The following is a 57671-nucleotide window of genomic DNA, read 5'->3' as shown; positions in this document are numbered from 1 at the left end:
GCCGACAATGAAAAACACTCTAAAAGAAATCGGCATAAAAGAGGCCGAAATGTTTGCCCACTGCAAAGCCGTATTCAAGCAAGGTGGAAAGTTTGTCGATTGGGTTCATGGCAACGGTGATTTTTACTACCACCCGTTTACCGTCCCGCTAGGTTACGGTCGTATCGACTTAGCACCCTATGTAGAAGATATTGAACAGTATGCCGTCGAATCAAATTTTCAACACCATGTATGTGAAGCTGGCCTAGCACCACGCACAATTTCTGAGGCCGAATATTCAGGTCAGTGTAACTATGCCTACCACATTGACGCTGGCGCGTTTGGTGAGCTTTTAAAAAACCACTGCAAACAGCAACTTAATGTTCAACATATTGTTGATACAGTTGAACATGTCACACTTGCCGCGGATGGTTCGATTGCCAGTATTGAATTAGCAAAGACAACGCCTATTGAAGCTGATTTGTATATCGATTGCACTGGCTTTGCCTCCATGCTGTTAGGCGGTAAATTAAACGTGCCATTTATGAAGATGGACAAGTACCTTTTCAATGATTCTGCATTGGCACTGCAAGTCCCCTATGAAAAAGCAGATAGCCCTATTGCATCACATACCATTGCCACTGCACAAAATGCAGGGTGGATTTGGGATATTGGCCTGACTCACCGACGCGGCACAGGTCATGTTTATTCGAGCGAATTTTTAAGTGATGATGAAGCAGAACAAAACTTAAGAAAATACCTTGGCAAAGCAGCTGATGGGCTGACACCGCGCAAAATTAGCTTTCAATCTGGTCATCGTGAGAAATTCTGGGAAAAGAATTGTGTAGCAGTCGGAATGGCAGCAGGGTTTGTAGAGCCGCTTGAAGCAACAGCGATTATGCTTGTCGAGATTTCAGCGAAATTTGTTGCCGAGAATCTTCCGCCAACAAAAGCGATTATGCCGACCGTCGCCAAGCGTTTTAACCAACAAATGCGCTACCGCTGGACGCGTATTATCGACTTCTTAAAGTTACACTACATGCTCACCAAGCGCCCTGAGCCATATTGGCAAGCGCATACCCAAGAAGACAGTATCCCTGACTCTTTAAAAGAAGATTTAGCAATTTGGGGATATCGAGGACCGACAAACAGTGACTTTGAAAGTGCGGTAGAGTTATTCCCTGCCGCCAGTTACCAATATGTGCTGTATGGCATGGGATTTAAGCCCGACTTTTCTCAGCAAGCGCACCTTTATCAGCAACAACAACAAGCGCAAACTATTATTCAACGTAATCAAAAGATTACTCAGCAAATGCTGCAAACCCTTCCTTCTCATCGTGAATATATTGAGAAATGGCTTGCTAGCGCAAAAACAAATTAGGACTTATGAACACTTTAGTAGAACTGAGCAGTACCCAACACAAAGATCTTAAAGTTGTCCCAGATGCCGCTTCAAAACTTGCATCTAAACAACACATCATGAATCTTAGAGCGCACGAAATCGCCAATGCATCAACGTGTTTCCCGGTGTTTGCGACTCGCAATACGCACGATGGCGCAATGGCCTTTTCGGCAATGACAAGCTTTGAAGTTGGCACCAATTTATTTGTCGAAGTAGACAAATGGCAGCCTGTCTTTGTTCCCTTAAGTTTGCAAACTCATCCCGTCTATTTAATGCAGTCTCCTCGAGACGAAAAGAGTTACACCTTCGGCATCCTCGAAGACTCTGAGGATTTTTCGACTACAGAAGGTATTGCTTTGTTCGACGAGCAAGGTAAGCCATCAGAGAAGTTAAATCAGATTAATACAAGCCTACAAGCGAGTGTGCAACAAGACGTTCAAACACATCAATTTGCCAAAGATCTCGATGAATTGAAGCTGTTTAAAGCTTTAGATTTAAATGTTCAATATGACAACGGCCAGCTTCAAAAAATCCAAGGATTACAGACTATCGACGAAGAGCGTCTTCAAAGCCTTTCAACTGAAGAGTTAGAAAGTATCCACAAGAAAGGTTATTTAACACCGATTCACGCAATGCTTGTCTCACTGTTTCAGGTCAATGTGTTAATCAATAAGAATAATGAAAGAAATGCAAACAACCGAGTCGTGCAAGTGAAAATGGAAGTGAGCAAAGAAGCTCAATTAGTATAATTGCGAAGCAATCAGGCTTGTCAATCAAGCACTGAAAGGAACCAAATATGTCAGAAAATCTAATACAGATAATTGTCTTTTTTGCGGTCACTGCGCTAATTGGCTTTTTAACTTATATGCATTGCCGCGGCAAAGGGCATTCTACCGAAACTCAAACAAAAGAATACTTTCTAGCAGGCGGTGGGCTAGCTTGGTATTTTGTCGCGGGGTCGATCACCTTAACCAATTTAAGTACCGATCAACTCGTGGGAATGAACGGAAATCAAATGGCCCTGCTCGCCCTATGGGAGTTATCAGCAGTGGTCGGCTTATTCATTTTGGCCAAAGTATTTTTACCCGTCTATTATCGCTACAAATGTACTACCACCACCGAACTACTTGAGCAACGCTATAACGACAAAAACATCCGTGCAGTGATCAGTGTGATGTTTTTCTTAGGTAGTGCCTTAATTTTCTGCCCCGCTGTGATTTACACGGGTTCGCTATTCATGATTAATATGTTTGGCCTAAATATCGACATCATGGCCATTGCAATAGCCTTCGCGGTCGTGGGTGCCATGTATGCAATTTTTGGTGGCTTGCGAGCGGTTGCCGTATCTGATACTTATTCTGGCGTTTTACTTTTAGTTATGGCCTTAGTGGTTGTATTTGTCGCATTAAAAGCCATCGATTACGATTTCTCAGGTATTCCACCAGAGCGTCTGACGCTTATCGGCGATGACGAATCTCCGATTCCTTGGCATACCCTTTTGACCGGTATGATCTTCATCCAAATGTTCTATTGGGGAACTAACCAAGTTATTACACAACGTGCGATGGCTGCTCCCAATATTAAAGAAGCACAAAAAGGCGTGTTTGCGGCTGCTGGTATTCGCCTAGCGATCGTGCCTGCAATCATCGTCGTGCCTGGTATTATTGCCTACAAACTTTATGGTGATATTGGCGATGCCGCTTACGGCACTATTGTAGGGGATTTATTACCCGCATGGATGTCTGGTATATTCGCTGCGGCAATGGCGGCTGCAGTACTCACTACCTACAACAGTAACCTAAACTCAGCAACAGCGCTTTACGTATGTGATATTCATCAAGCCTATATCAATAAAACACCTAACGTGCCAAAACTTAGCGGCGTCATCACGGCCATGTTAACCGTCGTATCACTTGCATTAGTTCCGGTCTATGCAAGCGCAGAGAGCATAATCAATTTGCTACAACAATTATACGGATTGCTTAGCATGCCGATCCTATCGGTGTTTGTCGTTGGGCTTCTATTTAAAAATGTTCAAGCGAATGCTGCGATTGCAGCCGTTTTATTTGGTGTGGTGTTCTATGGATTGGTTTCTTTCCCAATTTCACCGTTACACGCCCCGTTTGGCTTGCACTACATACACCTAATGTTTATTACCTTGATATCGTGCGTGTCATTGGCACTTCTTATTAATAAGTTAGTGTATGGTCTAAGCCCTGTTATTTCATGGGCAAATACTGCTGAGATATAAACTTGGTTAAGTGATAAAATTTGCAAACGGGTGATTTAACAATCACCCGTTTTTATTTGTGTACTTTTTGCTGCACTATTTTCGTCGTTCAACGTTTAAAGTTTCATATAAACCGCTTAGAAGTCCAATAATGAAATTTTTAAACGCCGCTATCTTTGTTTTTACCCTTGCGCTTTTTGCCGCTATTCTCGGCCAAAAACAACTCGCAACCTACGGCGCCTGGACGTCTGCGGTATTAGCAAGCGTCTTTGTAATCGAAGCGTTGTTTAAACGGTTTATCAAAAAGTCTTGAAAAAAACAGCTATATGCCCTCTTCAATACATTCTTGTGATTAAGATCAACACCCCACTTATCTCATTTTATTAAACTTAAATCTGTCATCTGAAATGGGGACAGACCAATGACCAACGCTCAAATTATTACAACCCTCAAATTCGCTATGCTAACCGGTATTTGCTTTATTGGTATCGGTGTTTATTGCCACATGTTCAGCGATACAATTGCAGACATGGGTGTCACCGGCATGATAATCAGTGGGGCGTTTGTTGCAATCGGTATGGCAATGTCTTTACCTACCAAAATGTTTTTGACCTTTGTGTGGGTGCAGCATGAGATTGACGAGGATAAGAAGAAAAAGCAAGCATCAAACTAACAGATCCATTGTAAAATCATATTTATATGATATATTCCGCGCATTAACATTTTGTTTTCATTTCAAACAAAATAAGCAATGATTTAACAACGCGAAAAACGTCAATAAAAGGGTTTTGATATGGCATCATCCGTTCCAAACTATGTATATTTACATAGCACTCTCGCCACACTAATTATCAATTGCACAGGCAAAACACCGGCAGTCTTGTACTGGGGCAAAAGGCTAGACGATGCCACCAACGCAGAGATGCTATCCCTTTTATCAACCCGCCAAGAAGTTAAATGCGCCGTTAAAGTAGAAGCGCCCATATCTTTGACCCCAAGCATGGGCGAAGGTTTTACAGGTGGTCCGGGTATCGAACTCAGTGGGACAAGTGATGCATGGTCAATCGGCGGACAGCTTGTCAGTGTGACTCAAGTCGATCTACAGAGTGCAGTGTTTGTAAGCGTTGATGACATCAGAAAAATTCAAATTGAGCACACACTTCATTTAGATAAGCTGGCAAATGTGCTCAGTGCACAAAGCAAAGTCACGAATATTGGCGAGCAAGCTATCAACGTAGACTACTTTGCGGCGCCTACTATCAGTATGCCTGACCATATGACTAAATTATTGTCTTTTGAAGGGCGTTGGTCTTATGAATTTCACCGCCAAAGCGTGGATTTGTTTCTGGGCAGTGTGCTCAGAGAAAATCGCAAAGGCAAAACCTCACACGACAATTTCCCTGGCGTAGTACTTCACGAAGAAAGCGCGCATGAGCAACATGGCGAATGTTACGGCTTTCATTTAGGTTGGAGTGGTAATCACCGCACCCGCGTTGAATTATTGCCTGAGCAGCGCACCTACGTGCAAATGGGCGAACTGTTAATGCCCAGCGAATGCACTTTGCAATCAAACGAAAGCTATACTTCTCCCACGCTTTATTGTGCATATTCGGCAAGTGGCTTTAGTGATCTCTCTGCCTGCTTCCACGAATACGTTCGCTCACAAATACTGACACCTAAAATGAAATCAAAAGCTCGCCCAGTGCACTACAACACTTGGGAAGGTATCTATTTTGATCATGACACCGAAACCCTCAAAGGACTTGCAGATATTGTTGCCGATTTAGGCGCAGAACGCTTTGTGTTAGACGACGGATGGTTTAAAGGTCGACGCGGCGATTTTGCTGGGCTCGGTGACTGGACAGTTGACGAGAAAATCTACCCAGATGGTTTAGGTCCATTGATCAAGCACGTCAATGACCTAGGGTTAGAATTTGGGATCTGGTTTGAACCTGAAATGGTTAATCCTGATAGCGATCTATACAGAGCACATCCAGAGTGGGTTTTACAAACACAAGGTAACGAGCAACTCAGCTTTAGAAATCAACTCGTCTTAGACCTAACGCGCAAAGAAGTGTGTGAATACTTGTATAAGTGCGTATGCGACATCTTAAGCGAGCACCCCACTATTAAATACATCAAATGGGACATGAACCGCGATATCAACCATGCCGGCAATTTTGCAGGAAAGCCTGCGGTAAGTGCGCAAACACACGCTTTATATAAACTCATTGATGACATCAAAGCGGCTCATCCTGATGTTGAAATCGAAAGCTGTAGTTCTGGCGGCGCGCGCGTTGACTTCGGCGTGCTATCGCATACAGATAGATTGTGGACCTCAGACTCTAACGATGCCCTTGATAGACTTTCGATTCAAAAAGGGTGCTCTTTCTTCTTCCCATCTGAAGTAATGGGCGCACACATCGGCCCAAGAGACTGCCACATCACCGGTCGCCATATCGATATTGATATGCGTGCTGCAGTTTCTTTCTTTGGTCACATGGGTATGGAGATGGACCCAAGAGAGCTTACTGATCATGAAAAAGCGCGTTTGAAAATAATCATCGCACTGCATAAAAAACATCGTGGATTGATTCATTCTGGCAAACTTGAACGACTCGAAAGTGACGGTAACTCAAGCGATTTCGGCATCGTTAGCCACGATAAAACGCAAGCCTTATATGCGTATAACAGTGTGACTGAAACCAAGCGTACTGCTCCTAAAAAGTATCACTTTAAAGGGATTGATGAGACTAAATCGTATCGATTAAATATGATCTGGCCAACTGATCTGAAAGAGTATTCAGAGTCGGTATTAAGCAAGGTAGAAAACCAAGTGTTTACAGGTCAAGCCTTGAGTCAATTTGGTATGCAGCTGCCGATTCAGTTTCCGCAAAGTGCGTTGATATTTGAGTTGAATGCGGTTTAATTTGTAATCAAACTAATGAGCGAACATTACTAAAGAACATTCAGCGCGTCAGATGAGCCCTATGCATTCATAAAAGCTTCCAACACAGGACGTGTTGGCAGCGGCGGCCATGGATGGCGCACAGCGGTTTTATGAATGCATAGGGCTCATCTGGCAAAAGCTGAATATTACTTACGGAGTACGGTGGTTGGTGTTGAAGATTGCGTTGTTCCAAGGAGGTTCCCTCATGCGAGGGAAAGACGATTCTTAGATTTAACAGATCTTGCAGATATTTTCTTTAACACCGATTGATTCATTCAATTGAAAGATAAATACATTTCCAGCTTTTACTTGCTTAGCTTGAGCTTCATTGTCTAATCCAATACTTGCTGAGGTCACGAACATTAGGTCCATTTTGGGTCCACCGATTGCGACAGAACTGACCTGAGTGACAGGGAGTTCAATACGCGTTAACTCTGTCCCATCTTTATCGATACAAACAACCGATGAATCCGCCCAACGAGCATGCCAGTAACGCCCATATCTATCGCAAACACTTCCGTCTGGAAAACCTTTATTCGTGGTATCAATATATAGACATGCATTGCTCAATTGAGCCGTATCTTCGTCAAATTCATAACGCGTCACACGACGATGCGGAGAGTCGGCGTGAAACATAATTTTGCTATCGGGACTCCAACAAAGCCCATTTGAAATACTGATATCGTTTAAAATGGGCTTACATTGTCTGTCTATTTCAACGCAATACAAACTGCCCTGTTCTAACGCTTCGGTATCACAGGGTGCTTTATCTGGCTCAACCATTGTACCCGCCCAGAAGCGACCTTTTGTATCGACCCTGCCATCATTAAAGCGGGTGTAAGGTAAGTGGGATTCGGGCTGAGCTAGCCATTCAAGTGCTTTTGTCTTGAGGTTACAAAAGGCAATTCCGATATCAAAAGCCGCAACAATAATATCTACTTTTTGAGTTAGGCCGTAGCTACCAATTCTGTGAGGTAATTTATATTGCTTGTATTGCTTGTCGTTTAAGTTGTAGCGATAAAACGTACCCGCTTCTATATCAATCCAACTCATCACGTTTAACTGATGATCCCAAATAGGGTTTTCAGCCAGTAAACACTGGCAATTTATCTCGTCAATTTGCTTTAGTTCGATTTTCATGATGTCGTTATCAGTGATGACTCGGTCGCCCTAAACACAGAACTAAAGCCAGCTAAGGTGGTTTGAGTCAATTTGCAAATTTCTGTCTTATAGCCCTCTAACTCCAGTACTCTTGCAAAAGATTTACTCAAATGAGGCGCACCAATTAATGCGATTTTATCAAGAGAATCAACGTTCCACTCATTTGCATTAATCGCGGCGCGCACATCACTACCAATCAAAAGCCCAGATAGATATGAAGTAGATTGCTGACCTGTAATTTGCGAAAACAACTGTTTTGAGCGCACGCTGAATAAACCATGTACGAAGCTTCCAGCCTCACTCTGCAAAGTAAACTTCGCGCCTTGATCAAAGGCTGCTTGATCAAAGGACGCTGTTTTATTTTGTATTAAAATACTGTGGTTAACTAAGATGTCGTATAGCTCGCCCGTCATTGCCGTTTTGAACATAATAATCTGGCCATTGTTGACGAACACCCATTTTGTATGTGTACCAGGTAAACATATCAAGTGCTGCCCTTTTCTATTTTCAGGCCTTTGATTTAACCACCCTAGAACTTGTAACTCTTCTCCGCGCATCAGGTCATAATGCTGATTGGGAAGCAAACAGCTCAAACCCGGCAGAATTGAAATCTCATGGCCTAGTTCTTCAAAAATCAAACACTTCGAAGCGACTTGCTCAGGAGAAATTGGACAAGGGAGATATTCCGTCTCACGCCAACCAATACTAGAACCGATTTGCCCTGCTAGATAAATAGGTAACCTGCCGTATTCTGTCGTCCATGGCTCGATACAATCAAAAAGCGTTTTCTCAAAGCTATCACTGACTTTGGTGACGCCCGGTCCATTGTTGCGCGCAACTAACTCTATATTAGCGTTCAATGAGTGTTTACATAGGAATGCTCTTAGTCGGGTGCTTCCCCAGTCAACAGCGATAAAATATTGATCTTGGCTCACGTTCGACCTCCATCAATATTGATCCCTTGCCCGGTTATCAGCGCACTGTCGTCCGAAGCTAAAAACAATGCAAGTTTTGCTACGTCCGCTGGCAATATACGTTTTTTAAGCGCCATGTATTCCATCCAACGTTGCTCTTCCTCTTCAGTTAGCCAACTCGCTAACTGACGATCAGTTGCAATCCAACCCGGTAAAATAGCATTTACTCTAATGTTGTAATCACCAAAATCACGAGCTAAGGCTTTGGTCATACCAACGAGACCTGCTTTTGCGGTCACATAACCAGCACCTTGCTCTAATCCGATAAGGGCAGTAATCGAACTAAAATTAATAATGCTTCCACGCTTATTTTCGCGCATATATTTAAAAGCAGCTTGTGAGGCAAAAAACGCCGGATCTAAGTTTACTTGCATGCATTTGTGCCAGTCATATGCCGAGACATTACTGACGTCTTGACGGGTATCATTGGCAACATTATTGACCAGTACATCAAACCCATCAAAAAATGCAGCCGCTTCATCTACTGCGCTTTGCAATGCTTCAGAGTCTGTAACATCGGTATTTTTATACCAAACGAATTGGTTTTCAGGGAACTTCTCGGCTATGCATGTCAGAAGGTTTTGTGAAGCAGACTCATCAATATCAACAAAAGCTACTTTTGCTCCTTGCCCCACAAAAGCTTTGACCATCGACGCACCAATTCCACTGGCGCCCCCTGTAATGAAAATCACACGGCCCTTCAAGCTGGTGTAAACGGTTTGTGCTTGCTTTTCTATCAAAACGGCTCTCTCGTATGGTTATTTTTACTTAATCGCTTAACTTACGCTAAAAAAGTATCACTAAGTTCTTTTTCAGATTAGAATATATATGATATAACTTATTTAACAAATAAATAACATAAATAGCATTATGAAAAGCCCGCAAAGGCACAACTTAACACATCAGTTAACACATGATTTAGGTATTGCAATCGTCACCGGCAAGTATACGATTGGCGAGGGCTTGCCGTCTGAAGCCGATCTTTGTGTGGAATATGACGTATCCAGAAGCTCCACCAGAGAAGCGGTCAAAATGCTATCTGCAAAGGGGTTAATTTCTTCAAGACCCAAGCAAGGTATTCGAGTCCTGCCCGAAAGCCGATGGAACATGTTTGATACAGATGTGTTGAATTGGATCTTGAGCTCTAAACCCTCTCTTTCTCTATTGAGAGAATTTACTCAGGTAAGAATTGCCATTGAGCCTCAGGCCGCCGCACTTGCAGCTGTAAATGCTACGGCACCTCAACTCAAAGCGATTGAAAAATCTTTAGACCGGATGGTAGATGCTGATCAAGGATTAGATGATCCACTAGAGGCGGATATTGCATTTCACACTGCAATTTTAGAAGCAAGCGGAAATCGCTTCATCGCACAATTGACTGATTTTATTAATACTGCCCTGCGCGTCAGTATTCGTTACACCAATAAAATAAAGGGTGTGCCTGGCGCTGACGTGAAAAAGCATTCAGATATTTTTGATCGTATCCGTGAACGCGATGCTGAAAAGGCAAAAGAAGCTGTGTACACGATTCTTCAAGAAGCATTGGAGTTGATTGAGTCTAGACTCTAAACGAAAAAACTCGCTGGTTTAGCGAGTTTTTGCAGATTTTGCATGTTAGTTATTAGTTTATTTGCCTAGCTAACTCGTCAAGAAGTTGCAAGACTTCTTCGCTGGCTCTTTCCATTCGAGACAGTAACTGGTTACCTTCGTCAGTGTTTTCTTTGTCAAAGGCTTCCATCGCTTTTATACCAAATTGATGGATATCTTGATGCGGTTGTCTAAGTTGTCTGAAGGCTTCGTGCGAACCAAACTGAGTGGCCCCATCGCCTTGATACCACTTTCCAAGTCTACAGTTTGTCGTATCGGCAAAGTCTTGAGCTGTTTTACTATTTTTTCCACAGATTGAAGCGTAGATTTCACTCTTCCAAACAACATGGTCGAGTTTCACGGTCTGAATAAATGTCTGAGTAGAAGAATTAGAAATAATTCTCTTCATTTGTTCTGTGCTACCCATGATATTGGTATAGTTTTCATTCAAATCACCCACACCAGACGCTAAATTGTCGTTATTGTCTTTAAGTTCCGCTACTGACGACACAGCTACACGAGTTGATTGAATAATACTTTGTACTAATTCTGATACTTCACTGGCTGACTTGTTAGTCTCGTTGGCCAATGCTCTTACTTCGTCGGCTACCACGCTAAAACCTCGCCCGGCGTCGCCGGCACGGGCAGCTTCAATCGCAGCGTTTAGAGCAAGTAAGTTTGTCTGGTCAGAAATACTCGTGATCGTGCTTACAAATTTGTTTATGTTATCCGCGGTTTCTGAGAGCCCTGAAATACTCTCACTCATCGAACTCATACGATCACTCAAGGTTGTCATTGATGAAATAATACCTTGTATTGACGCGCTAGAACTGTCAAAAACACCGTTCATCTCGCCAAGTGATTCAGTCTCTCCAGTCAAGGATTCAAACGCTGAAGCGAGTGTTTCACGCACACCTGTCAGCTGCTGCATAGAATCCAGCATGTTTTCGATAAAGGCTTCTGAGTATGCAGGACACTCACTTTCCTTTTCTTCTAGACTCACAGCAAGACTGGAGTTTTGAGATTCGAGTTCGCTAAGCTGCTGCCGTAAATCGGCATTCTCGCTTAACAATGTTGTATTTTGCGCTTCAAGCGCCTTAAAACTGGCAGATTTGAAAAACATGGCGGCAGAATTTATCCTTTTTGACGAATTACTTGAGGATAAGCATAAACTAAGCCAAAAGTTTTTATTGAGACAATTAGCAATCGACGGTCACAACAGTGACGTTGCAAATAGGATCACCAAAGGAATCATAGATAAGGTAACACCCTTGATCAGTTGGTTGGCCAGCACTAGGAAGCTCAAAGCCGATGAGGGTATATTGATTGTTAACTCTGCTAGACAGTAGCGAATCAGGACCAATATCAATAAAGTCAGATAACTGCATATTATCGCCGAGTTCAGCTAGACTTTCGGGGCACAAATTTCGCCAATCGACTTCAGAACGGCCAAAACCAAAATCCACTAAATATTCAACTTGATCACCGGGATTACTAGCACTCACCCGTAACCCTTTTACAAGCGCCTTAGCCTTTACCATTTGCACGGTTGCTTCTATTTGACTCGCCACACTATCGAGCGAAGCGATCTTCGCATCGCTGCCGAAATTAATAAACCTAGGTAGTGCTGTTATCGCCAACACACCTAAAATAACAATAACAACTATTAGTTCAATTAAGGTAATGCCATGTTGATGTTTCAATATGCTTTGTCTCCAGTGATACGTGATAGCTTAAGTACTTATTAGTAATAATAAAAGAAACCAGAGGTATGGAATTTAATAACTAATTATAGATATTGATTATCATTTTGCGCGACAACAACCACACAGCACCTATATAAATATTATGAATGGCAAAGATTATCCCATCACCGTGATTTTTATTGTACTCTTCGCTCATTAAGAATAACAAAACACAGAACGAGGTAGGTGTTATGTCAGTTACATCAATTAAGTCTTTTAAAGCCAACCCTCCAACCCTTATGGGGCCTGGCCCATCGGACGTGGATGAGCGTGTATTGCGCGCCCTTGCCCAACCTACACTTGGACACTTAGATCCAAACTTTATTGGCTTAATGGATGAAACCAAGCACCTGCTACAGCAAATTTTTAAGACCAAAAATGAAATGACAATGCCTATTTCTGCTCCCGGGAGTGCAGGAATGGAGGCTTGTTTTGTCAACTTAGTAGAGCCAGGTGACAAAGTTATCGTATGTCAAAACGGCGTGTTTGGTGGGCGAATGTATCAAAATGTCGTTCGCAGTGGCGGAGAAGCAATTTTAGTTGAAGATCCCTGGGGCGAACAAACCAAACCAGAAAAGTTAATGGCGGCACTAGCAGCCAATCCTGATACAAAGATTGTCGCATTTGTCCATGCTGAAACATCAACAGGCGTTGAAAACGACGCTAAAACACTTTGCGCAATTTCAAAGGAATACGGCTGCCTTACCATTGTAGACACAGTTACATCACTCGCAGGCATTCCTTTATATGTCGACGAATGGCAAATAGACGCCACGTACTCTGGTACACAGAAATGTTTGTCATGCGTACCAGGCTTATCGCCGGTTTCGTTTAGCGAGCTTGCCCTGGGAAAGATAAAAAATAGGAAATCACCTGTTCAAAGTTGGTTTTTAGATTTGAACCTAATCCTTGGTTATTGGGGCCAAGGTACAGCTCGTGCTTATCACCATACTGCGCCAGTCAATAGTATCTACGCGTTTCATGAGAGCTTAGTTGCAGTTTTGCAGGAAGGTATAGAGGACAGTTGGAAGCGACATGCTCAAACACATGATTACTTACGAGAAGGCCTTGAATCGTTGGGTTTAAATTTTACAGTAGACGAAGCATATCGCTTGCCACAACTCAATGTAGTTCGAATCCCAGAGGGTATCGATGATGCAATCACCAGAAGGCGTCTATTGAATGAATTTGGCCTAGAAATTGGGGCTGGTTTAGGTGAGTTTGCAGGCAGGGTTTGGCGTATCGGCTTAATGGGAAGTAGTTGCAGCAAAACAAATGTCGATAAATGCATCAGCGCACTGCGTGAGGTACTAGGTAAATAACCACATCTATCTGATAATAAAGGGTTTAACTAACAGAATAAATTCGTCCCATTTGTTTTTTGGTGCTTTCCGTCTTTGTTGATGTCTTGACTGAGGCGGATTCGCCCTTGCAGACTAATAAATACCGCTTTACTGTAGCGCGGGTCATTGTTTTTATCACACACCGTAAGTGTTGCAGTGCTAGCAATTGTGCCATCTTCATAAAACCGGACCGCTTTTTTAGGCCCTTTAATTAACAACGATCCTGAAAGTGGTTCGCCTGCAAAATAAATCGCTTCTTCATTATCACGCACGTTATTCAAATTGCGGTCAAAAAACAGCATTTTAGGCAATGACCAATCGCTAAATTCACAGCGTTTGAAATCTGGACTAGGGCAAAGCAGAACGCTCCTGTGCTGTTCAATTGCATCAATACGAGCAAGTTGCACATAACTGCTAATTAAATTGAGTTCAGCAGTGATTCGATGTTGGGTATATAAAGATTGCGCACTTGGAACAACCCCGGTAAACAATATTGCAAATATTGAAAGTGCAATTAATAACTCAATAAGCGTCTTCCCCGACTGCATTATCTTGCCCTAAGAAATATATTTATAGGCTATGATAAAACTTATCGGTGACTTACTTAACTGAACTTAAGTTGTTGTTTTACCGAAGTACTTATTTTCCAAGGCGTTGATTTCGATAGGTTTTGAGAAGTAATAGCCCTGTGCATAGGAACAGCCAAATTCGCGTAAACATTCTAGTTGCTCTTTCGTCTCCACGCCCTCTGCGACCACATTCAAACCTAAATTTTGCGCTAACTTAACGATCGCCTCTACGATGTTTTTTGAGTTGCTGTCTGTTGAAATATCTTTGATAAATGAACGGTCAATTTTGATAATATCAAACTCTAATCTTTTTAGATTATAGAGCGAAGTATATCCGGTCCCAAAATCATCTATCGCTACTAAAAACCCCTGTTTGCGAATGTTCTTAATGATCCGTGTAGATTTTTCAATATCCGTGATGATAGTGGTTTCTGTTATTTCGAAGAGAATGCGAGCTTTATTTTCAATCGCACTTAATTTGCTTAAAAAGGCTGATAATACTTCGCTATTACTGAAATGCTTAGGTGATAAATTAATAGCAAAATAAAAATTCTTGGGTAAAGCCTGTATAACCTTCAAACTCGCTTCAAATACCCATTTATCTATCTCAGTCATTAAATTCAGAGACTCGGCCATGGGAATGAAATTGTTAGGAGACACTAAATCTCTAGTGCTACTTTGCCATCTCAGCAAGGCTTCACAACCGACAATATTTCCTGTTTTAATATCAATAACAGGTTGAAACAATTGGAAAAATTCGTTGTTTAAAATTCCATTTCGCAAATCATCCTCAAAAGAAAAACGCTCTTTTAAATACAGTTCCATTTCACTATTAAAAAACTGGAACTGATTTTTACCTTTTTGCTTTGCAGTGTACATTGCGATATCTGCTTTTTTGAGTAATTCGCTAGCCGATTCAGCATCGCTAGGGTATACAGAAATACCAATGCTAAAACCGATTTGCACACCAATATCGTCACATTGAATTGGCGCTTCAAACGCTTTCATGATGCGCTTGGATAATGATACGATGACGTCGTCACTGGTGATGTTTTTTGCTAGTAGAACAAACTCATCTCCGCCTAACCGAGCCACGACATCCGTATTTTTTGTAATGCTACTGAGACGGTTTCCAATTTTATTAAGCAGTTTATCTCCCAATTCATGACCGTATCCATCGTTAATCAATTTAAAACCATCAATATCGATAAATAGAACAGCGAATCGGCCGTCAGACTCCTGGCTTTTGCCGCATTCTTCGCTTATACATTCGATTATATTGGCACGATTAGCAAGACCAGTAAGTCCATCATAAAGGGCTAAGGTTTTTAGCTTTTCTTCTTTTTCTCTTACATCAGTGATATTGCGCATCACCGCGCCGTAGAAATCCAACTGATTATTTGAATCCATTACTTGAATAATACTGACGTGAAGGTAGGTGGTTTTTTCATCATTTGAAAATACTTCTCCCTCCCACCTTCCTACCGAATCTAAAGCGCTTAGTATCTTACCTTTGAGCTTTAGGTTGATTTTTTCATGCCAAAAATGTTCCATCGAAGAGTCCGAATTAAACGCATTGGATACCCTTTTTGCTGCAGTATTTGCGTGCACAACGTGCCAGTCTTTATCGAGAATTAGCAGTCCTTCATGACTGTAGTCAAAAAGGCGTTTAAAACGGTTGATCGCATGGTCTTTAAGGTTTGCTGTGACGATACTTAAATGAAGAGGTTTAGCTAATACGAAAAGGTAAACTGCAAAACACGTTATTAAAAATGATATGCCAAACAAGATACGATATTTTATGAGCTGAAGATTGGCGTTTTCGCTAGTTCGTTCCCATTCTGAGACCGTTTTATCAAGTGCCACTTGTAATGCTTCAGACATGTTCATGAGGTCGAGTGTATATTGCGGTTTTCTCTGCAGATTAGACTCAACAGAAAGTTGAGTAACAAATTCACTGAATTCTTGTATTTGTTTATCCAAAGCCTGTTTTTTGTAATAACCAGCTAAATCGACTAGTTCAGCTTGAGTCAGAAGATAAGCTTGGTTTTCAACCATCAGGTCGATCGCAGATTTTAAGTCTGAATCCGCGGTTTGGTTTGTTTGCCTAGCGAGGGTTAAAAACGCTGCTTTTTGGCTAAGCATACGCTGTTTACCGGCCATATTGATCAAAGAAGGGTAATCTCGTCGCTCTTTAATTAGATAAGCATCGATTATCAATACGGTCACCAACCAAATGACAAGGCACATGACAGATATAAACAAAGCGAATACAAGATTTTCTTTTGGGAAAAGAAGCTTGCTTATAAACCTGTTTCTGTTCGTTTGAACTCGATCCATGGGTGATGGTTTGTTGACATTAATTAGTCGATTCTATTGTATCGGCAAGATTCATCTTTTGTTTACCAATCACCCAATTTTGAGCACCTATTCAACCGTTACACTCTTCGCCAAATTGCGAGGCTGGTCAACATCAGTCCCTTTGATGAGCGCTACGTAGTATGAAAGCAATTGCAAAGGAATGGTATACACCACTGGCGCGATAGTTTCGTTGCAGTGAGGTACTTGCACGACTCGCATGGTTTCATCACTTTCAAAGTGAGCGTCTTTATCAGCAAAGACATACATGATACCGCCTCGGGCTCTGACTTCTTCTACATTAGATTTTAGTTTTTCGAGTAGCTCATTATTAGGTGCTACGACAATCACTGGCATTTCTGCATCAATCAGCGCAAGTGGACCGTGCTTTAACTCACCTGAAGCGTATGCCTCTGCATGGATATATGAAATCTCTTTCAACTTTAGCGCGCCTTCCATCGCTATTGGATATTGCTCACCTCTTCCTAAAAACAGGCTGTGATGTTTATCAGAAAATTCTTCTGCTAAATCTTCAATTTCAATAGCAAGCCCAAGTGTTTCTTCAAGTTTAGTGGGCAAGCCAATTAAACCTTCAACAATTTGTTGTTCTGTTTCTGTTGGCATCTCTTTGTGCTTGCCAAGTGCCAGCGTAAGCATTAATAGTGCAGCAAGCTGTGTCGTAAAGGCTTTAGTGGATGCGACACCAATCTCGGCTCCCGCACGTGTTAAAAAGCTAAGGGCTGATTCGCGAACTAATGACGAGCCATCGACGTTACAAATACTCAAACTCGACATGTAACCGCTTTGCTTAGCAAGTTTTAGTGCAGCTAGGGTATCTGCCGTCTCGCCTGACTGAGAAATAGTCACTAACAAGGCATTTTGGGGTACAAACGAACGACGGTACCTGAACTCTGAAGCAATTTCGACATCACACTGAACGTTTGCATATTGCTCCAACCAATATTTAGCCGTGACTCCAGCATGATAACTCGTCCCGCAGGCTATTATTTTGACATAATCTGTTTGCTTGAAGACCTCGTCGGCACCTTCGCCAAAGATGCCTTGTTGTAAACCATCTTGCGAGATACGTCCTTTAATTGCGTTTCTCAACACAGTGGGCTGCTCGTGAATCTCTTTTAGCATGTAATGGCGATAACCGCCTTTGTCTCCTGCATCATGCTCAACAGTAGATTCGATGATTTCACGTTCAACCTGATCACCGTTGATATCATAAATTTCTACGCTATCACGCGTAATTTGAGCAACATCGCCTTCTTCCAAAAAAATAAAGCGTCGTGTTACAGGTAGCAGTGCCATTTGATCTGATGCCAAAAAGTTCTCACCAATACCCAAGCCGATAACCAAAGGGCTTCCTGAACGTGCAACGACTAGTTTATCTGGTGTTTGCTTGTCCATCACCACCGTACCGTACGCACCTTCAAACGTTTTTACCGCGGTGAGTACAGATTGCAAAAGGTCCCCTGAAATTTCCATTTGTGCTGCAATACTATGTGCAATGGTTTCAGTATCAGTATCAGAAACAAAGGTATAACCCTTGGCCTTAAGTTCTGTACGCAGTGTCGCGTGATTTTCGATAATACCGTTGTGAACAACAGCAAAACGAGCTTGGCTAGCATGTGGGTGAGCATTCAATTCAGTCACGCCGCCGTGCGTTGCCCAACGAGTATGTGCAATCCCTGTTGTACCTTTGCCATTTTTATCGTTAATGGCGTCAGCAAGTTCTTTGACTTTGCCGATACGTCTTACAATCGAAAGGTCATCATTGTTTATGAGGGCAACGCCTGCAGAGTCATAACCTCGGTACTCAAGTCTACGAAGGCCTTCTAATAATATCTGTACAACGTTTCGTTCAGCGACTGCGCCTACAATTCCACACATAAAATTCTGTCTCTTGAGCTTGTACTTACAAGCTTTATTAATTAGTTAAAATTGGTAATCTGCTACTTACTTGGCTTTTGCCAACCACTGATATTTCGCTGTTTCCCACGCGCAACGGCTAGTTGTTCACCATCTACATTTTTGGTAATAGTGCTGCCAGCACCAACAGTCGCGCCTTTTGCGACAGTTACGGGAGCCACCAATGAGGAGTTAGAGCCAACAAACACGTCGTCCTCAATTTTAGTTTTAAACTTATTCACACCATCATAGTTGCACGTAATCGTACCCGCACCTATATTAACGTTTGCTCCTATATCGGCATCGCCAATATAAGTAAGATGATTAACTTTGGAGCCATTGCCAATAACCGCTTTTTTAACTTCACAGAAATTACCGACTTTTGCATTTTCTCTTAAATCAGCTCCGGGACGAAGCCGTGCGTACGGTCCAACTGTACAGGCATTGGCCACTTGTGCTTGCTGAATAAGCGAAAAGGCTTCAATCACTGTGTTATCACCTATTGTGCAGTCCTTTAAAACGCAATTAGGACCAATTTTAACGCCCTCGCCAAGTACGACCTCACCCTCAAAAACACAGTTAACGTCTATTTCAACATCATTGCCAACACTTAGCTGACCTCGAATATCAATACGATGAGGATCAGCAAGACTCGCGCCTTGTCGCATCAGTTGCTCAGCCAATTTCAGTTGAAGCGCACACTCTAATGAGGCCAATTGAACGCGATCGTTAACGCCCTCAACTTCGCGTTCCCATACAGGGTGAGCAGCCTTTATTCTTTTGTCTTCATTTGCCGCCATCTCAATGACGTCAGTAAGGTAAAATTCACCTTGAGCGTTATCATTGCTTAAATTTGCCAGCCATCTTTTTAAATCACTAACAGGAAGAAGCATCATACCGGTATTGATTTCATTGATCGCTAACTGTTCGGGGCTTGCATCTTTATGTTCAACGATAGCACTGATATTGTCGCCATCTCTGATAATTCGCCCCATCCCTGTTGGGTCGTCCATATGAACGGTAAGCAAAGCAAAATCTGCTTGTTTCTTTGCATCAATCAGGCGTTGTAGCGTGTCGCTCGTGATCAAAGGCGCATCGCCTACTAAAATCAGCGCATCATTCGTATCATTTAAAAATGAAAGTGATTGCTGAACGGCGTGTCCCGTTCCTAGTTGTTGGGCTTGCAGACACCAATTAACTTGATGATGTGATAAAGATTTTTGTAGCAACTCGGCTTGATGGCCGTAAACGATATTCAGTGAATCTATATCGAGGCTACTAGCAGCATCGATAATGTGCTCAACCATCGGTTTGCCAGCAATTTTATGCAGAACCTTAGGGAGCGAGGATTTCATTCTAGTGCCTTTCCCTGCTGCTAGTATGACAACATCTATAGCCATAAAATACTCCATCTAAAAAGTGAATGTAGTCTACCCTCACAGGTCGCTATTGTCAGTAGACCAAAACAAATTTTAGCCTTATCATACGACAAACACGTCGAAAAAAGTTTCACATGAGAGCCTTTGCTAGCCTACACCGCCGTATCTTGCTTCTTTTCATCATCACTCTAGTTTCACTAATTGTTCACGGCTCGTTCAGTATGGACAGCATGCTATCGGAACAAAGTCGCACACAACAAAAGAATCTCAGCCCCGCAATCGACCTAATTACCGAGCATTTAACTCGTCCTCTTCACATATCACAAACGATTGCCAAATCTGATGATGTTCGACAAATGTTGCTTGATCCTGACTTTGATAAACAGCTAAAAATAAATTATCTCAATAAGCTTGAAAGTCAGTTTGGTATGGACTTTTTCCTAGCATCTGACTCTGCGAAAGTCCAAATTAACTCTGACGGCAGCAGCCTCGATTTAGTCGAAGGCGAAGTGAATTGGTACTTTAAATACAAACAGTTAGACGATATTGTCAATGCCGACATTGGTAAATGGGATGATATTCACTTTTACATTGATGTAAAAGTGTTTAATGAGAACAACGAATTCTTGGGGTTTGTCGGCACTTCAAAACGTCTTAAAAGCTTTCTTGAAACATTTGAAACGTTCAGAACCAACCATGGTTTTGAATTTTTCTTTGTCAACGCTACAGGCGAAATCATGCTTGCCTCTGATCCTAATTTAAACCCTTATCAGAGACAATTTCAGCGCATTCAAGAACAAGATTGGTATAAGCAAGCAATAGGTACGCTAGTGTTCGGCGCTCAAAACACACCAGCGCCACTTGATAATCAGCTGGTATCGGTCGAAGAAAGTGAATACTTGATTTCACAATTCAGTGTCAAAAATTTTGACTGGGAGCTCTATCTGATAGCCCCAGTTATGTTCAACCCAAGCCCGTTCAATCTTGCATATTTGTCACTCAGTGTATTGATTGTAGTAGTCATCAGTGTAATTTTTCTTGGTATCTATCAAAGCGTCTCAAGGTTGGCGGACGCTAGCAACGTCACAAAAGTAAATACACCAAGTGGTTTTTTATGTTCTGATGAGTTAATCAAGTCTATTATTCAATACTCTACTTTTAAACGACCTGCTCATGTAGCTATGTTGCGAGTCGCTCAAATTGGACATTTTCCAGCTACACACGAAGAACTAGTTGAGCAAATAGAAATTAGCAGTGCTATTTCGAACACATTATTGAATATCTTAGCTAACAATGATGAGCGCATCATGGTAGGAAAGAGTCATCAAAACCAATGGATGTTTTTATTTCAAGAGACGACGTATGTCGAAATGAATAAGTATATGAAAGATATTCGCCATGGCTTAGAAACACTTCAACTAGATGTCAAAAAACAATCATTTTCTCTTGAATATCAACTATCCGAAATAGATCTCGAAAATGAAACAGAACTAAGCGAAGTGTTGTTTGAGTTTGAGCAAAGATTCAAGCACAAACACTAAAGAAACGTCTAACCAAACGCGTGTTAAACAGCATACTTACGCTTGAGTACCTTTTTTAGCACGCCAGTGGTAAGCATTACGCCAAAAATTATCAAACAACCACCCAAAATGGACTGCATTGAAATAACTTCTCCCAAGAGAATATACCCCCATGCGATCCCAAACAAAGGAACCAAATAGGCAACAGTCAGCGCGTTTGATGCACCAACGTTTGAGATGAGCCTAAAATACATGACGTATGCCAAACCCGTGCACATAACTGCCAGAATAATGGCGTCTCGCCACGCAGTTTCACTGATTGCTTGCATTGGCCAATAAGCAATTGCCAAGGGCATCAACAACAGCGCCGCAAATAGTTGAGAACCGGCGGCAACAGCAAAGGGTTTTGCATGTGATAAATGCTTCTTCATGAAACAAGCGGCGATGCCATAACAAAATGTAGCCCCCAGCGCGCCAAGGATAGGCAAAATACTTAATTCTGCGTTGCCCAGCGTTTGCTCAGAAATAACCAACACACCCGCGAAGCCTGCTGATAAGCCAAATACGCCTGATTTAGTAATTTTATCCCCTAAGTATAACCAAGCAACAATAGCACCGAACATGGGGGCAGTTCCGTTTAAAATAGAGTTGAGGCCTGTTTCAAGGTGAATACTAGAAAATGAAAATAAGCAAAACGGTATACCGGTATTAAATGCTCCTACGAAAATCAATCCACGCCAATGCTTTCGTAAATCACCTAATTGCCTTGCAAGGAGTACAAACGGCATCAAAAAAACAAACGCAAGTACTGTTCTCACTTCAACGAGCGCAAACACGCCAAACTCTGGTGCTGCTGTTCGCATCAACATAAAGGATGCGCCCCATATTATGCCTAATAAAAGCAACTCTGCCAGATCTTGCGGTCTCATGAATACTTAGCTTCCAAATCTAATAAAAATGTCTTGCGAGCTAGCCCACCAGCATAACCCGTTAACTTTCCATTGCTGCCGATGATGCGATGACAAGGAACGATAATAGAAATCGGGTTTTTGCCATTTGCCATTCCCACTGCTCTTGACGCTAAGGGATTACCCACTTTTTTGGAAATGCTCAAATAAGTGCTAATCTCACCGTATTCGACTTCTAATAGAGCCTGCCAAACCCGCTTTTGAAACTCGGTACCATGGGCGTTCAAAGGTACATCAAATACCTTCCTTTCACCAGCCAGATATTGCTTCAATTGCTGTGCACATTCGTCTGTGATTTCATTAGATTTTTCTAGTATTGGTTTGTCAGTAAACTCGATTGCACAAACACCAAGCTCATCTGCAAAAATTTGAATATACCCCACTGGCGTTGGCACCACATTGGTACAAAGCGAATGAAACTGCTTAAAACGACTGCTCATGACAAATTCCAAAGGTTGAGGGTTAAGTAAGTGCGATAAGGCGCAGCTAGATTTGCCTTTATCACTTGTTTCTGTTGTGCAAATCTTTCGATTTGCTGTTTGATGATAAGGTCAGTGTCTAGAAATATGTCAGGTAAGCTTGAGTGCCGAAGTCTTACATAATTTATAGTCCATGGACCAATTCCTTTTAGTGCAAGCCACTGTTCATAGTCAGCATCTTTGCTTTCGTCTAAAAGATTTGCCAAAGAATGAAGGCTATTTTTTCTAGCTTGCGGCATTTTTAAAAAAGACAGATCACTTTTACTCACAAGTGCTGCGTCGACGAAGGGTTGAAGTGCCAAACACGGTTCGTTTTGATAAAGCGCTTCCGATAAGTGGTGTGTGTGATCAGGTTGAGACACATTGGCCATCAATAATGTATCTTGTAGTAAATTAACTTGCCGCACCGCCGCTTTTACTGACACTTGTTGGCCACAGACTGCTCTGCAGGCGGCCTCAAACTGATCGACGATTCCTGGTATCCGTAAGCCTGGATCAAATTGCTCTTTGTGCAAACCACTCGCTTGCAAAGCCTCCCCAATCACAAGAGGATCTGCGTCTAAATCAAGAATCTTCCTAACACACAGTATTGCTTGCTTTAGGACCTTCACATTTTCGGTAAAAAAGCTAACTTCAAATCCATCTTTGTCGGCTTCATGCCGGGCTTTAAAAATCACCGGAACACCATCAACTAAAATACATTTGGCAAAGTAGTCCTCGGTAATTCTCTCATTACTGGTGATTAAGCGTCTCGAAAAAAAGTCTCGTAGAACATCCCAAGAATATGGAGGGCGGTATCTTAAAAAAACAGAAACGGTTTGAGTTTTCGACATTTTATTATCCTTTTCACGTCGGCGCAGCTCGCTGGGTATCAAATCGAATTGATCGCGCATATTAACTTGTAGCCGTTTCGCTGAGTTAAAACCTGCACATAACGCCACCGTTTCAATATTAAGAGTCGTTTCATGCAGCAATTGTTTAGCGAAAAGAAGTCTTTGAGATAACTGAAAGCGCTTCGGGCTAATATGTACATGATCGTCAAATAAACGATTTAAATAACGAGTTGACACGCCCAACTTTTCTGCAACATGTTCGATACTCAGATCAAGCTGAGAAGACAATATATTTATTGCTCTCTCTACTGTTGTCTCAACGCCTTTCCAAGCAAAAGAGCCCGGCGCACTATCTGGTCGACATAATAAACAGGGGCGAAAACCCTCTTCGATTGCATGGTTTGCACTTCGTAGATAACGGACATTTTTTTCTAGTGGTAAACGCGCTCTGCAAACTGGCCTGCAAAATATGCCGGTAGTTTTAACACCAACAAAAAATCTACCATCAAACCTAGGGTCTCTTGCCATTCTTGCTTTTTGAAACTGAACCAATTGATTCATTAACAGGTCCTAATCAAGCTATTACGATAACAAGTGTATGTGAATACCAGAAAAAAATGCGACGTTTTCGGAACTCGTAAAAAATAAATATCGTTAGTTTCTATTGTGCATATTTGCAGAACACCGGTGCTTTAACGTAAACTCTAGCTCGTTTTGGAACACTCTGATGTCAAGGTCATACCACCTTTGTTAGCATTCTTTAAAAATTCTATTTATATTTTCGCTTTGTCGCTAAGCCTTCTCGCATTTCCCAGTGCATTTGCCAGTGAAGATCAAGCGTGGTTAAAGCAGTACTCTAGCGATATTAAAGCGCTGGCCAAACAAGACAACGTACCTGGGTTTGCTATTGTCGTTGTATCAAATGATGAGCCAGCATACATCGATACCTATGGCACTGTTGAAAAGAAAGGTGCCAAAATAGATAAAGACACTGTATTTAGGCTCGCTTCTGTTTCTAAAACTTTCACTGCAGCACTTATTTCGAAGCAAAACGCTGAACAAACCCTTGATTGGCAAATACCTCTAGCGAAACTTGCCCCAGAGTACAAGATCGATAACTACACAGATAAACCTATTTTGTTGCGCCACCTAGTAGGCCAGTCTACCGGCTTTACACCAAACGCATATGACAATTTAATCGAAGCAAACTATAAATTACCTCGTGTACTAAAGCACTTAGAAAAATTAGATTCTTTGTGTAAACCTGGATATTGCTACACTTATCAAAATACACTTTTTGGTGTTCTAGAACACTACTATCAAGCCATAGATTCTTCATTTGAAGAAGCGCTTCTAATGAACATCATCGCTCCTCTTCAAATGCCACATGCAAGCGTAGGTAAGCAGGGGCTTACAAACTCAAAGAGCTGGGCAAAACCGCATGTCGCGATCGATAAACGTAAATGGGTTAAGGTGAGGGTAAAGGATAACTACTATCGTTTTGGACCTGCCGCAGGTGTTAACGCTAGTGCATCTGACATGGAAATTTGGTTACGTGCGATGCTGCATCAATACCCAGACGTAATCAATGACAACATGATTAAAGAGCTCACTCATCCACGCGTAAAAACGGTACAAGAACTGAGAAGGCGCAACTGGAGAGAGCACTTACAAACCGCACACTACGGTTTGGGTTGGCGCATATACAATTTCGATGGCGTGAAAATAAACTATCATGGCGGATGGGTTCAAGGCTACCGAGCCGATGTGTCGTTTTCACCTGAATTGGGAGTCGGTTACGTGATGCTCATGAACGCAGAATCTAACTTAATTAACCAAACGACTGCCGAGTTCTGGAAGCGCCAAATTGCTCAGCACAAATTGGCGCTCAAATAGTTTAGCGTGGTTTATTACTAAGTCTTCAAATAGGTATAACCAGCCAAACACTGTTCATAAAAATCAGTCCAACGCACACCTTCACGTGGTGGAATGGTACCGCCTGCCACCTCTTTATCTATCATTCGTTTGACATCAAGCGCCATGGCACTTGGATGGTATTGCATAACGTTTAATACATTTTCAACCGACGACCCTTTTACAACTTCTTCGATATAGAAGTCTTTGGGATCATCGTCATAGCTAAAGATGTGAACTTCGTTTAAGCGACCAAATAGATTATGCATATCACCCATCACGTCTTGATAGGCCCCAGTCAAAAATAGGCCTAAATAATACTTTTCACCTGCAGGGATTTTGCGAATTGGCAGCACGTTTTCAATATTTCTATCAACAACAAATTGATCTAATTTTCCATCACTATCACATGTGATATCCACAATTGAACAAAAACTATCGGGCGCTTCGTGCATGCCGGATAATGGCACAACAGGCAAGAGTTGGTCGATAGCCCATGTATCAGCCGCCGATTGAAACACCGAAAAATTACACAAATATTGAGAAGAAAGCGTGAAATCAAGATCTTGTAATTCTTCTGGTACAAAATCTATCTGAGTATACATTGACTGTAGGCGGCGCATAATTTGCCAGTAAAGTGTTTCTATTTTCCCTAGTTCTTCTAGGCTAACAACGCGCAATTTAAAAGCTTCCACAGCTTGTTCTTTCCATTGGGAAGCGTCGTTAAATACCTCTTGTAGATTTAAATCTGGAGTCAAGTAGTCGCGCAGTTCTCGCATATTCTTTAGCAATATATGCTCGCCATCTAGGGCTTCAGTATCCAGCTGAGCTCCGTCGGCTTTAATCTCGCCGACAACCTCAGTCACTACACAACTGTGATGCGCGGTGATTGCTCTTCCGCTTTCAGTAACCAGGGATGGGTGCGGAATCCCCTCTAAATCACAGACTTCTTTCATCCCATACACGACGTCGGCGACGTATTCATGCAAGCTGTAGTTAACCGATGAATCATTACTCGACTTACTGCCGTCATAATCAATTCCTAAACCGCCACCAACATCCACGTATTTGAGCTCAAACCCCATTTTATGAAGTTCGGTATATATCCTAGCGCTTTCATTTACCGCATTTTTAATAGAACGAATATCAGGTAGTTGACTACCAATATGAAAATGCAGTAACTGAAGGGTATTAGACATGCCCTCAGCTTCCAAATAGCGTGCAGCATTAATTATTTCAGGAATCGTCAAGCCAAACTTAGCACGATCACCACTGGAGCCCTGCCATTTTCCTTTACCTTTGGCAGTCATTTTTGAGCGAAGGCCAATGATAGGTTCAATACCCAGCTCTTTAGATAGTTTAACTAGCAGTAAAAGCTCTGAATATTTTTCGATAACCACCACAACTTTACGGCCGAGTTTTCTGCCTAGGAGTGCAAGCCGAATAAACTCTTCATCCTTGTAACCATTAAGAATAGTGAGTGATTCAGCATTTGTATTTAAGGCAAGAACGGCTAATAATTCTGACTTTGAGCCAGCTTCTAAACCATAGTGATAGGGTGCGCCAGCATCAACAATTTCTTCGACAACTTCCCGCATTTGATTTACCTTGATGGGGTAAACACCTCGATATTGACCTTGATAACCTGCTTCGCCGATCACCTTAGCAAAGGTTTCATTTATATTGATGACCTGAGCGCGCAGAATATCGTGAAAGCGCACAACCACAGGAAATTGAATACCTTCTTCAACGATTTCGTTCACGACAGCCTGAAAGTCAATGCTAACATTAGGGTTTGTAGGATCTGCAGCAATATGGATATTGCCATTGTTACCCACTTTAAAATAGCCACCGCCCCATCCAGAGACGCCATATACTCTATCCGCTTCTTCAATCGACCAAGCTTGTTTGTTAACGGTCATATGTAATACCTCAGTGCTGCTGCCCAAGACAAAAGAGCGCGTATTATAATGAATAATTAAAAACTGACTATTTATTTGTCAAAAATGGTTGATTTAAGCTCTATCAACACTAATGTTTAATATACTAATCAGACAAAACGTCGTAGCATCGTGCTATAGCTTGGAAGTAACCTAGATTTAAATGAGTCAACTAATGGGTAGACAACACACATGATTATGGAAGCGTCAAATGGCAACACTAAAGTGCTCGTTATCGATGATAGCGAACTTGAGTTGAAGCTATATTTTAATGGCCTCACCAAGCACTTTGATATGTCTTTTGCACCATCGGCTAAAGAGGGTTGGGATATTTTAAATCGAGCACCTCTACCAGATTGCATAATCTTAGACATCATGATGCCCAACGAAGACGGGTTACAGCTGTGTTCACGTCTCAAAGAAAATCAATTTACCAAAGACATTCCTATCATTTTTATATCTGCTTTAACGGGGCCGACAATAAAATCTCAAGCATTTGAGTTAGGGGGCGCTGACTTTGTCACCAAACCGCCCATGATTACCGAGCTTGTTGCTCGTATAAAACGACATGTAGCGCTGTATAAAAGAACTAAACGCCTAGAATCGCTTATTTTTATTGATCCACTGACGCATCTTCCCAATACAGCCAAGTTTCATGAGGTGTTATCCAAAGAATGGTCCCGTTGCGCTAGGTATTGGCATCATATGTCTTTGCTGTTGATCGAAATTGACGATTTGGGGAAAGTTCAAGACGAGCATGGTGAAGAAGCTCATAACTCTGTTTTAGCAAGTGTTGCAGACTCACTCTCAAATGTAGGCAGTAGACCCGGTGATCTTGTATCTACTTTAGAAAACGATGTATTTGCTTTGCTTTTACCTGATTGTAGCCATACTGGTGCGTTACAAAAAGCTAAGCAAATCATCGCTATGTTTGACCCATCTCGCACCACAAACACGTCTTTGGTGCCTAAATTGACTTGCACTATCGGTTTGTCGGTTGCGGCTCCTGCGGGCGGCGGAACGCCTGAAATGCTTTACAAAGCTGCCGACGATTTATTATTTGAAGCTCAACAACGTGGGCGCGGGCGAATATACGAAGTTAATGAAGTGATTGGTTTTGAAAACTCCCAACAAAAGAAAGGGAGTGTAGAAAAGTAATAGGTGCTAGTTAGTATTTAAGCCTTATATCCTTTTGCCACTATATACACTTCTCTAGAACGCGGCCTTGATGCATCGGGCTTGCGGATAACTACTTTGCTAAACGAGCTTTTCACGTCTTTTAAGTATTCATCGTAACCAACGCCTTGAAACACCTTTGCACAGAAATTCCCATTGGGTTTCAACACATTTCTCGCCATATCTAACGCAAGTTCAACCAGATACATTGACGAATATTGATCGGCAGTATTCACACCACTTAGATTAGGTGCCATATCCGAGATCACCGTATCGGCTTTTTTACCATCAAGCTTTGACAATATTTGCTCGTAAACAGCTTCATCAGTAAAGTCACCTTGCACAAAGTTGACACCCAATATCGAATCCATCGGCAGTATATCTGAGGCAATCACGGTGCCTTGCTCACCCACAACGGGTGCAACAATTTGAGACCAACCACCTGGTGCACTGCCTAAGTCCATGACGGTTTGACCTGCCTTAAACAGCTGATCTTTTTGATTTATTTCAATAAGCTTGTAACTTGCTCGTGAACGGTAACCGTCTTGCTGAGCTTTTTTGACATAAGGGTCGTTAACGTGCTCTTCCATCCATTTTTTGCTTGTTTTCGACTTTGCCATTTGCTCGTGTCACCGTGTTAAGAGTTTAATCGCGGGTATTGTAAGGGTGAGCAGTATGCCTGAGCAATGATTTTTCAAAATGTTATAATGCAAGTTCACAATATCTGTCGACTGAATTACAAGAATTAATCGCTTATGAAACTAGATGAAGTTAAAAAGCTACATCAGAAAAAATATCGCAATCAACATCAATGCTATTTAGTTGAAGGTGAACATTTGGTGCTAGAGTTAGATAAAGCGATGAGCGATAACGAGTTGGCTAACGCAGTTACCTTGTATATAACCCAAGACAATCAAGATTTTGTAAAAGGCTTAAATAGCAAATTCAAAACGGTCGTGCTCAATCAAAAGCAAATGGCAAATATCAGCGATACCAAAACACCTCAGGGAATCATCGCGATGGTGCCAATGTCTAGCCATGTAAATGTTTCGCAAAAAAATACAGCAACGACAAACAGTCAGCCTCCCAAATACATTTATCTTCATGAAATTCAGGATCCAGGCAACTTAGGCACAATCATCCGCACATTAGCATGGTTTGGTAATTTCACCCTGTTACTAAGTCCCAACAGTGTCGATCCATTTAATTCCAAAGTGGTGCGTGCAAGCATGGGCGCGATTTTTCATTTGCCGATTGAATTAGAGGTTGGACTAAGCTCATTGCTGACACGCTTTAATAATTATGCGTATTTAGATCTTGCGGGTGATTCAATCACATCGCCTGAATTTAAAGCCTTTGATTGCTATTTGTTTGGCAACGAAGCGCGCGGCATTCCATCATCAATTTGTTCGCTTGATTCAACAAGTGCATTTACGATTGAAGGCAGTGGCAAAATTGATTCACTCAATTTATCTAGCGCGGTTAATATTTGTGCCTTTGCGATTTCTTCATAGTAGTGTCTGTTTAACACTTATATAGCTGACGATTGATTGGTCAACTCAAAGACTTGTTTGAATGACTCCTTATATCTACGCGACAAAGGCAGTGTTTTACCTGATTTAAGTGTCAACGTGCCATCGCCGCTACTCACGTATTCGATGGATTCGATAGCAGAGTGATTAACCGCATAACTGCGATGAGTACGGCTAAATCCAGCTTGAGTTAAGCGCTCTACGATTTTGGCAAGCGTACCTCTTAAAGGGTAGATTCGCCCTTCTTTGTATAAATTAACGTAATTGCCTGACGACTCAATAAATTCGATATCTTGGACTTTGACCAGAAATTCTTTGTCGAGCTTTTTGACCAATAAAAATTCTGGAGACAAGGGAGTTGTTTGGATTGAAGTTTCACTACTTTCATCTTGTATCAAGTTAGCATCGCCGCGCAAACGTCGATACAACATACTCACGACATTGTAGGTTACCAACCAAAACGCATATCCCCACGCGTCTTTTCGATATTCATACCAAAATTCACTCAAGATAGCGCCAAAGTTATAATTTCCACCTGCAAGTGAATAAATAGCCTCTCGCATCAAGACCATCAATAATATATGAACGATTGAAAACACAATAGATGCCAGAATGTGCAGGATAATTTGTTTAGGGATATGACTGAAGGTGGGCGGAAAACGTTTAAACCAATAGAACATAATAGGCAACACTAAAAACACGGCAAACGCGCTTGTGTACTCCCAAGTATATGGCTCCCACATGCTTAGTTCTTGGACGCCATCGCGTGTTCGTTCTATCCAAACGCTCGATGCGTTTATGGTGTTATTCAAAAATAAATAAACGGCAATCAAAGCATAACTATATGCGTATCGGTGCTTATCATAGGCTTGGAAAAAAGCCGCGATTTTTTCATCACTGTATGCCACCACTTATCCCTTTTTGCAGCAACTCAACTAGTTTGTACTATCTTAAGTCAATAAAAATTCACATGCTTGTTCTATCTTAAAATAAACCGATTGGGGAACAAACATGAATCGCAGACATGATCTCGACAACTTAAGAATCATCGCCTTTTTTGTACTCATTTTTTATCACATTGGTATGTATTACGTCTTGGATTGGGGCTGGCACATTAAAAGCGAAACAACTTATCGTTGGCTTCAAGAACTGATGGTAATGACCAATCCGTGGAGAATGTCGCTTTTATTTTTTATCAGCGCCATGGCATTGTCTTTGGTGGCACAAAAATATACGCCTCTAAGCCTTTTGAAAATGCGTTTTACCCGCTTAGTGATTCCCCTTTTATTCGGCATGTACTTCATCGTTGCCCCACAAGCTTATATTGAGAGCATGGATAGAGGACTTATCGATATGCCATTTATAGATTTTTGGTTGGAATACATCAATCCACAGACAATACTTTTATCTGAGCAGCAATCATCAATTGCCTTGCTCACGTGGAATCATTTGTGGTTTTTGCCCTATCTATTTGTCTACAGTGTCATCGTGTTGTGCTTTAGCCCTCTTACAAAAAGATTCACAGACCCTGAGGTGTTTAAAAGCCTACCAATTTGGGTTTTCCTAGTCGCTGTCATTCTGTTGATGTTGTTAGCTTACATGCAACTAAGAATTGAATACCCAAGTACGCATGGCTTAACCGATGATTGGTATAATCACGCTAAATACTTTTCAGTTTTTGTTGCTGGTTACTTGCTGGCACAACAGCAGTCTTGGTGGAATTGCATCATTGATAAGCGCTTTTACTTTTTAGCCGTTGCGCTGGCTGGCTATATTTTTATTGTTGCTGATCGCAATGGCATATTCGCACCTCTTGCGGCACTTTATACTAGCTCCACTTGGGTTAAAGGGTTTTACGGAACGGTATTTATTATCAGTCACTGGGCTTGGATATTGGCTGCACTGGGTTTAGCGGGGAAATATCTTACTAAGACTAATCCTTTTGCGACTTATGCCAATGAGGCCATTTTGCCTTGGTATATCTTGCACCAAACTTTGATTGTTATCATTGCTTATTCTCTAAAGCCTTTTGGCGTAGCTGCTCAATATGAATGGTGGCTTGTATTAAGTGGCACGCTATTGGGTTGCTATTTAGGCTTTGAACTTATAAAGTATTCAAAAGGCACTCGAGTGCTGTTTGGACTTAAGGTTTAAAATTAAGACCAAGGCCGTAAGTTTTGTAAAATTTACATTGTGAAATTTCTTTTGTGAAATTTGTCAAATTTATACGCTAGTATCTAATCATGCAATTAAGCATAACAAGTATCACTAGCCCAGTTGGGCAAAAGACTTATAAAACGCCTTGGAGAATTTGACATGAACATGCCAGCATTTAACGCCAGTAAGCTTAACGTAGAAGCCAATACAATTGCTAACGCACAGGTCATGCAAGTCGCGGCTACTCGTTGGACGAGTGCACAAAACCTGTTTGACAATGACGAAACGATTATGGAAATGCTAGACCAGCGTTTTCCTCTGCAATCGGGATCACACAAAAACGTTAAGCAGTATGTAGTGTACTTCAGACATTTAATGGCCTTTTTTGAAGACGGGTCACATTGTGGACTAGAACACCCTAAGCAGTTTGTAGCGCTTAGCGGCCATAAAGAAACACCTGAAGCGATCGTATTATGCGAAAATGGTTTGCATGCAGAAATCATGCTAGCGCAGTGTGCAAAAGAAAAGCAGGGAAGAACTAACTGCATCCTAGACGTGCAGATTGAGCAAGCTACTCAAAGAACGTTTACTTGCCCTGATGGGTCTGATTACACCGTTTAAGGTGTACTTTTATCTAAAACAAAGCCTAGCAAATGCTAGGCTTTTTTAGTAACGCCATTTATTAACTTCGCTGCATTAGCAAACTACGAAGTAGACTTCGCTTTTATCAACCCTTTCATATCTGATTTGTAGCGCCTAAGGTAAGCTTTGATATCTTCGAGTATCAAGTAATTTACCGGCACTATAAACAAAGTAATTAAGGTCGCAAACAGGATACCGAAGCCAAGGCTGACTGCCATTGGAATTAGAAACTGTGCTTGTGTTGATTTTTCAAAAAGCAAAGGCATCAATCCCGCAAAGGTCGTTAAGGAAGTGAGTAAAACTGGTCTGAAACGACGTCCACCAGCGTTATATACTGCCTCTTTCAGGCTGACGCCTTGCTTGCGTTTTTGATTAACGTAGTCAACCAATACCAGCGAGTCGTTAACCACAACACCCGACAAAGCAAGCATTCCCATAAAACTAAGTAGCGTGAGATCCATGCCCATTATCCAATGCCCAATCACCGCTCCCACCAAGCCAAATGGTATTACCGACATGACAATGATCGGTTGCGAGTAAGACTTAAAAGGAATGGCCAATAAGATATAAATAAGAATCGCTAGCGCAGCCGAACCGACTAATAAGCCTTGCGAAGACTCTTGCTGATCTCTGGCTTCGCCCGCCATTTCAAAATAAGTGCCCGGATAGGCTGCTATTTCGTCTGATAACCAACGACCGACTTCTTCTTGAACCAAGGATAAATTGCCCCCCTCTTTGTCAAAATCTGCTGAGACGGTCAGTGTGCGCTGGCGATCGACACGCAAGATTGTATTTGGACTGAGCCCAGGAAATACATCAGCGACTTGCCAAAGCGGCACTTCTTGATTAGGTCCAATTCTGATCATCATCTGCTCTAGCGTTTCGATAGATTGCCTTGCTTCAAGCGGATAACGCACCATCACTCTGACTTCTTCGCGGCCACGTTGAACGCGCTGCACTTCAAACCCAAACACTGCTTGACGTACTTGTCGTGCGACAGTATTTAAGTCTAGTCCAAGTAATCTAGCTTCGGGTTTTAACTCAAGTTGGAGCTCTTCTTTACCATCAGATAGCGAATCTTCAATATCTGAAACCGCAGCATAGCCCCTTAATTGGTCTTTGAGTTTTTCGCCTAATTCACTCAAGGCGTCAACGTCTCGACCTTTGAGTTCAATATCGATAGGTGAGCCACCCCAACCGCCAATTTCTGCGCGGTAGTTAAGTTGCTCTGCCCCAGCTACTTGACCGACTAACTGTCGCCACTCGTTAACTATCTCGCGTGTACTGACATCAATCGGGCGTGATTCTGGTGGAATTAAATCTATCTGCACACGACCCGTTGTTGAATTGCGTCCGCCGCTAATTGAATAGATGTTTCTGACCACTGATTCACCGGTATCCGTGTCACGATATTTTTCTTGAAGCGACTTAGCGTGGACAGTCATGGCTGCGACAATACGATCAGTGCTTTCAAACGCCGTACCTGCTGGCATCACAACATTCGCAGTTGCCACTTCACTTTGCACACGAGGGAAGAAAATAAACTTGGTTTGTCCCGATGCAATAGCACCAATGATGATCAATAGCGCGGCGAACATGGCAACCCATGTTGCGTATCGCCAGCGCATCGCTTGTGCCAACGCAGGTTGATAAAAACGCTCGATCATACGTTCAAGCGATGTCGCTATTTTCTGTTGAACCATTGAAAACTTAGACGGCTTTTGGCCAGGTAACCTTGGCTTCACGCGTTTCAAATGAGCAGGCAAAATGAACTTTGATTCAATCAAAGAAAACAACAACACGGGAATAATCACAAAGGGGATCGCAGCATACCAACTTCCGCGTCCTGTTTGAAAAGCTAAGGGTAAAAACGCAGCCGCTGTGGTTAGTATTCCGAAGGTAACCGGCACCGCAACTTCTTGTGTACCTTTAATCGCAGCTTGCAACGGATCTTCTCCGCGCTGAAGGTGGGAATATACGTTTTCTCCAGTAACAATTGCATCATCAACCACGATCCCCAGTACCAAAATAAACGCAAATAAGGACATTAGATTTAAACTGACATCAAATAAAGGCATAAACAAAAACGCGCCCATAAATGTCATCGGAATGCCAAGGCAAACCCAAAAAGCCACTGACGGCCTTAAAAACAAAGCCAGTAAAATGATGACCAACAATGCACCTTGCCAGGCGCTTTTGGTCAGTGTTTCCAACCTAGCTTTAATCGGCTCACTGCGATCCCGCCAGTAATCGATTGTCATGCCTTGCGGCATTTGACTTTGTTTTTGTTCGATATATTGTCTAACCGCTTCTGTCACTTCAACAATGCTTTCATCGCCGGTGCGAAAGACTTCAATTTCAACCGTTGGTACACCATTAAAGCGCATTCGAAGCGGTGTTTCTTCAAAGCCATCTTTGATCGTCGCGATATCACCTAACTTAATCATGGTGCCGTCTTGGGTTGTGATAACCGGAATATCAGCAAACTCTGTTGCACGATAAGCTTGGCCTCTGCTACGAATAAAGATGTCACCACCTTCTGTTTTTAAATTACCGGCGGAAACATCGGTCGAATTTTGGCGCAAAATTCCAGATACTTGCTCAAGCGTTAAGTCGTATTGGCGAAGTATCATCTCAGGAATTTCAATCGAAATTTCAAAAGGTAAGGTGTTACTGATTTCGACTTGCGAAACCGCTGGTAAGGCAGATATTTCATCGCGTATATCATCGGCAAAGCGTCGCAGTGTGACGGCATCATATTCGCCATAAATCATCACGCCTATTGCATCGCGTCGCCATTGAGGAACTTGTATTAACAGGTTTTCAGCATCTACAGGGAAGTTACTAATTGCATCCACTCTGATTTTTACATCATCAAGCATCTGCCTAACATCAAAGCCTTCTTCAACTTGAATAGTAACTGAGGCGCTACCTTCATTACTGCGCGAAGTAATCTCGCGAATTCCCTCAAGATCCTGAACAGCTTCTTCTATTCTTATTGAAATGCCCTCTTCAACTTCCTGAGGAGATGCACCCGGTAGACTCATTGATACTTGTACACTGCGCTGCTCGATAGCAGGGAATAAATCCACGGGGATTTTATTCATCACCACATACAAGCCTGAAATCATAATTACGCACAATAAAATATTGGCAGCGACGTCGTTTTTAGCAAACCATGCAATCATTATTCTGACCCCTATGGTTGAGAAGCGCTGACATTAGCGCTCGATGCAGTTTTATTGTTAGCTGCTATTGTTTCTGAACTGTCAGTCTGTTTAATGCTAGCTTCTTTTGATTTTTCTTCAGCTTGGCTGACTCTTTCAGGCCTGCCTCGCGATGGCCTTTCATCAGCTTCACCAAGTGCTTTTACGCGTGTACCATTAACAATGTTAGCCGTTGGAGTAAGAATCAGTTTATCGTTTTGAGCTAACAACTGCGTGCCGTTTGCATCCGAGCTTGATGCAGACACAATGACATTTCTGCTATCCGTCCATAGGGGATCGATTGCGTATTTCTTTAGAAAACCTTCAGATGCAATGCTAATCACATTATCTTGCGATACTGCTCTACGAGGGATGACATAAACATTACTGAGCGTTTGACCTTGTACTTCAGCCTGTAAAAACTGACCTACGCGAATAGCTGGGCGTTTCTCGTTTGCGATAAAAGGATTATTGATACTCGCCACTACGTAAAGCATTCTTGTTGCTGGATCAAATGCGCCTTCACTTCTTACAATTTGTCCGTCCCAAAGGTAATTTTTACCGCCTATTTTACTGCTAAACCTCACGGCAGGTGCAGCCGCGATCATACTAGAACCAGCCTGAGCATCAAGCGACTCTGGAAGCACTAAATTTTCTAAGTCAGCAATTTTGATAGGCAGTCGCACCTCTATCTCATCAGTGCTGTAGATTTCAGCAATGGATTGACTAGGTGAAACAACTTGGCCGACATCCACCATTTGTCGCAGTACTTTGCCGTCAAAAGGTGCGCGTATTTCTGTCCTGGCTAGATTTAACTTTGCCTGTTCGACCCTTGCTTGTGCAGCATTAAGCGCAGCTTTTGCGGCAGCTACCTGCGGCTCTCTTAATGCTAGTAATCTCGCGGCTTCGCTTTCAGGCGGCTTGTTCCATTGCTGAGCAGCGAGTTCTGCTTCAGCTACTTCTTGCAGATATCGTAAGTTTGCATCAGCCGCGGCAGATTCAGCTATGTCTAACTGTATTTTAAAATCGCGATCATCGATTTTGACCAGCAAATCACCTTCTCTAAAGGCTTCACCTGCTCGAATCTTTGGCTCGACAGAGATCACTCTTCCACTAACATCACTGACAAGGTTGGTTTGTGTCAGCGGTTCGGCTGTACCGTAAGACTCTATCCAAATTTCATAGTTTTCGGATTGTAAGTTAGTCACTTCGACAGCCACGCTGGGTGCAGAACGACTACCTCCCCATCGTTTAGCCTCTGGCTTACTCGAAAACATCATAGAAATGACGCCAAACGCCACTGCCAATATAATGACCGACACAATCGCATGCACCAACCACGGCACTTTTTTATTATATGTTGCTTGTTCGTTTGTTGAATCTTGCATGAGGCCTACTTTTCATTAATCTTACTTTTGACAATAACCAATACGGCTATACTAAAATAAAAGCTTTGTAGGCTTGTGTTAATTTATTTTAATGTTTTAGAAAGACTGTTTAGACGCTTACTTTTTGATCTTAGCGTAATCGACAAAAGTGTTAACTCCTTGCTCTTTAGCTTTGTTCAATGCAATTTCGGTGATTGAGAGCAAACTGCTGAAATCGACCGAAACCTTATGGTCTACACTTATGTAACCGATGTTTACCGTTAAATCCGGTATAGGGGCCTTGCGCCTAATAGTATCAATGATTTGGTTCGCCCTATCACTCGCTTGATTACTCCTTGAATGATGTAAACAAACTAACAATCTGTGTTCCGTCAATTCCCCAATAAGGTCTGTCTCACTTTTCGATAAACGCTGAATAGCCTTTCCGATATGTTTTAATATTGCTTCATTGCTAAACAGTGTTTGTTGTTCGGCCGAGGTATTCGACTCAACAAGCATAAACGTTATTAGTCTGTCAGAGTGACCACTATTTGCTATTTTCAATAAACTCAATTCTGCGTATTTAAAAATCGCTGATTTATCAATTAGTTTTCCCTGCATTTCTGAAGTACCGGAAGCCTCCAACTTGATAGTTAGTTTTGAGTTGATATCTACGAATGCTAACGCAAAAAACAAGGCTAAAATTTGAGCCATTACTAACCAAAGCGTTTTTACAAATAACTCTTGCTCTCCGACTTCTAGATTACTGAAGTTAGGGATGCTATCTCGAAAAATAGTCATTGAAAGGCAAGTAGTGACCAATATAGCCGTTAGCACAATTGCCTGCCGCTTTTGCAAAAGTAAGCACATCATTATCGGAAGAATAGGGATAAGCACCGACATGCGACTGTAAACGCCGCCTGAAAAAATCGCCATGAACAGAATCGCAAAGGATATGCTAAAAATTAGGATAAAGGCATTATGTTTATAATTTGGACAACACAAAATAAAACACAACATGGTCAATAAAATAATATTGCCTGCTAACGCAATCCAGCTAAGCTCCGCAGCCTGATTGCCAAACACATACATTGTTAAAGCGCCTACCATGCCCAATGTAGTAGCAATAATTGCAGTTTTTCTTACAAGTCCGGCTGTATATTTATTAGTTGAAAACACATTTTTCCCATCTTATTGATGAGCCCTTGTATCGACTGAATTTTGTTTTATTTGAATCTATTAGACGACTAAACCGTTAGATATCCATAGATTGTAGGCCCTCACAAAGCCCATCGTTTTGGCTTATCAATTCATCTCATCCTGCCATATACGCCATCATCTGTTTAACCGTCTTTAAGCGCTCAGGATTATCATTTAAAATATAGTCGACCGTGGTCAAGCTTTCCTTGTCGTCGACCCTATCCAGAAAAAACACGCCATTTAAATGATCTACTTCGTGTTGAACAAGTCCTGCAAATTCACCAGTCAATGTTTTTGTAAATTCCAAACCCTTGTCATCGTAATAATGAACGTCGACTTCTTGATAACGCAATACTTTTGCGCGCACGTTGTACAAACTGAAACACTCTTCTTCAAATTCGAACATTTCATCAGACATTCGCGTAAAAGTTGGATTAATCATGGGGGTAAAGACACCATCAATTCGTAGCATAATCGCTCTGATAGCATGCCCGACCTGTGGCGCAGACAAAGCATTTCCATTTTCATCAGAAATCGCCTTTATGCCATTTAAAGTGTCTTTCATGAATTGAAGGGTGAGCTGCACATCATCAGAGGTGATTTTTTCAACCGGTACAGCAACTGATTCGGTCCGAAGAATGGGGTGTCCAAGTTGTTTTATTCTCATATTTATCTCCCAATGCAGGCTTTGAATATTTAATGAGACCTTTTGACGGTAGATTATTATTCAGGCCAAAGGGAATTATTTGGGTTGCTTGGAAATTTGCCTACTACTTGCTAGTTTTTATCAGATTGTGTTTGTAATTTGAAAAGAGCTAGGATGCTTTTGTATATGAAGCTGCGTTTCATTTTATAGATGCTTTATAGTAGTGTTGAACGCTTGGGTTATCAAAAACTGAATCGCTGATAAACATAGCGAAACTGCACCATGAACCAAGTCTGAAATGACTTTAAATAAGAAATATAGGCCAATTGTGGTGAATAGTATCGATTGCAATTCACCTCTTGTAGCTGTAACTAATAACCTTGTACAATTTGATTCTAGCGTACTTGCTATTCGGCACATACTTTCAACGGCGCAAGCTTAGCTGCGTATGCGTTACAAAGTTTCTGTGACTCGCTTTGTTTCCCACTTCTTCTCAAAGATTCTACAAGTATAGTAGACGCCTCACGTTCAAAAGGCACTAGGGTTAATACTTTTTCTGCCCAACGTTGCGCGTTTTCTTCATCTCCTAATTCTACATAAGAAGACGCAATGATTTTGCCTAGTTCAGGTTGCCATGGGCCAATGTGTTGTGGCTCTTCTGAAAACTTAATTTGCATAGCTTGGTAAGCGTCAATAAACGTATTAAGGGAGTTTTCCTTTTCATTATTGAGTGAGTATAGTTCGCCTAAGTTAATAAGTGAGCGCCAAGCGTTGGAGTCTATGTTAATGGCACGGCGATATTGCTCTATCGCTTGGTTAATTTGTCCTTGGGCGGAATATACGAAGCCGAGTGACTTTAGCGCGTGTACATCTTCAGGTGATTGCCTAACGGCTTTTTCGGCAATCAACTTTGCTCGTTCAAGCATAAGTTTAGCTTGCGGGGTCGATAACTGACCAGATGCTAACGCCTTAGTTAACGACACGCCAGAGTTGTCTACGCTATATTCTGCTGATGGCCAACGCACAAGGCGCTGTACAATTGCATTGGCAACGCCAGCATTAGCGCGAGCGTTGTCGTCGTCTATTAATAATACTTGTTCATATAGAGCAATCGCCGCTTCGTTGCTTTGTTCATCAAATTGCATATACAAACTATCAGCTCTCGATAATTGTTCTTGGATTTGGTCACTTTCGGAGTTGGGAATTAACAACCAAGCGATCAATAACAAAATTAAAATGGCCATTGGCACACCTACAATTTTCACCACTGAAATTGTTGTTTTGTTTGGCATGCCCGCAGGTTTCACCTTTTCAATAAATCGATAGCCTTTTTTAGGAATGGTTTCGATAAATTTGGGGGCACTTGCAGAATCTGACAATTCTGAACGTAATCTCGATACCGTCCTTGCTAAGGTGTCTTCACCCACAATGGTATTTGGCCATAGTTCAGCAATAAGGTAGTCGCGTGACAAAACCTCGCCGTTGGAAAGGAGAAAAACATTGAGCAAATCTGCTATTTTTGGTTCAAGCCTTTGAATGCTGCTGGTGCTAGTATTAACCAGCGAATTTTCACTATAGTTAAATGTCCAATCGCCAAAATGCACAGCAGTCTCGTTGAAAGCAGTGTGGTTGGTTGTTGACAGATGACTCATCAATTACTCTTTTATTTGTATTGTGTCAGGTTTTTGTCAGCTTAAAAAGAGCTTTCAAACATGTTAATTTTCAGCGGCTTATGAAAAGCTTTGTGCTCTAGCAATCATCAATAAGGTTCTTTATGAAAACACTATTTTTTGTGATGTTATTTGCACTCTCAAGTACAATATCGTTTGCTAACGAACAACAATCTGGGTATCTACAAGCAAACAAAATACAGTCAGATAAGCTCCAAGCAGATTTTACACAGCTTTATACTGACCTCAAAGCCTCGCATATCAACTTATTCGCTAATGTAAGCAAAGCGCAGTACGATACAAAATATGCAGAAATAAAAAAACAGCTTAGCGAGCCACTAAGCCCTATTCAAGCACAAATCTTATTTCAACAATTTGTCGCTTTCGGCAATATTGCCCACGCATATATTCCTTTTCCAGACGCAGAATATACTGAATACCGCGAGCAAGGTGGTACTGCTTTTCCAATTTATGTACGGATTAAAAACGATAAATGGTTTGTATCGGAAGATTATTCGTCACATGGGCTTAAGAAAGATACTCAAATTACCCACATAAACGGCAAAAACGTCGATGCCGTTTTTAAGGCTTTGAGGCAACACATCTCATCAGATACATCCGATATTGCCGCATCGCTACTTGAATTTATGTTGCCAAAATATTTGTGGTTGCAAGACCTACAGCAAGGTGCTGTTCGTGAGGCAACTACAATCTGCGTAGTAAACGATGAAAAATCTAGGATGCTTGATGTTAAGCACTTAACTCGTAAAGAGTTACAGAATAGGATCGATGCCGCAAACACTTTAGCAAGCAATCTAGAAAACAAACAACAAGATGAAAATACTGAGAAACTGCGAGAATTTACGTTTTTATCAAGCTCAGTTGCCTATTTAAAACCGGGCCCATTTTACAATGCTGAAGATCCTGCCGATGTGTGGAACAATACTGACTTTGTTGCATTTATTGATAGCGCGTTTGAGTCTTTTATAGAAAAGGGGGCAAAAGCATTAGTGATTGATGTGCGCAATAACCCAGGTGGCACCAATTCTTTTAGCGACCCGCTGATTGCTTGGTTTGCAAATCAACCGTTCAAGTTTACGTCTACGTTTCTTATTCGTTCATCTGTGCATGCCAAGCACGCTAATCAATCAAGAATAGATGCAAACCCTAACGGCGACAATGCAGTATCGCTCAAACTAGCACAGGCCTATGAATCTAATCCTGCAGGAACAGTATTCGAGTTTAACATGGATAAAGCGCTGCCTAGAAAAGACAAACAATTTGAAGGTGATATTTTTGTTTTGATTGATCGCACAAGTTATTCAAACGCTGTTTCACTTGCCGCGATTGTCAAAGATTATGGTTTTGGTAAGGTGATTGGGCAACCCAGTGTCGACTTTGCAACAACTTATGCATCGATGGAAACATTTACCCTGAATAATACAGGTATTCAAGTGGGCTTTCCAAAGGCGCATATTATTCGACCTTCCGGCGATACTGACGCCGGCCCAGTAACGCCTGATGTGGTAATTGAGCACATTAACTTAGACACGCTTCCTGAGATTCTCGACAATTTATAAGAATCGATGACGTCAATGTTCACAGAATAAGCGCGCAGGTTTTTGTGCGCTTTTTATTCTATTGCTTCAACAAGGTCTACCTATTTTCGGCCAATCTTCAATTCAAAAAATGCGTATCTAACAAGTTCAAACCTGCATAGCATGCTAGCGGAATTAAAATGTTCAGCGTAAATCCAAATTCGACTGTTGCTGCGAGTGCTAGTACACACATACCAATCATCATTCCGACATATGGTATGAAATTAAGCATAGCAACTAGTACTCCCCAGAGTAATGGATCAGGCATACGGACAAGGTACAATGACATTGCGGTGACCGCGCCCAATTGATACAGCACTATTTGCTCTGGTCGGTGACGTTGATACGTGTATTTGTTTGTAGCTTCCGACAATTGCGTCCTTGCCACCAATTTATTTTGTGTAGTTTACTTACACCTCTAGTGAACCTAAAATTACGTTAAGTTCAACTTATTACAAACCCTTAATATCTAATAATTTAACTTTACATTTTTTCAAAAATAATCACAATATTGCATTTACAATCATGTTCGCACACCTCCTCAAAAAACATCTCAAACGTGCGTATTCATAAAAACAACTGGATGAACGCAACGAATGAATGTTAAAGACAGATTAATGAACAATGTTACCTCGTATTCGATATTCCTAACGCTTTGTTTGAGTGCACTAGGTGTAGTTGTAAAAGCAAGCGCTGACACATTAGACCCTCAAATATTTTCGCAACCTCCACAAAACTACCAGCCGAAAACTTGGATGCATGCAATGAATGGAAATCTCAACAAGTCGGGGTTTACTGGCGACTTTAAGGCAATGAGTGAGGCCGGCATTGGCGGTGCTATATTTTTTCATATACATCGCAGAAATTTCCCTTTTTCTTCGCGCGGCCCGATACGTTTTGGAACCGACGAATTTTTTGATCACCTTGTGCATGCCGCGGCCGAAGCCGAAAAAAACAATATCGAATTTGGTCTCCATAATGCCGATGGTTGGACCTCAAGTGGCGGTCCGTGGGTCACTCCAGAAATGTCTATGAAACGGATTACTTGGTCTGAACAGACGGTATCTGGTGGCCAAAATTACCTTCCTCCTCAGCCCGGATATTATCAAGGGTTTTATCGTGATATTGCCCTTATTGCACTTCCTGAAAACACTTACAATCAACACAATCCTTTCTCAAATGCGAAGGTGAGTTTCTCTGACCCATCCTTGAATCCAAGTTTGCTAACGGATAAGGACTGGGATACCACTGTCAGCTTTACGAAAAATGAAGAAGAAAACTACTGGGTTCAATTTGAGCTAGTACGAGCGGGCAAATTACGCAGTCTTCATATCGAAACGCCAAACCGACATGGTGAAGCATCACTTCAGATATCTAATGACGGAGTCAACTTTACTACCGTAGTTGAAAAGCTTCGTCGCCCGCGTCCAGGCGCTCGATTATGGGCATTTAGCCCACAATTAGTTGATCATGCCACAGATGGGTATGAAGCTAAATTTTTTAGAATTGTGTTTACCAAACCGATTACCTTAAAGCGCTTTGATATGTGGTCTATTCCTAGATTTAATGACTGGTTTTCTTTAAACGCGATGGAGCGAGGCCGCTTGAGTTTAGCTCCTCAATTACCAAGTGAAGCGATCACAAAATTTGATAATGTCTTAGTATTAAACCGTGGAGACTTGCCTAAAGACGGCATTAGATTACCTGAAGGAAACTGGCGAGTTTTACGCTTTGGTTACACAAGTACAGGGGCATTTAACGTGCCAGCAACCTTTGAAGGTGAAGGCTTAGAAGTAGACAAATTTGATCCGAAAGCACTGGCCTTTCATTTTGATCAATATGTCGGCAAGCTAGTCATTAAGACCAAAGCACTCAATATCAATAGTATAAAAACCACCGAGATTGATAGCTACGAGGTAGGAGGACAAAACTGGACAAGTGGCATCGAGCAGAGCTTTACAGACAAATTTGACTACGACTTTATACCTTGGCTACCGACAATGACAGGGCGAGTTATCGAGTCTCCTGAACACACTGGCGCAGTGCTGCAAGAATTTAGACAACATTTATCGGATCTTATGGTAGAAAACTACTATGGAGAATTTACCCGCTTAGCCAATCAATATGGCCTAGAATCATATATCGAACCCTATGGTTGGGGGCCCTTTGACGAACTTGCTGCAGGGGGCAAAGCCGATCGGATGATGGGCGAGTTTTGGGTGAAAGCGCCCTATTACGGTGAACAGTATTATCACGGCCGCATTGAAGCTGCGATTTCGTCAGCGCATATTTATGGTAAAAACATCGTATCGGCCGAAGCCTTTACATCGACCTTGGTAAATTGGTACGGGCATCCATACTTTTATAAACATCATGGAGACAATATGTGGGCTCGAGGCATCAATGAGACCATGTTTCATCGCTTTGCACATCAACCCAATAACAATATAAAGCCGGGTATGACTATGGACTCTATAGGCTCGCATATTGATAGAACACAGACGTGGTGGAAAAACGGTGCGGTTGAGTGGTTTGATTATTTGGCTCGAGGCTCATACCTTTTACAACAAGGCGTGCCTGATTCGGATTTTCTTGTCCACCTTGGGGACATTGCCCCATTGAGAGTCACCAAGCGCGAATATGTTCCAGAAGGCTTTAATTTTGATCATGTCAATACCGATGTTTTGATCAATAGGCTAAGTGTAGACAATGGCTATTTGGTGCTACCAGAGGGCACACGCTATCGAGCGCTTATACTTAGCAGAACGGATTATCTTCATTTTAAGACACTCACACAAATCGAAAAATTACTGGCTGCTGGCGCGACTATCGTGGGCGAAAAACCTCAACATGTGATTGGTTACAGCGAATGGGAAGACAGAAAAGCATTTGAATCCCTAGCCAACAAATTGTGGGGCAATTCAAGCAATACCATACGCAGCTATAAAAAAGGCACCATGAGCAGTCTTCCATTAATAGACACGATAGCGCAATTGAATATTCAGCCAGATTTGTATATCGATGACCAGCCTGTTAAGCACTTCGCTAAACGACGCATTGGTGAAAACACCCTATATTTTTTTCATAACGACCAAGCTGTACTACAACACATCGAAATTGATATGCGAGATGGTAACGGCATCGCCGAAATATGGAACATTGATGATGGGACTATTGAGAGACTCGATACGATTGAAGGCACAAATTCCAAAAGCGGTGCAGAAACGAGAGCCAACCCAAATCTAAACTATCATCATCGATTGCGCGGCAAGCTAAGCATAGAACCATACGGTAGCCGCTTTATCTTGATTCGTCGCGACACGCAGATACCACAATATACGGGTAATCATTCTCAATTAGTGAAAGACGTGCTAATTAACAGTCTCGATGATTCAATGAGCAAGACTGAGGTCATAAGTGGTAGCTGGACTGTTGAATTTAATCCTAAGTATGCTGGACCAGGAATAATTGAGTTTCCGCGTTTGATAAACTGGAAAGATCATTCTCTTTACGGAGTGAAGCATTACTCTGGCACAGCGCATTACACGAAAAGCATTCATGTGAACGCCAATGATCTACAAACCCAGAAACCGATATACCTAGACTTGGGTGAAGTTCAGCAAATTGCCGAACTCAGCGTTAATGGACAAAAGCTAAAAACACTATGGAAACCACCTTTTGCAGTCAATATCCGCTCTGCACTGAAACCAGGCGCTAACCAGATCTCAATAGCGGTAACCAATACTTGGGTTAACCGACTAATCGGCGATGAATCTTTACCCGACACTAGTGGCTATAAGATGACGGGAGATACTGTGCCCTGGTTAGTGGCAGATGAAGCTCCCCCTAAAAGCGAACGCGTTACATTTACCGGATTCAATTTTTTCAGGGATATTGAAAAACAAAAGCTACAGTCTTCCGGTTTATTAGGCCCCGTGAGACTAATTAAAATGTGACGCTTGTTTTTGATATCGTGTTTTAGATTTGAGGATACAAAGGGCTAAATAAGCTATTTCTGATTTTGTTTTAGCTAAACTGCTCAGCCAAGACGCTTATTAACTATTTCTTCATATAATATTGTTTTTATGCCAAGTGGGTTCTCACTCGCAGGAAAACTTGCTAAAACTAGAGCTGTTACAAAAAGTGCGGCTGTTCCTGCAGCAGAGCCTAAGGCTCTGTTCAAAAACACATCTCAAATCTGCCACCGCCTCCACAAATAATAAACCGCAGGCAATACCAATAAACTGAGTATCAACGCACTCACCATCCCGCCGACTAAAGGCGCGGCTATTCGGCTCATTACTTCAGAGCCTGCGCCGCTTGAATAGATGACGGGTATGAGTCCAAATATAATGGATGTTGATGTCATCATGACTGGCCTGATTCTCAAGAGTGCTGCGCTAGTCACGGTATCAATTAACGAGTTTATATCTGTATCTCCACTTCGCTTTAGTGCTTCAAATTTTGTGTCCAAATAGCTCAACATGATGATACCGATTTCTACTGCAACACCTGCCAGAGCAATAAAACCTACCGCAACGGCGACTGAAAAATTAAAGTCAAGCAAGTAGATAAATACAACGCCGCCTAACAAAGAAAATGGAACAGTACCTAAAATCATGAGTACGTGAGCAAGACTTTTAAAATTCATATACAGCAGCAAAACGATGATACCTAGTGTGAGTGGCAGTACATAGGTGAGCTTTTCTTGCGCGCGCTGCATATATTCATACTGACCGCTCCAAGTGATCGAATAACCAGCAGGTAGCTTGATTTGTTGATCGATACGGTTACTGGCAGCAGAGACATATTCGGCGATATCGACATCATTGATATCGATGTACACCCACGCATTGGGTCTTGCATTTTCACTTTTGATACCTGCTGGGCCTTCGCTAATACTGATATCAGCAACATCTCCCAAACTTATGTATGCACCGCCTTGAGTCGTCATTGGCAAATCGGACAAAGCTTGAGGCGAATCTCGATACGTTTGCTCAAAACGCAGTTGAATAGGGTAGCGCTCTAAACGTTCTACACTTTTACTCATATTGACACCGCCTACTGCACTTGCAATAAATGTTTGTATATCAGCAATCGATAGACCGAAGCGGGCTGCTTTTTGCCTATCAATGTCGATATTGAGATAGCGACCATCGGCTACGCGCTCAGCATAAACCGATGCAGTGCCTTCTAACGAGGATAGCGCTTGTTCGATTTGTTTGCCTATAGACTGAATTTCGTTTAAATCGGAACCCGCAATCTTAAGGCCAAGCGGTGTTTTGATACCCGTAGAAAGCATATCAATACGCGTTTTGATAGGCATTACCCAAGCGTTGGTTAAACCCGGAAAATCAACAAGCGCATCAAATTCTTTTATCAAACTGTCTGTGCTAACGCCTTCTCGCCATTCTGATCTTGGTTTGAGCTGAATAAAGGTTTCGATCATGGTCAAAGGCGCGGGATCGGTTGCTGTTTCTGCTCTACCCACTTTGCCGAACACGGTTTGCACTTCGGGCACTGTTTTAATGAGCTTGTTGGTTTGTTGGAGGATTTCTCTTGCCTTGCCCACCGATACACTGGCATAAGTTGTTGGCATATACATCAAATCACCCTCGTCCAAGGGTGGAATAAATTCACTGCCTATTTTTGAAGCGGGTATTAGGGTAAGCGCAAGTAATAGAATACTTATTAATACGGTTGTTTTTGGAAAACGCAGTACAAGCCTAAGCGCTGGCTTATATAGCGCAATCAACGCTTTGTTTAGAGGATTTTTATCTTCAGCCAATATTTTGCCTTTCACAAAATACCCCATTAAAACAGGCACTAAGGTAATTGCTAATAATGCCGCAGCCGCCATGGCATAGGTTTTAGTATAAGCAAGTGGCGCAAACAGCTTGCCCTCTTGCGCTTCTAAAGTGAAAACGGGTAAAAAGCTAACGGTAATAATCAACAAGCTAAAAAACAAAGATGGGCCCACTTCACTGGCTGACTTGGCAACCAACTCCCATCGGTTTGTATCATTTTCTTCAGCGCGCTGAAGGTGTTTATGCATATTCTCAACGAGTACGATTGCACCGTCTATCATAGCGCCAATCGCAATCGCTATCCCGCCCAAGGACATGATATTGGCATTGATACCTTGTAATTTCATGATGATAAAGGCAATTAAAATGCCTATCGGCAAACTGATAATAGCCACTAATGCTGATCGCACATGAAACAAAAACAACACGCAGACCAAGGCAACGATGGCAAACTCCATCAGTATTTTGCTATTCAAATTATCCACTGCGGCATTGATCAGTGTTGAACGGTCGTACACAGTGACCACTTCAACACCCTCTGGTAAGCCTTTTTGCAAGTTAGCGAGCTTTTCCTGTACCCGTTTAATCGTGTCTTGTGCGTTTTCGCCAGCTCGCATCACAACGATACCGCCGACCGTTTCTCCCTCACCATTTAGCTCAGCCACTCCTCTTCTCATTTGCGGACCGAGACGAATGTCTGCAATGTCTTTGAGTAGTAAAGGTGTTGAGCTTTGGTTATTTTGGTTATCTGCATGCTTTGCAGTATTCGTCGAAGAGACGCCAATAGGAATATTCTCAAGTTGACTGATATTTTCGATATAGCCACTGGTGCGGATCATATATTCAGCTTCAGCCATTTCAATTACCGAAGCGCCTAACTCTTGATTGCCTCGTTGAATCGCAGTTTGAACATGTGACAATGGCACACCAAAGGCTTGAAGCTTTATCGGGTCGACAATTACCTGATATTGTTTGACCATGCCTCCCACCGTTGCGATTTCGGATACGCCTTCAACGGTCTGCAATTCAAACTTTAAAAACCAATCTTGTAGGCTTCGTAGCTCACTTAAGTTGCGCTTCCCACTGCGGTCATCAAGCGCATACATGTAAACCCAGCCCACACCGGTTGCATCAGGGCCCAGCTGTGGATTGACGCCATCTGGTAAGCTAGCACTTACTTGTGATAAGTATTCGAGCACCCGGCTCCTCGCCCAATACAGGTCGGTGCCGTCTTCAAAAATCACATAGACATACGAGTCACCAAAAAACGAAAAACCTCTGACTGTTTTAGCCCCAGGAACGGCTAAAAGCGCGGTGGTAAGAGGATAGGTTACTTGGTCTTCAACCACTTGCGGCGCTTGTCCTGCATAGCTTGTTTTGACAATGACTTGCACATCAGACAGGTCGGGAATGGCATCTACAGCGGTGCTTTTAATCGAGTAAAAGCCTGCACCACTAAGCATGACAGTGAGCAGAATGACTAAAACTCTGTTTTTAATGGACCATCTAATTACAGCCTCAATCATGAGTGATCACCCATTTCATGATTCATACCTACATCGACAGCCTCATCAAGCACATGTAATTCGATGACTTCAAACATGCCCGAATCATTTCGAAAGACGTGAATATGCAAGCTTGCACCTTCCTGTAAAGTGCTCATATCAATGCTATCAGCCACCATAAAGTTCATTGTCATGCCCATCATGTTAAAGACATCAAGTGGCCCATGGGACAGGTTGAGCATACGTTCATCAGCCATCACTTCGTTGATGACGGCATTTGTCCAAGCACTTAAGGTTTCATCGTTATCTTCGGTGTCCATTTGCATGCTGGGTACTTGCATACCGTCGTTATTTTCTGGAGCTTCTATGCGTTTGAAATCAGAATTGATACTGCTTTCTGAATCCAACAAAAACTGGGCAGAACTCACGACTCGGTCACCCTCTAAAAGACCACTCAACACTTCAAGATACTCACCAAAATAGTTGCCCAGTTGGACTTCTACTGACTTAAATTTACCTTCGCCCAACACGAGCACTACCCTATCTTGCTCACCGGTTTGAATGACTGCGTCTTTCAACACCATTAAAGCAGTATTATTTACATCATCAGTGTCGTTGCCAGTTTGGATTGCCACATTGACAAACATTTGTGGCTTTAAGGTAAAGTCAGGATTGTCCAACAAGAAGCGAACTTGAAGCGTATTTTTTTGTGGGTTTAAATTGGGGTAGATATAGTCAACCTGACTGGTGATGATATCGCCTGCAAAAAAATCAGATTGAATAGTGGCTGGTTGGCCAACTTCAATTTTGCTTGCATCTTTTGCGAACACATCGGCAATGACCCATACCTTTTCGAGCGGAGAAATCGCCAACATAGTGTCGATAGGTTTGACGAAAAACCCTTCTTGAATTTTCAGTTCTGTTACAAAGCCGCTTTGTTGTGCAAAGAAGGTAACTTCGCGCAAGACCTGCTTGTCTTTTGCCACTTGCTCAATTAGCTTATTGGGCATCTCTAAAGCAGCTAACCTAGATTTTGCCGCGCGAATAAGGTTGCGGTTGTTTTGATTTAAGGCAATGATTAACTCTTCTTGTGCGTTAACCAATTCAGGTGAATAAAGCGCGTAGAGTGGGGCATCTTTTTCGATATATTCACCGACTGTTCGCGTGTATAAACGCTCAACCCAGCCTTCTATTCTAGGGTGTACATGTAAGACCCTATCTTGAGCATAATGAACCTTTCCAAAAGCGTTTATTGTTTGCGTTTTTGGTCGAGCCACAACTAGCGTTGTTTTGACGCCGATATTGTTTACGACTACAGGGTCTATCTTGACCGTACCTGGTGAGTCATCTTCAATATCATCTGCGTAGACAGGGACTAAATCCATGCCCATCGGCGATTTTCCGGGGCCGTCTCTGCGATAATTTGCGTCCATAGGAGCAACCCAATAAAGCGGTTCATCGCTATTTTGGGCGTTTAGCGCAGTATCTTTTGTCGTGGAGTCTGGTGGGAGCACAAACGATACCATTAAGAACATTAATAAAGCACCCGCGAATATTCCGCCCAATAACACCTGCCATATTTTCATGCTTTGATTACTGCTCATAAGATTCTCCAGCAAGGTAGTAGTTGATTTGGGCTAAGGCGTTTTGTTCAGCGACTTCAATTTTTATTCTTTCGATTTTTGTATCAAGCTCTTCTATTTTGCTCGTCACTACAGAATAAAAATTGCCTTGGTCATTGGTGTAGGCATTGAGTGCTAGCTCAGATTGCAAAGACAAATGAGGGATGATGCGCTTATCAAAGTTAGTTTTGCGCTTTTGAATACCCGCGTAGTCCTTATGTGCGGCTTGAAGCCCAGTCAATAGTGCTCGAAGTTGCAGGCGTTTATCAGTGCGTATGGATTCGGTGTTGAGCACACTTGCCGATACCTGATCTTCTTGTTTTTGAGAGGAAAACAACGGCAAACTCATTTGCACACCCACTGACAAAAAATCTGCTCGACTATCACCATTAGGCGCATCATCACGATAGGCGTAACTGGCGTTGACTCCCCATTGAGGCTTGTAACCCTGCTTGGCGATATCTTCGTCAACTTGGCTGACAGCGATATATTGATCAAATATCTGTAGCCTTGGATGTTCGCTCAACACTTCGATTAGTCTTTCAGATAAGTTACTTGCAAGATTGAGCTGAGCTTGGTGGTGACTTGCGTCATGTAAAGAAGATAGCTTTGCTGGCAAGGTATATTGTGCTTCTTTGAATGATAGTTTTGAACCTTGTTCTGCTCCTTGCATTGCCAGAAACTCTTGTAACTTAGCAAGAGACATTGCTTGCTGAGCGTTTAAAGTGTCGGCGCGATCTTGTAGCCTCATTAAGGCAAGTTCTGCACCGACAATCGCTTGTTGATCGGCTCCACCACTTAATGAACTATAGCTAGCATTCACAATATCATTAAGCTTCTCAAACAAAGGACGAGCTTCATCAATTAATCTTAGACTTGCCTGCTTTTCATAGGCGTCCAACCATAGCTGAGTCGTTTTTAGTACAAGGTTTAACTTCCGCTCTAAGCGCATGTAGTGTTGTTGACTCGCTGTTAGCTCAAGTTTTTGCTTAGCGAGCTTCAAGGTATTACCACGCGGAAGCATCTGTGTAATGCCTATTTTTAATTGCGTCATCGGCTCTTGCGCAAAGTCAAAACCATTACTAGGTAAGTTGAGCATGCCTGCGTTTAAAACAGGATCTTCAAGTTGATCTGCACTTTGGCTCAAAACCAGTGACTTCTCTTCAAGCAAATGACTTTTATGAAGCCAAGGATCGTTCTCTTGGGCGAGCGTAATGGCTTTTTCGAGGCTTAAAACCGGCGGCTGATTTTCACTTTGGACATAAAAAGGTACCAAAGTTGATAATAACAAGAAGCATTTTGTGCGCTCGGAAAAAAGGGCAGAACGCATACAACAGCAAAAAATGTTCATAACATTACTCATGGGACTAGCAAAAAACGACACCTTAAATGTTAAAGCCTTTAAGGTATTCACATTGGCTTATGAACAGCCAATCATCGCGACAGAATCGCTATTTATGAGTAGATGAAAATTGGAGGGCGTTTGGGTAATGATGGGTATCGCTTGGCAACATGATGCGCAGCTAACTCGATGTGTTGGTTATTCAATGAGCCAAAAGCTAACAGTTCAGCTTGTAAGATATCAGCAATGCTTGTTGTAAGTTGGCTACACTGACAATCAGACATCCCACAGCAGTTAGTAACTTGGTCCTCACAGCAATCCATTGTAGCGCTGCTGTCGTTCTTTTCCATACTATCCGAGTTTGCTTGCATCTGCATATCACAGTGCTGATTGTTAGACTCAAACGACGAAAACGCGAACGCCTGCCCGAGTTGCGCGAACAACAAGCAAAAAATAAGCATCAGCGTTTTAAGCGAGTCTTGGTATTTCATGCGGTTAAGTATATTCCATCGTTATTCAAAAGCAAATTCAGCTCTGAGCGTAAAGACTATTGCATCTTCGATGTTTGGCTCTGAGGCAGGATTAAGGACTATTTGTAAATCTGGTTTCAACGAAAATTTATCGCTTAGCTGTCGTTTATAGAATACTTCAATCGCCGTTTCGCTATCTGCATATTCAAAGCTTAATCGCGGGCTCGTCTCGATATAAGTCAGACCAACACCTGCTAGGTCATTATTAGCTTTACCCAGGCCATAAAGCATTAATCCTGCACCGATGTGTTTAGTAATTTCAGAGTAAGACTGATCACTGCTACCAAGCTGTATAAACCAACCTGTTGTGTCTGAAGTAAAAAAGCTTTGCTCGATATTACCCGAAAGCGTTGCGTATAGGCCTTTAGCTGTTCCTTTTTCAGCAAGACTTTGCGCGGTGTTGTCGTTTGGATCATTGAACTTTGATGCGTCTTTCTGTGACCAGTATCCGAGGCTTACTTCAAGATCGGGCCATTGTTTTTTCCATTGGCTAATAACAAAAGGAATTTCAAAGCTTCTATCTTCGTTGGTATACGCGCCAAACCCAAAGCTCCCGATAGTATCTGAGTGCCAAAATGCATTGAGTGATAATCGAGGCTCAGGAAAAGTGGGTAGATAAGTAACTGTTGGACTAAACCCCATCGAAGAATTTATAAACTCGACAGCATGATCAACATACGCAAATTCATTATTTGCATCGACTTGACCTAATTTGAATCTTAATCCATGGGCGGGTAGCTCGTGTTGTATCCACAATTCGCCAATTGCAGAAAAATTATCAGCATCGATATTAGAATAGGTTTGTAAGTCACCGATAGCTTCACTGCCATCTCTACCACGATTAAATTGTAGATCGCCATACACCGAAGTGTTAATGCTTAGTTGATATGATAAACCAAGCAATCCAAAACTACGGTTATTGAACGTGTGCTCGTTAAGCCCTCCTTTAATTACATAGCTACTATCGTTTAACACTTGCAGATTTAGCTCTTGTGCACCCAAAAGGCGGGTAGTCAATATCAATGCGATGCCGAGCAATCCGCTTGTGGGGCTTTTTAAATTCATGCGGAAATTATCCAAAAAACTATTCATAAAGTGATAAAAATGGCTTTGCCTTGAAATAGAGAAAAGGATTCAGCGAGATAGTCCCGCGAATACAAGCGCTGATAATGCTCAATCCGATTTTTAGCAAATACTAGTATTATTGACAAAATATGCCCAAAAGCAATTGAACTATTGTTTGCTTAAGGATATACAAAGGTTTGATAATAATAAACAGACATATAATGCTAACCATAAAACTTAAACAAACTTTGCTTTTTGCATTAATGCTAGGCTTTAGTGCATCATCAAATGCTGCTTTTGGAGACATTAAAGACAGTTGGCATATTTATCTTTTGCTAATGACTTTAGTGTCAGCTATTGGTGGATTCTACTGCGTCAAGCGCAAGCAAAACATTCAAACAACGGGCATTAAAATACTGGTCGGAGGGATTTATTTTTGGGTAATCATGTTTATACAATTAATCGTGTTCGCACTTGCCTACCAATTACTCACTTGAAGTTGAGTAATCAGTAAGCTGTCTCTAAGATTGCTTGACCTAACTTAAAGCTATACTAGATGCTTATTGAAGAAGTCGAGTGTTCTGGTCCATGAAAGTTCAGCATCTTCTGGGCTATAGCGACTGGTGGAATCATTATGAAATCCGTGCTGCGCGCCTTTATACACGTGCGTTATATATTCGGCATTATTGGCTTTCAACACAGCTTCATATGCAGGCCAACTCGCATTTACCCGCTTATCTTGCTCAGCAAAATGAATCATCAAAGGTCCGCGTACTTTAGCTTGAAGCGCTTCATTTGCGGGTGTGCCATAATACGGAACTGCAGCATTGATGGTATCGGGCATTGAGGCTGCTAATAAATTACTAATATACCCACCAAAACAAAAACCAACCACGCCGATCTTTCCCGACGATAGGCTGTGAGATTTTAACCACAAAGCCGCGGCCATAAAATCTTGTTCGATCTTGTTTCGTTCTAAGCTTCGTTGCATTGTTCTGCCTTCATCGTCATTTCCTGGATAACCACCCAAGGGATACAAAGCATCGGGGGCAAATGCAATAAAACCTTTTTTTGCCAATCGTCTTGCTACATCTTTAATGTATGGGTTCAACCCTCGATTCTCATGAACGACCAGCACAACAGGTGCTTTACTTTCTATGTTGCGCGGTAAAACTAAGTACCCTTGTCCTTTTCCGTGCCCGTCAGGGGAATCAAATTCCTCATATGTAGCTTTGATATCTGGGTCGTTAAAGCTGACCTGCTCAGCTTTTGCATAGTTTGGCAAAAGGGCAGAAGATACTGCTGATAGGGTTAATCCAGCAACTGATAATGATGCCATGCGAGACATAAAGGTGCGGCGATTAATATCACCATGAGCATATTCGTCATACCAGTCAAAAGCCTGCTGTGGAATTTGGACATCCTGCGTTTTTTTATTCATTCTTCTACTTGATAAGTTTTTTTATGTATACGCTACGGAAGAGCTTTAAGTTCCAATCTGCTTAGTATTAATTATCCTTTGTTCGCGTAATCAATGCTAAACCCCAGATAGCAAAATATCTTATTTTTAACTTAAGACACTAGGCTAATAGTGGAATGTGGAAAACCTTAGTAAAATAGAAGTATATGAGTTAATCTCGTTAGTGAACTGTATAAACGGGGTTCGAAATGGCCGTATTTTATAGTATTTTGATGTGTGTCAATCTTATCTGTGCTGCATCAATTTTGCTATCTGGCATCAGCAAACAAAAACATCACTTTTCAGCCCTAGCTTTGTTGAATGTTTTACTGTTTGTTTTTCACTGGTTTTGCTTTGAGTTGCTATCTAGTGATGATCTCAATGAAAGCTTACTGATCAGCAAATTTCATCTAACATGCATTATTCTAGGGTTTCCTTTATACGTCTTTATATTTGGTTTATGGACCGACTATAAACACACTAAGTTGGCAACTTCTTTAGCGCTGGGCTTCTCCATTCCTCTAATGTTCTTTAATTTGTGGTCGACGTCGTCGCTTAGATATGGAGAAAATGCACAACTTATAGAATACTCAACTCTGTTCTCAGATACAGCCTATATACTCTCTGGTGATGGCAGTATTTACTATTCCTTCATTCATCTGTGTTACGCAATCGCAACCTTGTTTTTAATAGCATGCGCTGTTCGATTTTATAAACGGGGTCAAGCCGATTTGGCGATAGTCCTCATTCTTACCATTACTTTACAGATTTTTACAAGCTACGTTGGCTATCTCGTAGATCAGCAACGAAGTTCATGGGTTTATATTGGGGGCATACCCATAAGCTTACTATCACTATTTGTGTTAGGTACAATCATTTGTGGCTTTAAACAACAATCCACGAAACTCTATGAGCAACTATTAGAAAAAGAGTCTCTTCACACTATCTTTTCTAAATTAGTATTGATTTCGAATGAAGAGGGTCAGGATAAGTTTTATCAAGAGTCGATTGCCCTGCTATCTGAATATTCTGACGCCGATTATGTTTTATTCGGTCTGATTGATGAAGACCATCCCCAAAAAATAAAAACTAGGGTCGCATTTTATAATAACCAACAGATAGACAACTTTACTTATGAGCGAGAAGGTAGCCCTTGTGAAAATGTATTGTCGTTCGACGCCTGTGTCCATCGGTCAGGCGTGGCCTCTGACTTCCCAAAGGATGTAATGCTCAAGGATGAGGGAATTGAAGCCTACATCGGATATCCAATAGTAGGATTAGATAAGAATGCTATTGGCGTGCTAGTACTCCTTTTTAAGGCCCCATTAAGATCAGAGTTGGCTTTACAAACAGTAACTGATGTCATGGCAACAAGATTGAGTGCCGAATTAAGAAGAGAAATGCTACAAACCGAATTAAGGGCGTCGGCGTACATCGATTACCTGACACAGTTACCCAACCGAATTAAGTTACTCAGGTTTATTAATAAAACCAAAAACGAAGTTACTGCTGAAGAAAATCATGCATTATTATTACTCATTGACCTCGACCATTTCGGCGAAATTAATCGCAAATTTGGCTATGAGGTTGGCGATAAAGTTGTCAAGATTATCGGTGAGCGCTTAAGAAGTTATGCGGCTGATGGTATTTTTATTGCACGATGCAGCGGCGATGAATTTGCCGTGGTAATTTCGAAAGTCAGAACGGATATCTCACAACTTGCACATGTACACTGGACCGCTGTCAAGGCGATAATTAATCAGACCTGCTTGGTCGGTAGCCGCAAAATTAATGTTGGATGCTCAATGGGCGCGGTAGTGTTCCCTTCTCAGTTAAATTCAAACATAGATATTGTTGGCTGCGCTGAACACGCTCTTATGCAAGCTAAAGAACAAGGCC

The 57671-nt window shown here is 41.9% G+C and carries 45 protein-coding genes (2 of these 45 running past the window's edge); 18 read left to right on the top strand and 27 right to left on the bottom strand.

Going from position 1 to position 57671, the window contains the following annotated elements; genetic code table 11:
• The 6 genes from KUL10_RS09100 to KUL10_RS09080 all read left to right on the top strand — a co-directional run.
• Positions 1–1360: the 3' portion of a tryptophan halogenase family protein gene (locus KUL10_RS09100; RefSeq protein WP_110428604.1), read on the top strand. The gene continues 167 nt to the left of window position 1, outside the view; only the last 1360 of its 1527 coding nucleotides appear in the window; its start codon lies beyond the left edge, outside the window; it ends in the stop codon at positions 1358–1360.
• A 5-nt stretch (positions 1361–1365) separates the two neighbouring features.
• The gene (locus KUL10_RS09095) at positions 1366–2130 is read left to right on the top strand and encodes a SapC family protein (protein ID WP_110428603.1); all 765 of its coding nucleotides are present in this window, start codon (positions 1366–1368) and stop codon (positions 2128–2130) included.
• Positions 2131–2177: 47 nt separating this feature from the next.
• Positions 2178–3632 carry an SLC5 family protein gene (locus KUL10_RS09090; RefSeq protein ID WP_110428602.1) on the top strand — a complete coding sequence of 485 codons (1455 nt, stop codon included), beginning with the start codon at positions 2178–2180 and terminating at the stop codon, positions 3630–3632.
• A gap of 130 nt (positions 3633–3762) precedes the next feature.
• On the top strand, positions 3763–3924 hold the full coding sequence (locus KUL10_RS18620) for a hypothetical protein (RefSeq protein ID WP_158525354.1): 162 nt from the start codon (positions 3763–3765) through the stop codon (positions 3922–3924).
• Between the two features lie 108 nt (positions 3925–4032).
• Entirely contained in the window at positions 4033–4284 is a 252-nt protein-coding gene (locus KUL10_RS09085) for a hypothetical protein (RefSeq protein WP_110428601.1), read from the top strand.
• 120 nt (positions 4285–4404) lie between these two features.
• Positions 4405–6540: an alpha-galactosidase gene (locus KUL10_RS09080; RefSeq protein ID WP_110428600.1), complete on the top strand. Its 2136-nt coding sequence runs from the start codon at positions 4405–4407 to the stop codon at positions 6538–6540.
• 252 nt (positions 6541–6792) lie between these two features.
• On the opposite strand, the gene KUL10_RS09075 is transcribed toward KUL10_RS09080, so the two are convergent.
• Genes KUL10_RS09075 through KUL10_RS09065 form a run of 3 tightly spaced genes read right to left on the bottom strand, consistent with a single transcriptional unit; the run spans position 6793 to position 9436 of the window.
• Positions 6793–7701, bottom strand: a complete 909-nt coding sequence (locus KUL10_RS09075; RefSeq protein ID WP_110428599.1) for an SMP-30/gluconolactonase/LRE family protein — start codon at positions 7699–7701, stop codon at positions 6793–6795.
• Entirely contained in the window at positions 7698–8657 is a 960-nt protein-coding gene (locus KUL10_RS09070; RefSeq protein WP_110428598.1) for a 2-dehydro-3-deoxygalactonokinase, read from the bottom strand. The genes KUL10_RS09075 and KUL10_RS09070 overlap by 4 nt, the downstream gene beginning before the upstream one ends.
• On the bottom strand, positions 8654–9436 hold the full coding sequence (locus KUL10_RS09065) for an SDR family NAD(P)-dependent oxidoreductase (protein ID WP_373415181.1): 783 nt from the start codon (positions 9434–9436) through the stop codon (positions 8654–8656). Before KUL10_RS09065 ends, KUL10_RS09070 begins: the two co-directional genes overlap by 4 nt.
• Before the next feature lie 130 nt (positions 9437–9566).
• On the opposite strand from KUL10_RS09065, the gene KUL10_RS09060 reads away from it, so the two are divergent.
• Positions 9567–10265: a FadR/GntR family transcriptional regulator gene (locus KUL10_RS09060; protein WP_110428597.1), complete on the top strand. Its 699-nt coding sequence runs from the start codon at positions 9567–9569 to the stop codon at positions 10263–10265.
• A gap of 52 nt (positions 10266–10317) precedes the next feature.
• On the opposite strand, the gene KUL10_RS09055 is transcribed toward KUL10_RS09060, so the two are convergent.
• Both KUL10_RS09055 and KUL10_RS18970 read right to left on the bottom strand, forming a co-directional pair.
• On the bottom strand, positions 10318–11406 hold the full coding sequence (locus KUL10_RS09055) for a methyl-accepting chemotaxis protein (protein ID WP_110428596.1): 1089 nt from the start codon (positions 11404–11406) through the stop codon (positions 10318–10320).
• A 76-nt stretch (positions 11407–11482) separates the two neighbouring features.
• Complete coding sequence (locus KUL10_RS18970) at positions 11483–11986, bottom strand: type II secretion system protein (RefSeq protein ID WP_199509209.1); 504 nt, start codon at positions 11984–11986, stop codon at positions 11483–11485.
• Between the two features lie 233 nt (positions 11987–12219).
• Here KUL10_RS18970 and KUL10_RS09045 point away from each other — a divergent pair, with 233 nt between their 5' ends.
• Complete coding sequence (locus KUL10_RS09045; RefSeq protein ID WP_233499764.1) at positions 12220–13350, top strand: alanine--glyoxylate aminotransferase family protein; 1131 nt, start codon at positions 12220–12222, stop codon at positions 13348–13350.
• Positions 13351–13379: 29 nt separating this feature from the next.
• Here KUL10_RS09045 and KUL10_RS09040 read toward each other — a convergent pair whose 3' ends face one another.
• From KUL10_RS09040 to glmU, 4 genes are all read right to left on the bottom strand, one after another.
• Positions 13380–13919, bottom strand: coding sequence for a GspH/FimT family pseudopilin (locus KUL10_RS09040; protein ID WP_110428720.1), 540 nt, complete (start codon positions 13917–13919; stop codon positions 13380–13382).
• Positions 13920–13985: 66 nt separating this feature from the next.
• On the bottom strand, positions 13986–16160 hold the full coding sequence (locus tag KUL10_RS09035) for an EAL domain-containing protein (RefSeq protein ID WP_158525353.1): 2175 nt from the start codon (positions 16158–16160) through the stop codon (positions 13986–13988).
• A 207-nt stretch (positions 16161–16367) separates the two neighbouring features.
• Complete coding sequence (gene glmS, locus KUL10_RS09030) at positions 16368–18197, bottom strand: glutamine--fructose-6-phosphate transaminase (isomerizing) (protein WP_110428593.1); 1830 nt, start codon at positions 18195–18197, stop codon at positions 16368–16370.
• Positions 18198–18259: 62 nt separating this feature from the next.
• Positions 18260–19615, bottom strand: a complete 1356-nt coding sequence (glmU, locus tag KUL10_RS09025; RefSeq protein WP_110428592.1) for a bifunctional UDP-N-acetylglucosamine diphosphorylase/glucosamine-1-phosphate N-acetyltransferase GlmU — start codon at positions 19613–19615, stop codon at positions 18260–18262.
• 113 nt (positions 19616–19728) lie between these two features.
• Here glmU and KUL10_RS09020 point away from each other — a divergent pair, with 113 nt between their 5' ends.
• Positions 19729–21135: a cache domain-containing protein gene (locus KUL10_RS09020; RefSeq protein WP_146216770.1), complete on the top strand. Its 1407-nt coding sequence runs from the start codon at positions 19729–19731 to the stop codon at positions 21133–21135.
• Between the two features lie 23 nt (positions 21136–21158).
• Here KUL10_RS09020 and KUL10_RS09015 read toward each other — a convergent pair whose 3' ends face one another.
• From KUL10_RS09015 to KUL10_RS09005, 3 genes are read right to left on the bottom strand one after another with little or no spacing between them, the layout of a single operon-like run.
• Complete coding sequence (locus KUL10_RS09015) at positions 21159–22043, bottom strand: DMT family transporter (RefSeq protein WP_110428590.1); 885 nt, start codon at positions 22041–22043, stop codon at positions 21159–21161.
• Positions 22040–22522 (bottom strand): methylated-DNA--[protein]-cysteine S-methyltransferase, encoded by a 483-nt coding sequence (locus KUL10_RS09010; protein ID WP_110428589.1) that lies wholly within the window; start codon positions 22520–22522, stop codon positions 22040–22042. The genes KUL10_RS09015 and KUL10_RS09010 overlap by 4 nt, the downstream gene beginning before the upstream one ends.
• Positions 22519–23955, bottom strand: coding sequence for a DNA-3-methyladenine glycosylase 2 family protein (locus tag KUL10_RS09005; protein ID WP_110428588.1), 1437 nt, complete (start codon positions 23953–23955; stop codon positions 22519–22521). The genes KUL10_RS09010 and KUL10_RS09005 overlap by 4 nt, the downstream gene beginning before the upstream one ends.
• A gap of 186 nt (positions 23956–24141) precedes the next feature.
• On the opposite strand from KUL10_RS09005, the gene KUL10_RS09000 reads away from it, so the two are divergent.
• Positions 24142–25290, top strand: a complete 1149-nt coding sequence (locus KUL10_RS09000; protein ID WP_110428587.1) for a serine hydrolase — start codon at positions 24142–24144, stop codon at positions 25288–25290.
• 17 nt (positions 25291–25307) lie between these two features.
• On the opposite strand, the gene speA is transcribed toward KUL10_RS09000, so the two are convergent.
• Positions 25308–27230, bottom strand: coding sequence for a biosynthetic arginine decarboxylase (gene speA / locus KUL10_RS08995; protein ID WP_110428586.1), 1923 nt, complete (start codon positions 27228–27230; stop codon positions 25308–25310).
• A 210-nt stretch (positions 27231–27440) separates the two neighbouring features.
• Here speA and KUL10_RS08990 point away from each other — a divergent pair, with 210 nt between their 5' ends.
• Positions 27441–28406 (top strand): diguanylate cyclase domain-containing protein, encoded by a 966-nt coding sequence (locus KUL10_RS08990; RefSeq protein ID WP_110428585.1) that lies wholly within the window; start codon positions 27441–27443, stop codon positions 28404–28406.
• A 17-nt stretch (positions 28407–28423) separates the two neighbouring features.
• Here the strand turns inward: KUL10_RS08990 and rlmE are convergent, their stop codons facing one another.
• Complete coding sequence (gene rlmE, locus KUL10_RS08985; protein WP_110428584.1) at positions 28424–29044, bottom strand: 23S rRNA (uridine(2552)-2'-O)-methyltransferase RlmE; 621 nt, start codon at positions 29042–29044, stop codon at positions 28424–28426.
• A gap of 135 nt (positions 29045–29179) precedes the next feature.
• Between rlmE and KUL10_RS08980 the strand changes: the two genes are divergently transcribed.
• Positions 29180–29938 (top strand): RNA methyltransferase, encoded by a 759-nt coding sequence (locus tag KUL10_RS08980; RefSeq protein WP_110428583.1) that lies wholly within the window; start codon positions 29180–29182, stop codon positions 29936–29938.
• Between the two features lie 17 nt (positions 29939–29955).
• On the opposite strand, the gene KUL10_RS08975 is transcribed toward KUL10_RS08980, so the two are convergent.
• A complete protein-coding gene (locus tag KUL10_RS08975) occupies positions 29956–30864 on the bottom strand; it encodes a LytTR family DNA-binding domain-containing protein (RefSeq protein ID WP_110428582.1) in 909 nt (302 codons plus the stop codon).
• A gap of 103 nt (positions 30865–30967) precedes the next feature.
• Here KUL10_RS08975 and KUL10_RS08970 point away from each other — a divergent pair, with 103 nt between their 5' ends.
• Together KUL10_RS08970 and KUL10_RS08965 are read left to right on the top strand one after the other, a co-directional pair.
• Positions 30968–32110 (top strand): acyltransferase family protein, encoded by a 1143-nt coding sequence (locus KUL10_RS08970; protein WP_110428581.1) that lies wholly within the window; start codon positions 30968–30970, stop codon positions 32108–32110.
• Positions 32111–32272: 162 nt separating this feature from the next.
• A complete protein-coding gene (locus KUL10_RS08965) occupies positions 32273–32734 on the top strand; it encodes a malate synthase (protein WP_110428580.1) in 462 nt (153 codons plus the stop codon).
• An 83-nt stretch (positions 32735–32817) separates the two neighbouring features.
• Here the strand turns inward: KUL10_RS08965 and KUL10_RS08960 are convergent, their stop codons facing one another.
• From KUL10_RS08960 to KUL10_RS08940, 5 genes are all read right to left on the bottom strand, one after another.
• Complete coding sequence (locus KUL10_RS08960; protein WP_110428579.1) at positions 32818–35943, bottom strand: efflux RND transporter permease subunit; 3126 nt, start codon at positions 35941–35943, stop codon at positions 32818–32820.
• A gap of 11 nt (positions 35944–35954) precedes the next feature.
• Entirely contained in the window at positions 35955–37349 is a 1395-nt protein-coding gene (locus KUL10_RS08955; RefSeq protein ID WP_110428578.1) for an efflux RND transporter periplasmic adaptor subunit, read from the bottom strand.
• 117 nt (positions 37350–37466) lie between these two features.
• Positions 37467–38507 (bottom strand): diguanylate cyclase domain-containing protein, encoded by a 1041-nt coding sequence (locus KUL10_RS08950; RefSeq protein ID WP_110428577.1) that lies wholly within the window; start codon positions 38505–38507, stop codon positions 37467–37469.
• A gap of 136 nt (positions 38508–38643) precedes the next feature.
• Positions 38644–39195, bottom strand: a complete 552-nt coding sequence (locus KUL10_RS08945) for a peptide deformylase (protein ID WP_110428576.1) — start codon at positions 39193–39195, stop codon at positions 38644–38646.
• Between the two features lie 386 nt (positions 39196–39581).
• The gene (locus tag KUL10_RS08940) at positions 39582–40826 is read right to left on the bottom strand and encodes a winged helix-turn-helix domain-containing protein (protein ID WP_110428575.1); all 1245 of its coding nucleotides are present in this window, start codon (positions 40824–40826) and stop codon (positions 39582–39584) included.
• A gap of 122 nt (positions 40827–40948) precedes the next feature.
• On the opposite strand from KUL10_RS08940, the gene KUL10_RS08935 reads away from it, so the two are divergent.
• On the top strand, positions 40949–42424 hold the full coding sequence (locus KUL10_RS08935) for a S41 family peptidase (protein ID WP_110428574.1): 1476 nt from the start codon (positions 40949–40951) through the stop codon (positions 42422–42424).
• A 97-nt stretch (positions 42425–42521) separates the two neighbouring features.
• Here KUL10_RS08935 and KUL10_RS08930 read toward each other — a convergent pair whose 3' ends face one another.
• Positions 42522–42815 carry an AI-2E family transporter gene (locus tag KUL10_RS08930; protein ID WP_110428573.1) on the bottom strand — a complete coding sequence of 98 codons (294 nt, stop codon included), beginning with the start codon at positions 42813–42815 and terminating at the stop codon, positions 42522–42524.
• 244 nt (positions 42816–43059) lie between these two features.
• Here KUL10_RS08930 and KUL10_RS08925 point away from each other — a divergent pair, with 244 nt between their 5' ends.
• Positions 43060–46398 carry a glycosyl hydrolase gene (locus KUL10_RS08925; RefSeq protein WP_110428572.1) on the top strand — a complete coding sequence of 1113 codons (3339 nt, stop codon included), beginning with the start codon at positions 43060–43062 and terminating at the stop codon, positions 46396–46398.
• A gap of 236 nt (positions 46399–46634) precedes the next feature.
• On the opposite strand, the gene KUL10_RS08920 is transcribed toward KUL10_RS08925, so the two are convergent.
• The 5 genes from KUL10_RS08920 to KUL10_RS08900 all read right to left on the bottom strand — a co-directional run bounded on the left by KUL10_RS08920 (position 46635) and on the right by KUL10_RS08900 (position 54313).
• Complete coding sequence (locus tag KUL10_RS08920; protein WP_110428571.1) at positions 46635–49775, bottom strand: efflux RND transporter permease subunit; 3141 nt, start codon at positions 49773–49775, stop codon at positions 46635–46637.
• Positions 49772–51358: an efflux RND transporter periplasmic adaptor subunit gene (locus KUL10_RS08915; protein WP_110428570.1), complete on the bottom strand. Its 1587-nt coding sequence runs from the start codon at positions 51356–51358 to the stop codon at positions 49772–49774. The genes KUL10_RS08920 and KUL10_RS08915 overlap by 4 nt, the downstream gene beginning before the upstream one ends.
• Positions 51348–52667 (bottom strand): TolC family protein, encoded by a 1320-nt coding sequence (locus tag KUL10_RS08910; RefSeq protein ID WP_158525352.1) that lies wholly within the window; start codon positions 52665–52667, stop codon positions 51348–51350. The genes KUL10_RS08915 and KUL10_RS08910 overlap by 11 nt, the downstream gene beginning before the upstream one ends.
• A 164-nt stretch (positions 52668–52831) precedes the next feature.
• A complete protein-coding gene (locus KUL10_RS08905; protein ID WP_110428568.1) occupies positions 52832–53209 on the bottom strand; it encodes a hypothetical protein in 378 nt (125 codons plus the stop codon).
• Positions 53210–53230: 21 nt separating this feature from the next.
• The gene (locus tag KUL10_RS08900) at positions 53231–54313 is read right to left on the bottom strand and encodes a carbohydrate porin (RefSeq protein ID WP_158525351.1); all 1083 of its coding nucleotides are present in this window, start codon (positions 54311–54313) and stop codon (positions 53231–53233) included.
• A gap of 221 nt (positions 54314–54534) precedes the next feature.
• On the opposite strand from KUL10_RS08900, the gene KUL10_RS08895 reads away from it, so the two are divergent.
• Positions 54535–54810, top strand: a complete 276-nt coding sequence (locus KUL10_RS08895) for a hypothetical protein (protein ID WP_110428566.1) — start codon at positions 54535–54537, stop codon at positions 54808–54810.
• 50 nt (positions 54811–54860) lie between these two features.
• Here KUL10_RS08895 and KUL10_RS08890 read toward each other — a convergent pair whose 3' ends face one another.
• Positions 54861–55754: a dienelactone hydrolase family protein gene (locus KUL10_RS08890; RefSeq protein ID WP_110428565.1), complete on the bottom strand. Its 894-nt coding sequence runs from the start codon at positions 55752–55754 to the stop codon at positions 54861–54863.
• Positions 55755–55981: 227 nt separating this feature from the next.
• On the opposite strand from KUL10_RS08890, the gene KUL10_RS08885 reads away from it, so the two are divergent.
• Positions 55982–57671, top strand: partial view of a bifunctional diguanylate cyclase/phosphodiesterase gene (locus KUL10_RS08885; protein WP_110428564.1) — the 5' portion only. 824 nt of this gene lie beyond the right edge of the window; only the first 1690 of its 2514 coding nucleotides appear in the window; it begins with the start codon at positions 55982–55984; its stop codon lies beyond the right edge, outside the window.

Origin of the sequence: Glaciecola sp. KUL10 (assembly GCF_003203515.1) — a bacterium.
GTDB lineage: Bacteria > Pseudomonadota > Gammaproteobacteria > Enterobacterales > Alteromonadaceae > Glaciecola.
Note: the sequence above shows the minus strand (reverse complement) of the source record. Positions and strands in the feature narration are given on the sequence as shown.

What these genes read in the sequence shown, in the direction of transcription:
- KUL10_RS09095 (WP_110428603.1), top strand. Translation starts at nt 1,366, where the DNA reads ATGAACACTTTAGTAGAACTGAGCAGTACCCAACACAAAGATCTTAAA.
- KUL10_RS09090 (WP_110428602.1), top strand. Translation starts at nt 2,178, where the DNA reads ATGTCAGAAAATCTAATACAGATAATTGTCTTTTTTGCGGTCACTGCG.
- KUL10_RS18620 (WP_158525354.1), top strand. Translation starts at nt 3,763, where the DNA reads ATGAAATTTTTAAACGCCGCTATCTTTGTTTTTACCCTTGCGCTTTTT.
- KUL10_RS09085 (WP_110428601.1), top strand. Translation starts at nt 4,033, where the DNA reads ATGACCAACGCTCAAATTATTACAACCCTCAAATTCGCTATGCTAACC.
- KUL10_RS09080 (WP_110428600.1), top strand. Translation starts at nt 4,405, where the DNA reads ATGGCATCATCCGTTCCAAACTATGTATATTTACATAGCACTCTCGCC.
- KUL10_RS09075 (WP_110428599.1), bottom strand. Translation starts at nt 7,701, where the DNA reads ATGAAAATCGAACTAAAGCAAATTGACGAGATAAATTGCCAGTGTTTA.
- KUL10_RS09060 (WP_110428597.1), top strand. Translation starts at nt 9,567, where the DNA reads ATGAAAAGCCCGCAAAGGCACAACTTAACACATCAGTTAACACATGAT.
- KUL10_RS09055 (WP_110428596.1), bottom strand. Translation starts at nt 11,406, where the DNA reads ATGTTTTTCAAATCTGCCAGTTTTAAGGCGCTTGAAGCGCAAAATACA.
- KUL10_RS09045 (WP_233499764.1), top strand. Translation starts at nt 12,220, where the DNA reads ATGTCAGTTACATCAATTAAGTCTTTTAAAGCCAACCCTCCAACCCTT.
- KUL10_RS09040 (WP_110428720.1), bottom strand. Translation starts at nt 13,919, where the DNA reads ATGCAGTCGGGGAAGACGCTTATTGAGTTATTAATTGCACTTTCAATA.
- glmS (WP_110428593.1), bottom strand. Translation starts at nt 18,197, where the DNA reads ATGTGTGGAATTGTAGGCGCAGTCGCTGAACGAAACGTTGTACAGATA.
- glmU (WP_110428592.1), bottom strand. Translation starts at nt 19,615, where the DNA reads ATGGCTATAGATGTTGTCATACTAGCAGCAGGGAAAGGCACTAGAATG.
- KUL10_RS09020 (WP_146216770.1), top strand. Translation starts at nt 19,729, where the DNA reads ATGAGAGCCTTTGCTAGCCTACACCGCCGTATCTTGCTTCTTTTCATC.
- KUL10_RS09015 (WP_110428590.1), bottom strand. Translation starts at nt 22,043, where the DNA reads ATGAGACCGCAAGATCTGGCAGAGTTGCTTTTATTAGGCATAATATGG.
- KUL10_RS09010 (WP_110428589.1), bottom strand. Translation starts at nt 22,522, where the DNA reads ATGAGCAGTCGTTTTAAGCAGTTTCATTCGCTTTGTACCAATGTGGTG.
- KUL10_RS09005 (WP_110428588.1), bottom strand. Translation starts at nt 23,955, where the DNA reads ATGAATCAATTGGTTCAGTTTCAAAAAGCAAGAATGGCAAGAGACCCT.
- speA (WP_110428586.1), bottom strand. Translation starts at nt 27,230, where the DNA reads ATGACCGTTAACAAACAAGCTTGGTCGATTGAAGAAGCGGATAGAGTA.
- KUL10_RS08990 (WP_110428585.1), top strand. Translation starts at nt 27,441, where the DNA reads ATGATTATGGAAGCGTCAAATGGCAACACTAAAGTGCTCGTTATCGAT.
- rlmE (WP_110428584.1), bottom strand. Translation starts at nt 29,044, where the DNA reads ATGGCAAAGTCGAAAACAAGCAAAAAATGGATGGAAGAGCACGTTAAC.
- KUL10_RS08980 (WP_110428583.1), top strand. Translation starts at nt 29,180, where the DNA reads ATGAAACTAGATGAAGTTAAAAAGCTACATCAGAAAAAATATCGCAAT.
- KUL10_RS08970 (WP_110428581.1), top strand. Translation starts at nt 30,968, where the DNA reads ATGAATCGCAGACATGATCTCGACAACTTAAGAATCATCGCCTTTTTT.
- KUL10_RS08965 (WP_110428580.1), top strand. Translation starts at nt 32,273, where the DNA reads ATGAACATGCCAGCATTTAACGCCAGTAAGCTTAACGTAGAAGCCAAT.
- KUL10_RS08960 (WP_110428579.1), bottom strand. Translation starts at nt 35,943, where the DNA reads ATGATTGCATGGTTTGCTAAAAACGACGTCGCTGCCAATATTTTATTG.
- KUL10_RS08955 (WP_110428578.1), bottom strand. Translation starts at nt 37,349, where the DNA reads ATGCAAGATTCAACAAACGAACAAGCAACATATAATAAAAAAGTGCCG.
- KUL10_RS08945 (WP_110428576.1), bottom strand. Translation starts at nt 39,195, where the DNA reads ATGAGAATAAAACAACTTGGACACCCCATTCTTCGGACCGAATCAGTT.
- KUL10_RS08940 (WP_110428575.1), bottom strand. Translation starts at nt 40,826, where the DNA reads ATGAGTCATCTGTCAACAACCAACCACACTGCTTTCAACGAGACTGCT.
- KUL10_RS08935 (WP_110428574.1), top strand. Translation starts at nt 40,949, where the DNA reads ATGAAAACACTATTTTTTGTGATGTTATTTGCACTCTCAAGTACAATA.
- KUL10_RS08925 (WP_110428572.1), top strand. Translation starts at nt 43,060, where the DNA reads ATGAACAATGTTACCTCGTATTCGATATTCCTAACGCTTTGTTTGAGT.
- KUL10_RS08920 (WP_110428571.1), bottom strand. Translation starts at nt 49,775, where the DNA reads ATGATTGAGGCTGTAATTAGATGGTCCATTAAAAACAGAGTTTTAGTC.
- KUL10_RS08915 (WP_110428570.1), bottom strand. Translation starts at nt 51,358, where the DNA reads ATGAGCAGTAATCAAAGCATGAAAATATGGCAGGTGTTATTGGGCGGA.
- KUL10_RS08905 (WP_110428568.1), bottom strand. Translation starts at nt 53,209, where the DNA reads ATGAAATACCAAGACTCGCTTAAAACGCTGATGCTTATTTTTTGCTTG.
- KUL10_RS08900 (WP_158525351.1), bottom strand. Translation starts at nt 54,313, where the DNA reads ATGAATTTAAAAAGCCCCACAAGCGGATTGCTCGGCATCGCATTGATA.
- KUL10_RS08895 (WP_110428566.1), top strand. Translation starts at nt 54,535, where the DNA reads ATGCTAACCATAAAACTTAAACAAACTTTGCTTTTTGCATTAATGCTA.
- KUL10_RS08890 (WP_110428565.1), bottom strand. Translation starts at nt 55,754, where the DNA reads ATGAATAAAAAAACGCAGGATGTCCAAATTCCACAGCAGGCTTTTGAC.